Below are 55,636 nucleotides of genomic sequence, written 5' to 3' on the forward strand. Positions count from 1 at the left end.
CAACAACGTCGACTCGGGCACCGATTACACCGATTTCTCGCAGTCGATCCGCGCCGCGCTCGACCTGGGCTTCGCCTCGCTCGTCTCGATCACCGCCTGGGATCACTTCAAGCAGTTCGACATTCTCGACCAGGATGAATCGGCGATCGCGGCGCTCGACAATCGCCAGTTCGGCACGTTCAACACGCATGCCTTCTCGCAGGAGCTGCGGCTGGTTTCGTCGGGCAAGACGCGGCTGCGCTACACGCTCGGCCTGTTCTATTCGAACCTCAATTTGACGCGCGATTTCACGCGCGGGCCGTTCTTCTCGATCGCGCGCTGGTATGCGACCAACGGCAACAAGCAATATGCCGCCTTCGGTCAGGCCGAATATGAGATCATCGACGGCACCTCGCTGATCGGCGGGATCCGCGCAGGGCACGGCAAGATCGACTACACCTTCCTCGATTACGCGGCGAACAACGCGAAGTTCGCGGGCAACAATTCGGAGGATTACCAGACCTACAAGGCGGGCATTCAGCAGCACGTCGCCAAGGACGTGATGGCATTCGCAACCTTCGCGACCGGGCACAAGGGCCAGGCCTATGACATCGGCACCGGCTTCAACCTGTTGCGGCAACAGACCGGGCCGGTCCGCCCGGAAACGTCGAAGGACTGGCAGCTCGGCGTCAAATCGCAATTCCTCGATCGCAAGGTGACGCTGAACGTCACGCTGTTCACCACCACCTTCGACAATTTCCAGGCGCAGGGGATCGAAACGCTGCCCGACGGCACGATCAACTTCCGCCTCGCCAATGTCGGCAAGCTGCGGACGCGCGGTGTCGAGCTCGAGGGCGGCGTGCGTTTCAACCGCAGCTTCAACCTGGGCGGCGGCGTGACCTATGACGATGCGCGGATCCTCTCCTTCCCGCTCGCGCAATGCTATCCGCTGCAGACCGCTGCGCAGGGCTGCACGGGCACGCCGGCACGCCAGAACCTCGCTGGCTTCCGCCCGGCGCAGGCGCCCGAATGGAAGCTGTCGGTGACCGCCGATTATACCCCGCGGCTGACCGACACGCTCGATGGCGTAGCGCAGGCGGCGTACAACTATCAGAGCAGCTTCAATTTCGGGATCAACGGCGACCCTGAGACGCTGCAAAAAGCCTACGGGATTCTCAATCTGTCGCTCGGCGTGCGGAGCGCGGACCGTAAATGGGAGCTGATCGGCTTCGTCAACAACGTGTTCGACAAGCAATATTTCTTCAACGCCAACAATTCGGCAGGGAACCAGGGCAATGCGTTTGCGACGCAGAGCAATCTGCCGCGCGACTTCCGGCGCTATGCCGGGGTGCGGGCGAGCCACACCTTCTGAGGCTCGGCGAAGAACGAAAGGCCGGGCGCTCCACCAAGCGCCTGGCCTTTTGCTGTGAGGGGCGCCCCACTCGTCACCCCGGCCCTGTGCCGGGGTCCACCGGGACGCGCGTCCTGCCGCTGAAGCGTTCGTGGAACGGTGGGCCCCGGCACAAGGCCGGGGTGACGGTGGGGGGATGAGACCTCGGTCAGCCCAACGCCAGACCGCTCACCTCAGCTGGCAGATATCCAGCACGTTCATGTCGTTATAATCGAGATTCTCGCCCGCCATCGCCCAGATGAACCCATAGGCGCGCGTCCCCGCCCCCATGTGCACCGACCAGGGTGGCGAGATCACCGCTTCCTCGTTCGCCAGCACGATGTGCCGCAGCGCATCCTCCTGCCCCATATAGTGGAACACGCGGTCGTCGGGGCCGAGGTCGAAATACAGATAGATTTCCGAGCGCCGTTCATGGATGTGCGGCGGCATCGTGTTCCACACGCTGCCCGGCTTGAGCAGCGTCATGCCGAGGCACAGCGATGCGCTCCCGCAAGTATGCGGCAGCAGCAGCTGATAGATCGTCCGGTCGTTCGATTCCGCGAGGCTGCCGCGCTCGAGCGGGGTGACGTCGGCCATCGCCAACTTGCGCAACGGGAAGGCGCGGTGCGCGGGGACGCTCAGCAGATAATAGCGCGCTTCCGCACCCGCGAAGGTCACATCGGCCGACCCCATCGGGACGTACAGCGCCTCGCACCGCTCGAGCGCGAACGCCTGTCCGTCGACGGTCACAACGCCCGGCCCGCCGATATTGATGATCCCAAGCTCACGCCGCTCGAGCAGCGGATGGCCCGCCGCGCTTACAGGCTCGGTCTGGTGAGGCAGAACGAGCGTACCGCCCGCGGGCACCGCGCCGCCGATGATGAAGCGTTCGCCGTGCGAATAGGTCAGCACGATCTCGCCGCTGCGGAACAGCCCGCCGACACGATAGCGGTCGCGCAAATCCTCGTTCGATGCGCACGCCATCATGTCGGGGTGCGTCGCGTAATAGGTCTTTTCGAACACAGGAATACTCCGGGGAAGGTCAGCGCTTGGACGGCGCGCGGTCGAGCTCGGCGACGGCGGTCGCCGCGAGCAGGAAAGCGCCGACGCCGTAGAATTGCGTGTCGCTGGCGGCGACGCGTTCGGGCTGGTCGCTGACCTGCTGGACCCAGCCGAGGCGACCATCGGGCTGCAGGCTGCGCACCAGCGCGTCCCAGCCCTTGCGCACCACCGGCGTATAGGCCGTGCGGTCGAGCAAGCCCGCCTTGACACCCCATGCCATGCCATAGGTATAGAAGCCGGTGCCGCTCGATTCCGGCGGCGAGTCCTCGGGGGCGAGCAGCGACGGCGCCCAATAGCCGTCGGGCTTTTGCAGGCCTTTGAGCGTCCCCGCCATTTCGACGAACAGCTTTTCCATCCGCCCGCGATCGGGATCGCCCTTGGGCAGCAGCGGGATGATCCGCGCCATCGCCGCGAACACCCAGCCATTGCCGCGGCTCCAGAACTGCTTGCGTTGCGCCGCATCGCGGCGTTCGAAGAAGCGGCTGTCGCGGTAGAAGAGGTGCGCGGCGGGATCGAACAGGAAGTCGGTCGTCGCCCAGAATTCGCGCAAGGCATAGTCGCGGTAGCGGCGGTCGCCGGTCTGGCGCGACAGCTCGATCATCGCGGGCGGCGCCATGAACAGCGCATCGCACCAGCAATAGCGCGTCAGGCATTCGGTGCCGTCATAGCCCGACGGCGGCTGATAGAAGGCAAGCCCGACGCGCGGCGGGTTGGCGACGATATAGTCGAAGCGCGCGCGCGTCGGCGCGATCGCTGCGGCTCCTGCGCCATGTTTCGCCGCCCACAGATAGGATTGGGTGATGACCAGATCGTCGGCATGATACGGCCGCTTCGCCGGGGTCCAGTCGTTGGCACGCCCCATCGCGACGACCGCCTGGCCGATCCCGGGCGGCGCCCCGGCATCGGCGAGCGCGGTCATCCCGACCCAGAACACCGCTTGCTCCCACGCGCGCGGATTGCGCGTCTCGGTGGTGATCCGCGAGACATGGCCGGTGTCGGTCATATGCGCGAGCTGCCACCGGGCAAGCTTGGTGGCGAGCGCGATGGCGTCGCGCGCCTGGGGTGCGGCAGCCTCCTGCGGCGCAGGCGCGGCGAGCAGCGGTGCCGACAGCAGCGCGGTGCTGGCGAGCAGGACGAGCGAGCGAGCGATCATGACGAACCTTCCGGAAGCGGCGTGCCGGCCGGATCGATAGTGACCCTTGCCAGCTTGGGACTGAACAGCTGGAGCGCGATCAGCGCGACGAAATAGGCGCCGCCCGCGACTGCGAAGATCGGCGCATAGCTGCCCGACAGATCGAGCACATAGCCGACGAACTTGGCGATTAGCATCCCGCCGATCGCGCCCGCCGTCCCGCCGATCCCGACGACCGAGCCGACCGCCGAGCGCGGGAACAGATCGGAGGGCAAGGTCAGCAGATTGGCGGAGAAGGCCTGATGCCCCGCCGTCGCCAGCCCGATCAGCAGCACCGCGGTCCACAGCGAATCGATATATTGCACCGTCACGATCGGCAGGATGGCGAAGGCGCAGACCAGCATCGTCAGCTTCCGCGCGGCGTTGACGCTGACCCCGGCGCGGATCATTCGCGACGAGGCCCAGCCGCCCGCGATGCTCCCCAGATCGGACATCACGTAGATCACGATCAGCGGCGGCCCGAAGCTCTTGAGATCGAGCCCGTAGCGCTTGCCGAGAAAGTCGGGCAGCCAGAACAGGAACATCCACCAGATCGGATCGGTCAGGAATTTGGGCACTGCATAGGCCCAGGTCGCGCGGATCCCGAACAGCCGCCGCCACGGCAGCGGCGCGCTCGGCTGCACCGGATCGCTCTGGATCAGCGCGAGTTCGGCCGGGGAGACGCGCGGATGCTCGGTCGGACGGCGATAGATGGCGAGCCATGCGACGAGCCAGATCACGCTGAACGCGCCGGTCGCGATGAACGCCGCGCGCCAGCCATACGCGAGCGCGATCGCAGGGACGAGCAGCGGCGTCACGATCGCGCCGACATTCGCACCGGCATTGAAGATGCCGACCGCGAAGGCGCGCTCACGCTGCGGAAACCATTCGGCGACCGCCTTGAGCCCCGCCGGGAAATTGCCAGACTCCCCGAGCCCGAGCGCGAACCGTGCAATGGCGAATTGCGTGACGCCGCCGACGAAGCCGTGCGCGACATGCGCGATCGTCCAGAAGGTGAAGGCGATCGCATAGCCGACGCGTGCGCCGGCCACGTCGATCATCCGCCCAACCGCCAAGAAACCGATCGCATAGGCCGCCTGGAACCAGAAGACGATGTCGGCATATTGGCTCTCGCGCCAGCCGAGATCGGCCTGCAGCAAGGGCTTGAGCACGCCGATCATCTGGCGGTCGACATAATTGATCGCGGTGGCGGCAAACAGCAGCCCGCAGATCACCCAGCGATACGATCCGGCGCGGCGCGCGGCATCGGTGATCGTCGCGTCGGCGGTGGTCACGGCTGAAAGCGCTTCATGGCGCAAGATGGTCGATGGCCCGATCGGTATAGTCTACGCATTCCGGCCACTCACCTTCCCGACTGCCCCGTGATCTGACGCCGGGATCGCGTCACTTGTAGTACAACTAAAAAGCAGTCGTCAATCGTCCGTGCCGCTATCCTCCACCTTCGGTCGCAGGCTGGTCGTCTCGCTCAATTGCGAGTGGCGGCTGAGGCTTTCCTGCATGTGATGCCGCGCTGCTTCGCGTGCGCGCGTCGAGTCCATCCGCACGATCGCATCGAGGATCGCCTCATGCTCGCCCTGCACCTTGGCGGCATAGGCACGGTGTGCTTCCTCCGACTGATCGCGCAGATAGAGGTTGCGCGGCGGCACGAGGCGCAGGCCGAGAAATTCGATCAGACGCTCGTAATAATGGTTCTGCGTCGCGCGCGCGATCGCGAGGTGGAAACCGCTGTCGGCGCGGGCGGCGGCCTCGGGATCGTCGATCACCGCCTCCATCTGCGCAAGCGCATCACGGATCGCGCCGATGTCGGCGGTGGTGCGCCGCGCCGCGGCGAGTGCCGCCATCTCGGTCTCGAGCGCGAGCCGCATCTCGAGCAATTTGATGACGTCGGTGAGCTCGCTCATCTCGTCGCGCGTCACCTGGAAGGCGCGGTATTGCGCGGTTTCGGCGACGAACACGCCCGACCCCTGGCGCGAGGTCGTCAGGCCCTGCGCCGACAGCCGCGCGACGGCTTCGCGCACCACGGTGCGGCTGACATTCTCCGCCGCCGAGATCTCGAGCTGCGTCGGGAAACGTGACCCCGGTGGCATCGCGCCGCTGCGGATGCGTTCCTCGAGCTTGGCGAACAGCCCATCGGTCAGCGAGGCTGAATTTCGTGCCACCGGCGTCTCCTTCGCAACGGCACCGATAAAGCGCGGCGCTCGCTGCTTGTCATACGAATTTTGCAGTTGTAGCATAACTGCTAACATCGAAGAGCGCTGAGCGCTACGGTCAACGGAGAGGCGTCATCGTGCGTTCGGCATTCCCTTTATTGCTCGCGGGCGCAGCGTGTCTCGCACCGATCACCGCGGTGGCGCAGAGTGCGCCCGTGCCGCCGATCCAGCCGCAGGTCTCGCCCGATCGCCCCGATTGGGAAAATCCCGCCGTCTTCGCCATCGGTAAGGAACCGCCGCGCGCGACGGGCTTCCCGTTCGAGAGCCGCGCCAAGGCGATCGCCGGACACCGTACCAAATCCGATCGCTTCCTGCTGCTGAGCGGACAATGGGCGTTCGCGCTTTCCCCAAATGCCGATCAGCTGCCGACGGGGTTCGAAAAGCCCGGTTACGACGTCTCGCAGTGGAAGACGATCAAGGTCCCCGCCGACTGGCAGGCCGAAGGCTATGACCAGGCGCGCTACAACAACATCACCTACCCCTTCCCCGCCAACCGCCCGCTGATCCCGCACGCCACAAACCCGGTCGGATCGTACCGCCGCGATGTCGAGGTGCCCGCGGGCTGGTCGGGCAGCGACGTGATCCTGCACATCGGCGCGGCGGGATCGGCCTATTACGTCTGGGTCAACGGCGCCAAGGTCGGCTATTCCGAGGACAGCAAGCTGCCGTCGGAATTCGACGTGAGCCGCTATCTCAAGCCCGGCCACAACACGATCGCGATCCAGGTCTATCGCTGGTCCGACGGCAGCTATCTCGAGGACCAGGATTTCTGGCGCGTCTCGGGGATCGAGCGCGAAGTGTTCCTGATGGCGGCGCCGAAGACGCGGATCCGCGATTTCTTTGTCCATGCCGGGCTCGACGAGCGCTACCGCGACGGCAAGCTCGCGGTCGATCTCGCGGTCACGCCCGCCAAGGCGGCGACCAGCGCGCGGATCGTGCTGCTCGATGGCGACCGGATCGTCACCGAGAAGTCGACATCGATCGCCGCAGGCACCGCCGAACGCTCCGTCTCGATCGCAACGACGATCCCAGACGTCAAACCTTGGACCGCCGAGACGCCCAATCTCTACATGCTGCTGGTCGAGCTGTACGATGCGAAGGGCGCGATCGTGCAGTCGACCTATAGCCGGATCGGCTTCCGCACCGTCGCGATCCAGAACGGCCTCGTCACTGTCAACGGCCGGCCGATCACGATCCGCGGCGTCAACCGCCACGAGCATGATCCCGAGACCTTCCACGTCATCTCGCTCGAATCGATGGAGCGCGACATCCAGCTGATGAAGCGCGCCAATATCAACGCGATCCGCACCTCGCATTACCCCAACGACCCACGGCTCTACGAGCTCGCCGACCGCTATGGCCTGTATGTCATGGACGAGGCCGATATCGAGAGCCACGCCTATATGGACTGGTCGAACAACCATCCCACGCAGCGCGCGGAATATCAGCTCGGCTTCGATCCCGCCTGGAAGGCCGCGCACGTCACGCGCGTCACCAACATGGTCGAGCGCGACAAGAACCACCCCTCGATCATGTTCTGGTCGCTCGGCAACGAGGCCGGGATCGGCCCGAACTTCGCCGCCGCCGCGGCCGCCGCCAAGCAGCGCGATCCGTCGCGTCTGATCAGCTATCTCGGCTGGGGCACGTGGGACGGGCGCTTCGAGCACCATCCCAACGATTTCGCCGACATCTACGCGCCGATGTACGACACCGCCGCCAAGCTGGTCGATTACGCGACCAACTGGTCGTTCCGGCAGCCACTCATCATGTGCGAATATGCGCATATGATGGGCAATTCGGGCGGCGACCTGAAGGAATATTGGGATGCGATCTATGCGCATCCCGACAAGTTGCAGGGCGGCTTCATCTGGGACTGGGTCGACCAGTCGATGTACCGCAAGACCAAGGACGGGCGCCGCTATTGGGGCATGGGCGGCGAATATGGCCCCAACCCCGGCGGCGAATTGGAATTCGGCGATGGCCTGATCCAGTCCGACCGCACGCCCAACCCCCAGCTGTTCGAGCTGACCAAGGTCTATGCGCCGATCCAGTTCGAGGGATTCGACCCGGCCAGCGGCGCACTGCGCGTCGCCAACCATTATGATTTCGCGAGCCTCGCCGGGCTCGACCTCGGCTGGCAGGTGCTCGAGGATGGTGTCGTGGTCGCGCGCGGGACGATGCCCGCGCTCGCCACCGCGGCGCATGGTCACGAGACGGCGACGCTCGCTTTGCCCGCGATCGCACGCAAGCCGGGTGCCGAATATCTACTCAACGTCGTCGCCCGCGCCAAGGATGCGAGCACGCCGGCAATCGCCGCCGGCCAGGTGATCGGCTGGGAGCAGTTCCCGCTCGGCGCCGTTGTGGCGGTCGCGAAACCTGCTCCCTCCGGCGCGGTCGATGTCTCGCAGGCAGGCGGCATGGTCACGCTCCGCGCCGCCGGCGCCGAACTGGTGCTCGATCGCAAGACCGGGCTGCTCCTCCGCTACGCTGCGAACGGTCGCACGCTGCTGCGCGGCGGCGCGCCCGATTTCTACCGCGCTCTGACCGACAACGACGTCGGCGTCGGCGTCGAGCGCACCCACGACGTCTGGAAGACCGCATCGAACGAGCGCACCGTCGAAGCGGTTGAGCAGCACACAACCCCCGGCGGCGCCGACGTCACGATCCGCTACCGCATCGGCAAGGACGTCGCACGCTTCGTCACGCGCTACGCGATGGCGGGCGACGGCAGCGTGGCGGTCGAGGGCAGCTTCACGCCGCTGCGCACCGATCTGCCCGATCCGCTGCGGATCGGGCTGGCCTATGCCATGCCCGCCAGCTTCGACACGCTCGAATGGTATGGCCGCGGCCCGCACGAAAGCTATGCGGATCGCAAGACCAGCGCACCGATCGGCCTGTGGCGCGGAGCGATCGCCGAGCAGAATCACGATTACATGCGGCCGCAGGAAACCGGCAACAAGGTCGACGTGCGCTGGATGGAGCTGTCGGATCACGCAACCGGCGGCCTGCGCGTGCAGGGCGATGCACCGCTGTCGATGAACGCGCTCGCCTTTCCCTATGACGATCTGTCGCGCCGCGCTCCGGGCACGCGCCGCAGCTCGGATATCGTTCCCCATGATGAGGTTTCGTTGATGATCGATGCAGTCCAGTCCGGAATCGGGGGCGACACGCAATGGGATCGGACCGGGCGCCCGCTCCCCCGCTACCGGATCGCGCTCGCGCCGCGCAGCTTCGGCTTCCGGCTCAGCCCGTTCAATGGCGCGGGCACCACCCCGACACTCGCCCGCCCCGCTTCGGCGACGGGCGTCGCGGAGGTTATCCAGTGAGCGCGCGCCTGCCCTTGCGCCTGCTCGCCGGCACGCTGCTGCTGCTCGCGGGCGCTGCCGTCGCCCAAAGCACCGCCACCCCCACAATGCCCCCGATCAGCACCCCGCTCCCACCCGCGCCCGACCGCGAGCCGCATGCCGCGGTCAAGCTCGCCGACTATCGCTACGACGATCTGCTGTGGGAAAACGACCGCACCGCGCACCGCATCTACGGCCATGCGCTCGAGGCGGCCGAGCCGCCCTCGGGATCGGGGATCGATTCGTGGGGCAAGAACGTCATCTGGCCGTTCACCGACCGCCAGCTGCGCAGCGGCGACCAGCACAGCTATCACGGCGAAGGCCTCGATTTCTACAATGTCGGCACCGGGCGCGGCGCGGGCGGGCTAGGCATATGGCACGACAACAAGCTGTGGACCTCGCGCAACTACACCCGCTACCGCATCCTCAAGAACGGCCCCGACGCAGCCGATTTCGAGGTCGATTACGCGCCGTGGCCAGTCGAGGTCGATCGCCGCGTATGGGAAACGCGCCGCTTCACGCTGCCGCTCGGCACGCAGTTCACACGGATGGTCTCGACGCTGTCCTCCGACAAGCCCGGCCCGCTGATCGTCGGCATCGGCATCGGCCGCCATACGATCGGATCGAGCGAAGGCGCGCTGACGGTCGATCGCGCACACGGCGTCCTCTCGTTCTGGAGCGCCGAGGACGGCGTGCACGGCCGGATGGCGATCGCGCTCAAGGTCGATCCGGCGATGATCGTCGATGTCAAAAACGACTTCGACAATTACCTCGTCCTGCTCAAGGTCGAGCCGGGCAAGCCGTTCGTCTATTATTCGGGCTCGGCCTGGGACAAAGGCGTCGGCGGTTTCCGCAGCCGCGCCGAGTGGGACCGCTACGTCCTCGCCGCCCCCGCCGATTTCCACGTGCCCACCGACCGCCGCCAGGGGAAGACACAATGAAGCGCCGCGATTTCATGGCGGCCGCGCTCGCGACCGGGTTCGTCGCCGACACCGGTGTCGGCGGCAGCGCGGGGGCAGCGCCGCGCGCACCCGGCGGATCGTCGGACCGCGCCTATATGGTCGACCTGCTCGCGAAAATGGCCAGGCCCGTGCTCGGCCCGATGGCGAGCGGCCAGCTCCACGCACGCTTCAAGCCCGAGCTCAGCCCGACCTGGGACGGGCGCGATCCGGGCGTCGCCTATCTCGAATGTTTCGGCCGGCTGATGGCGGGGATCGCGCCGTGGCTGTCGCTCCCCGCCGACACGACGCCGGAAGGCCGTTTGCGCGAAACGCTGCGCCAGCAGGCGGTGGCGAGCTATGCGCACTCGGTCGATCCGCGCAGCCCCGATTGCCTGTTGTGGCACGGCCAGGCGCAGGCGCTGGTCGACTCGGCCTATTTCACCAACGCGCTGATGCGTGCGCCCAAGCAGTTGTGGGAGCCGCTCGACACGACGACCAAGCAGCGGATCGTCGCGGTCATCAAGGGCCTGCGCGACGTCTCGCCACCCTACACCAACTGGCTGCTGTTCGCCGCGATGAACGAGGCGTTCCTGCTGTCGATCGGCGAGCAATGGGATCCGGTCCGGATCGACCTCGCGATCCGCAAGGTCAACGAATGGTATGTCGGCGATGGCTGGTACGGCGACGGCCCGCACTTCCATTTCGACTTTTACGGATCCTACGTCATCCACCCGATGTTGGTCGAAATCCTCGAAGTGCTCGTCGCGACGGGCGCCAAGTTCAACAGCTTGGCGAGCAAGGAGCTGCTCGAACAGGCCTATCGCCGCATGCAGCGCTTCGGCGAGAATCTCGAGCGAATGATCGGCCCCGACGGCAGCTATCCGCCGATCGGCCGCTCGCTCACCTATCGCACCGCGGTGTTCCAGCCCCTGGGCCTGCTCGCGTGGCGCAACCGTCTGCCCAAGTCGCTGCCTGCCGGCCAGGTCCGCGGCGCAACGATCGCCGCGCAACGGGCGGTGTTCCGCCTTCCCGGCAATTTCGATGCCAACGGATATCTTACGATCGGCTTTACCGGGCATCAGCCCGCGCTCGGTGACTGGTATTCCAACGCCGGAAGCATGTACCTTGTCACCGAAAGTCTCGTCGCGCTCGGTCTTCCCACCGATGCCCCCTATTGGTCGGACCCCGCCCAGCCTTGGACCGCACGGCGCGCCTTCGCCGGAGCAGCTTTTGCCAAGGACTATTATTCGGATGCATGATGCTATTGCGCCGAGGACCCGACCCCGGTCATGCCAATCGCCGTTAGCCTCGCCGCCCACCATATCTGCCGAAGCGGGCTGCGGCAGTTCATGCTCGCCACCGGGCTGACCTCGATCCCGCTGAACCGTACCTATCTCAATCTGCCGCAAGCGGTCGACATCCATCAGCGCGACACCTTCTCACTCGGCACCGAAATCGGCGGGACGCTGGTCAATCGGGTAAAGTGGTCGGGGTTTCTCCAATATGGGCAAGTGGTCGATACCGTGACCACCACAAACATGATCCGGCATGTCGAGTGGCTCAATGGCCGCAACGTCGTCGCCGATCCCGTCACCGGTCGGCCGCAATGCGGCGGCGCGGGCGGCGGGTGTGTGCCGTTCGATTTCTTCACCACCGAGGCGCCGAGCCAAGCCTTCCTCGATTATGCCGAGACCAGCCGATACGAGCGCCGCAGGAACACCCTCCATAGCGGCGGCGGCGCCACTGACGGGAGCATCGTCGCCCTCCCCTATGGCGACGTTTCGATGGCTGCCGGTGCCGAGTGGCGCCGCGAAACGCTCTCGAACATACAAAGGGTGGATGATCCCCCCACGCCACGGCGTTTGCCCCGAACTATGGGCTTGACGGTGTTGATCATCAGCATTCCCACCGGCTCGCGAGCGGCCGTACCGCAAGCGGCCGATTGCTTATCGCAACGAGCGGAAGATCACCGGCCAGTCGCCCGGTTCGGCGCCACCGCACATCTGTTGCAACGCCATGTCCGAGAGAACGAACCGCTCGCCATTCCAGATCCAGCTCGCCGACATCCCGCAATCGGCCATGCCGCGGCCCTTGGCTGCCATGCTCAGCGTGCCGGTCTTCGGGTCGAAGTCGGCGTCGGTCAGATAGGATTCGTCGCCGCGCTCGGCATCGTTGCCAAGATAAGGGGTCGGCAGCACCAGCCGCTTCGGCTTCCCGCCGCGGCGGGGCGCGATATAGCCGAGCGCGGAGCCCTGATAGGCACCCATGAGGCAGGGAATGATGACCAGCGCCTGCGTCTTGTCGAGCGCGTGCGCTTCTGGATCGACGGGCACATCGGACGCGCAGTCCTCCTTCGCGAACACCGCCTTCTGATCTGCGCGCACCGCCGCGATGAGACGCTTTTCCTCACCGGGCGCGAGAGTGACGGTGATCGGGTGGTCGGGAATTTTCGGGAGCGCGGGCGGTCGGGGCACGCGCGAGGCGGGCAACGGGCCGGTCCTGACGAGAGCAGTCACGCCGCCGATTCGGCTCTGCCGCTCGTCCAGACGCAGCACCGCGGCGGCAAACCCGTCGAGCGACACTTCGGCGTCTCCGCCCAGCGTGACCCTGGCCGCGTTGCGCAGGCGCGCGACCAGCTGTCGGACCCCCGCCAAATCGCTGCTCGAAAGCGTCGTCTCGTCGGTATTCGCATCGAGCCGCCACGCCGGGCCGCCGAGCCCAGCAGGCTTGCCGTCGATCCTGACATCGCCGAGCGCGAAGGCGCGCTCGGCGCGGATCGACAGCGCCAGCTTGCCGCTGGGACCCGCGTCGCGGTCGATGACGATTTCGGCCCCCGGATGCGCATCGGAAAAACCCTTGGCGACGCAGCGGAGCGCGTTGTCACACGCCACGAGCCAGGATTTGTAGCCGTCATAGGACTGGACGGTGCCGGGCGGAGCCGGAATCGGCTTTGCCGCCGCGACCGTGGCCGCAATCGCACCGAGCAGCAGCATCGTGCGGGCTATCCGTCGAAATCGCATCATCGGCACCCCACCCCCCGTTTCACGCGTTTGAACCCTCCGTATAGCAGCGGTATCGCGTTGATCACGCGGAAGGTTTCGTCCGGGCGGGAGTAAGGTCGATGCGATCGAATTGGCCATTGCCGGCATTGCTGCTCCAGGGGGCGTTCCTTTGCGCGACGGCGGGAACGAGCGCCGCGACGCCCTTGGACCATGCGCCGTCGATCGATGTCTGCAAGATGGTCACCGCCGACGAGATCCGCCCGATCCTGACGCTGGAGAAATCGGACGTTCGAAGCTCGCCGGAGCGGCCCAAGCCGGGCAGCGGGACGTGCACCTGGGACGCCATCGATCCCGGACTGACCGCCGATGCGCCGCCGACCGCGAGCGTCAGCATCGCGGTCTATCGCGTCGGAGATGCGGCCTGGATGGCGAAAAACTTCTCCATCGAGTTTCGCAAGGTGATCGTCCCGAGCCAGGTCCGCACCGATGATCCCGGCGACCTGATCGCACGGCCGAAGCAGGAAACGGTTGCCGCGCGGCATGGCGGAACGGTCGTCGTCGTGGAGGCGAGCAATCAGGCGAATGATCTCCAGCGCGCGCCTGAGCGCTTTTACAAGCTCGAGGCGTTCGCGCTCCGCCTTGCGGGCGCTACGGTGCGCGGGCCGGTCGATCCGCGGACCACGCAGGACGCCTGCACGCCCCTCGACCAGCAGCAGGTTCTCGGCATTCTGACGACCGAGCCGTCCTCGCTGGAGATCAACCGCGACGGCCTGCGCTGCACGATCGAGGTGAAGGACGGCAGCGGCCGGGTGGGCCATTGGGTCGACAATCGCGGCGAGGTCCAGATCACCCGGATCGACGCTCGGACCAATGCCGAGGCGTTGCGCTTCCAGCACGCGCAGACCCCGTTCATGCCCGTCAGCACGCTGGTCAGGACCAACGACCCGCGCGACCGCCTGGTCACGTCCGCGGACCAGCCGGGTGAAGCCTGGGCGGTGCACGGTGCCAATTACGTCACGCTCGGGGTGCAAAACGAGACTGCAGCGGCGCGATCCTCCCCCGGCTGGCGCTACCGCGTCCAGCGCCTGGCGTTCGAAGCGGCCGGCGCGACGATCGTGCCGACGCCGAATATGCCGCCCGACCCGATCGTGCCGAAACCGGTCGATACCGAGGCCAGCGGGAACCCCCGCGACACCACGCAATGGACACCACCCGCGCACCCCGCTCCGGCGCTCTCTTGGCTGATCGATCCGATCGTCGCGGTGATCGCCTTTCTGTCGGTGTGGCGCATGTTCCTGATGCCGGTGTTCGTCGTGGGCGCAATCGCGCTGATGGTGATCGGCAACGATCGCGCGGCGAAGCGGGGCAAGACGAGCCGGTCGAGACTATGGTTGGCGATCCTGATCCCGATCGGCTTCCTGAACATCATGCTGGGCCCCTGGCTCTCCAGCACCCTGATCTACCACGCCGGCGTGTCCGGCAGCGCCATGGTGACCGCGATCCGCCCCACTTCGACGCAGTATAACAATCATACCGTGGAAGCCTACGTCGTCCTCATCCGGACTCCTGAAGGCAAGGTGATCGAGTCCGGCTTCGCGGATGACGATTTCATCGTCTATCCCGCGCACAACGAGACGTCCTACCCGGGCGAGCGGCTGCCCTTCACGGTCCGCTATCTCGCGCACGCGCCGCGCACCTTCGTGATCGTCGCGTCCGACGACAGTCCCTGGGCGCGGACCCTTCGCTGCGAACACATCAAACAAGCCGAGCGTGATGCCGAGCAAAAGTCCGTTTTTGCGCCGGACAACGCCGCCTACAAGGCGGCCTATCAGCACGCATCGGCGGAGGCGCGCGCGGCGAAATGCTCGGAGGCGGACTGAGCCGCCGGCATTAGCGCCGTCTCCAGCGCTTCCCGACTTCCGCCATTCGGTCATGTCGATCAGACTACCGGTTGGGAAGCCGGCGCTGTGTCCGCGGTTGCGCGCCGACGCAGGAGCCCCGCGTCAGACGCAGCGGCTGGTATACGGTTTCCCATCGCGCTTCGCGCGGAGCGTCGTAGCAGCGAGATCAGGGTCGCGAACGCTATGTCGTTGAGCGCAGAACAACTGAGCGACAAAGCCTGTCGACAACCGCGAAGTTCGGCACAAAGGCCCAGGAATTCAATATGCTGATGAGCGCCGTCACGAACGCGATCACGTCGATCGGCGCCGCTGAGGCAATTGAGCACGCACGGGCTTAGTCCCATCGCGCGAGGATCGCCCGTGGTGCCGAGGCGTTGGAGGCGAGGATGAGGCTGGGCATGGCGGCGGCGCCGCCCCGGGCAAACTCCGTTAGGAACTAAAACGACCAGGAGACGACTCATGGCGATTCTTCGATCCGTCACTACGGCTTTGCTGCTGGCGCTGGCGGGCGCCGTGCCCGGCGCCGCAGCGACGGCACAGGATTATACGGGCGTCTTCGACATGGGTACGCTGACGGGCGGTTTGAGCATCGATGCCGTTACCCTGGCTGAGGAGAAGCGGTCGGGCACGGGTCGCTATGCCCACTCCGCGCCGCACGCTGCGCCGGTCGCGCGCGCGAACCTCACCTATCGACCGAACGCCGCGCTCCGCCAGAAGCATTTCGCGCAGTTCGTCGCCAAGGCACGGCGGCAGGATCCGGCCGGCGCGGCCAAGCTGCAGCAGGTCCTCGCCACCGAGAATGTGATCGGCAAGATCCAAGCCGGGATCGCGCCCTATAGCATGTCGACCAACAACGTCGCCGATGCCTCCGCAGTCTATCTCGCTTATGCCTGGATGGCGACGCGCGCCGACGATCGCGACCCGACACGCGCGCAAATGCTCGGTCTGCGCAACCAGCTCGCCGCCGCGATGACGAACAGCCCGGGCTTCGCGCGCGCGAGCGATGCGACCAAGCAGGAGGTCGCCGACGCCAATCTGGTGCAGGGCCTGATCGCGGGCCAGCTGGCAGCGCTCGCCAAACGCGATCCCGCGGCGCGGGTCCGCATCCGCAGCGCGGTCGCTCAGGGTGCGCGGACGACCTACGGCCTCGATTTGCTCTCGCTCGATCTCACCCCGCAGGGTCTGCGGCCGTGACGCCGCCTGCGCCGCTCCGAAAAGCCGGTCGTCCGCCGAAATTGGCTTCGGACAGAACCGCGCTGTCCGCCGACCGACCTTAGTCGAACCCGTTCTGCACGCGTTTGCACGTTAGTGCGGACTGCTCAACTCCGCCGAATCGGGTACGACCTTCGGCCCTTTCGCAGCGTCCGCGTCGCCGACGACATCGAACAGCAGCGTTGCGGGTCGGCCGCGTTGCCACCCCGTCAGCGCGGTTGCGGGACCGTCGCCGAACGCCTGCTCGGTGCGCGCGCCCTTGGCGCGAACGAAGCGGGGTCTGCGATCCACCGCGATCACGCCGTCCCCCATTCGCGCGACGGCCGCGCGACCGGAGGCATCACTCGAATCCGACCGATACTGGTTGATCGTGACCAGCAGACGTCCACCGTCAGGCGACAGGCAGTCGGCCTTGCCGGTGTTGGGAAGGCTCAACGCCTGGCCTTCGCGTCCGACATCCCACGTCCAGAGCAAGCGACCGTCCTTCGCGAACCGCCGCAACCGCGTGAAGGGACGCACGTTGGCGGCCCACCCACACGAGCCCGACCGCGCCTGCCAGCGCGAGAGTATCGATTGCTCCGCGCGTTTTCGGTCCGCGTCGTCGACCATCCGGTCAGCGACGATCCGCCCCCCGGATTTGACGATGCCGGTGAGCGAGGTGATGGCGCCGGGCGCCCCCTCGATCCGCCACACCGAGGTCGACGGCGCGATCGCTCCGGCGGCCAGCAGGAGCAGCGCGAGCACCATCAGCGCGTACCGACGAACGAACTCGGCGCCGCGCTGAGCGTCGAGCCCTGACCGACGATCCGGTGGTGGCGAGCGATCGGGGCCGTCATCTCGAACGCCCCGCGCTGTGCTCGATGCGCGCTCATGATCTTCGCCCCGTACGCCCCGCGTTGGCCCGCCGTAAGATCTGCTCGCCCCGGTCTATTCGCCGGCACGTTTGCCTTCCAGTCGTTGTTCAAACACTTGCGGATCTTAAGCGATCATCTTCTCAGCAGCTCGGTAAGGGCAACATGATGCTCCCGTCGCTTCTTCGACAAACGCATATCCGTCGATAAACTGTTCGCCGAGCGCAAACTGTCGCCGCGGCGAAGGACATGCTGGAGCAAGGCGGCCAAGGATTGCGATCTCCTGGACAGGCCGTTGGCACAGTCACGTGCACACGCCGGGTCGTCCAAACCGGTTTTAGCCGGTCCGATTAACCACTTACCTGTTGATTGGCTGGGGCGGCAGGGTTCGAACCTGCGAATGGCGGCATCAAAAGCCGCTGCCTTACCACTTGGCGACGCCCCAATCCGGGAGAGCGCGTCTTTAGGGTGCGTTTCCGGGCTTGGAAAGCCCGGAAACGCTTGATCCTTACAGCACGCGGTCGAGCCAGCCGTGCGGATCGGGCGCGAGGCCGCGCTGGATATCGATCAACGCCTGGCGCAAGCGCAGCGTCGTCTGGCCCGGGCCGCCGCTGCCGATCGAGAAATCCCCGTCGCGCAGCTTCATCGTGCCGATCGGCGTGACCACCGCCGCGGTGCCGCAGGCAAACGCCTCGACCAGCCGCCCGCTCTGCGCATCGGCGCGGCACTGGTCGATCGCATAGCGCTCTTCGCGGACCTCGAGCCCGTGATCGCGCGCGAGCGTGATGAGCGAATCGCGCGTGATGCCGGGCAGGATCGTGCCGGTCAGCGGGGGCGTGACGATGCTGCCGTCGTCGAACACGAAGAAGATGTTCATCCCCCCCAGTTCCTCGATCCAGCGCCGCTCGATCGCGTCGAGGAACAGCACCTGGTCGCAGCCCTGGCGAGTCGCCTCGGCCTGCGCGATCAGGCTGGAAGCATAATTGCCACCGCACTTGGCAGCACCGGTGCCGCCGGGCGCGGCACGCGTATAGTCCTGCGTCACCCACAGCGTGACCGCGGGGGCATTGCCCTTGAAATAGGCTCCGACCGACGAGGCGATCACCGCGTAGAGATATTCGGTCGACGGCTTGACCCCGAGGAACACCTCGCTCGCGATCATGAACGGGCGCAGGTACAGCGCCCCGCCGTCGATCTCGGGGATCCAGTCGGCCTCCTGCCGCACCAGCGCACGGACCGATTCGACGAACAGCGCCTCGGGCAGCGGCACCATCGCCATCCGCTCGGCCGAGCGGCGGAAGCGCGCGGCATTCTCGCTCGGACGGAACAGCGCCGCGCCGCCGTCGGGCAGGCGATAGGCCTTCATGCCCTCGAAGATTTCCTGCGCGTAATGCAGCACCGCCGACGCGCTATCCATCTCGAACGGCGCGCGCGCGACGACCTTGGCGTCATGCCAGCCGTCGTGCTCGTTATAGCGGATCGTCGCCATGTGATCGGTGAAGACGCGGCCGAAGCCCGGATCGACCAGCATGGCGGTGCGCTCGGAAAGCGGGATCGGCGTCGCGTGCGGCTCGATCGCGAAGCGCGGCGCAGAGGTTTCGACCGATGGAAGGCTTTGCGCGTCAGGGCGATTGTGCGGCATGGAATGCGACATTCTGTTACAATTTGGGGATTGAAGGCGTGTACGGGGTGCGCCAAAGGCGGTCAACAATGGCCACAGCAATCGCCTCCGCCTCACCGCTCTTCCTGCGCGAACCCGAGATTCGTCGCGGGATCGAGCTGATGTATTTCGCGCAGAGCACGCTTGCGCGCACCACCGAGACCCGGCTTGCCGCGATCGGTCTGGGGCGCGCGCATCACCGCGCGATCTATTTCATCGCGCGGCATCCCGATCTCACGGTGAGCGCGCTGCTCGGGCTGCTCGGCATTACCAAGCAATCGCTCGGCCGCGTGCTCAACGAGCTGGTCGACCGCGCGATGGTCGAAACCCGCGTCGGCGAGCGCGACCGGCGCCAGCGGTTGCTGCGCCTCACCCCTGAAGGCGCGGCGCTCGAGACCGAGCTGTTCGAGACGGTGCGTCAGCATTGGGCCGCCGCGTATGCGCGCGCGGGACAGCAGGCGGTGACGGGGTTCTGGTCGGTGCTCGAGGGCATGATCGGCGAGGAAGACCTGGCGCGGCTTTCGGGTCTAAGCCGCTAGGCGATCCCGCTCCGCGCTCAGGCGCGCGCCGCCGCGGCCAGTTCGGCATTGCGCTGCGTCGCCGCCGCAATCGTCGCCTGCAGCAAACGCACAAGCGCATCGCCCGCATCGAGCACATCGAGCCCGCGGCGCGTCGAGCCGCCCGGGCTAGCGACCTGCTCCGCCAGCGCGCCTGGCCCGACATCGGACGCCGCCGCGAGCAATCCCGCCCCCTCGACCGTCGCCAAAGCAAGGCGTTGCGCCTGCGAATCGGATAGCCCCTGCGCGACCCCGGCAGCGGCGAGCGCGTCGATGAAGCGATAGGCAAACGCCGGACCGCTCCCCGCGAGCGCGGTGACCGCATCGAACTGCGCCGGCGCGACCCATTCGACCAGCCCGAGCGGCGCCATCACCGCAACCACCGCCGCGCGAACGCGTTCGTCGGAGGTCGGCGAGTCGAGCGCGACTACGCCCTTGCCGATCGCGACAGGCAGATTGGGCATCGCGCGCACGATCGCGCGCGCGTCGAACCGCGCCGCGAGCGCCGCGGCATCGACGCCGGCAAGGATCGACAGGAGGATCGGGACGCCGGCGAGCCGCGTCGCATAGCGCGCCGCCACTTCGTCAAGCTGCTGCGGCTTCATCGCGAGAATGACCGCGTCGGGCAACGCCCCCGCGGGCAAGTCGCGCCCCTGCGCAACGTCGTCTGGAAGCGCCCGGTCGGCGCGATTGATCACATCGACCTGATCGCCGCGAAGCACGCCGCTGGCGACCCAGCGACGCAGCATCGCGCCGCCCATGGTCCCGCATCCGATCATCCAGACGCGTCGGATCGTCACGCTTCGCCTTGCGTCTCGGTCATCGCGGCGGCGAGCGCTTCCTTGGGGGTTCTCCCGCCCCACAGCACGAACTGGAACACCGGATAGAAACGCTCGCATTCGTCGATCGCGCTTTCGACGAGCAGTTCGGCGGCGCCGAGCGACATGGTGCCGCCCCCGGAATCGCTGGGCCCCTCGATCATCGCGGCATGGCGATAGAGCAGGATCCCGCTCGACGACCACAGTTCGAAATGCCCGACCCAAAGCTGTTCGTTGATCAGCCCGATCGCTTCGTAGATCGCGCTGCGGCGATCGTCGGCGACGCGGATGTCGGGAAAAGCGAGAAACTGGATGACGCTGTCTTCCTCGCGCCACAACGCACGCAGCTCATATTGCGTCCAGCTGCCCTTGACCTTGGCGATGACCTCGTCGTCCTGCCGCTCATGCTCCCAGCCGTGCGCCGCGAAATAGCTTTCGAGCATATCGATCGGCGCGGCATCGTCGCGGTCGAAATCGGCTTCGTCGAGCATCACAGCAGGTCTCCCGCATCCGCATTACAGGATGTGGGGGCCATGTTACAGGCGACGCACCAGATCGCGCGACGAAGACCCGAAAAAACTGTGGAAAAGATCAGATCAGCCTTCCGTCTTGGGGGTTGCGAGCTTTGCCTCGAGCGCGTCAAGCCGCGCGCGCAAAGCGTCGGCATCGTCGCGCGCCGCTGCCGCCATCGCCTTGACCGCATCGAATTCGTCGCGCGACACGAAATCGAGCCCGCCGATCCATTCGCGCGCGCGGGCCCGCGCACCGGCTTCGGCCTCACGCCCGACGCCCGCCAGCGTACCCGCAGCGCCATTGAGCAGTTTGGCGAAGTCGTCGAAAATCTTGTTGTCGGATTGCATGAGCCGGGATCCAGTCGCGTTCAGAGCTTGATGATTTGGGTGGTTGAACCCGACGGCGCAAGGGTTTCCGCGCCGGGGTTCAACGCCATGATGCCATAGTTCAGGTAGAAGGCGAGCAGCAGCCACGCAAGATACGGCACGAGCAGGACCGCCGCGAGCATGCGGATTCGCGCGAAGACGACGGTCATCGCGAGCGTCAGCGCGAACATCAGAGCGACGATGCCGAGCGCGAGCGTGACCTGATGCATGCCGAAGAAGACGGGCGACCAAATCAGATTCACCGCCAACTGTACCGCGAACAGCAATATTGCGACCCCCCGCAGCCGCGCGCCGCGCGCATGCAGGATCATCGCCAGCGCGAGCCCGAGCAGGATGTAGATCGTCGTCCAGGCGACCGGAAACGCCCAGTCGGGGGGCGTCAGTGGCGGTTTCACCAGAGCGGCATACCAGGCGTTCTGCGATCCCGCCGGCGCGAGACGCGCCGCGGTGAAGCCGAGCAACAGGACGAACGGGACCGTCACCACCGCCCAGCGCAGAAAGGCCAGCCGCAATTGCTGCTGCGATGCGATCTCGTTCAAGCCGTAAGCCCTTCCCGCCTCGATTGCGCCACCTCGATGTCCGAGGTGACGGCCAGTTCGGCCATATAGGAGATTGCGCCGCGTGTAGCCGGTAATTTCAGGGCATTGGAAGCGAAGTGTCTCGCATTGCAGCAATCAGGAATTCGACATTGCCCTCGGGGCCGGTGATCGGGCTTTCGACGATCGTCTCGACCGACCAATGCTGCGCCGCGACCCATGCCGCCACTTCGGCGCAGACGCGCGCATGGATCATCGGATCGCGCACCACCCCGCCCTTGCCGACCTCGCCGCGCCCCGCCTCGAACTGCGGCTTGATCAAAGCGAGCATCCGCGCCGCAGGCTTGGCGAAGCGCAACGGCACCTCGAGCACCTTGGCGAGCCCGATAAAGCTCGCGTCGCACACGATCAGATCGACCGGCTCGGGGATATGCGCGTCGGTGAGGATGCGCGCACTGGTCTGTTCGTGCACCACGACGCGCGCGTCCTGCCGTAATTTCCAGGCAAGCTGGTTGGTGCCGCTGTCGACCGCATAGACGCGCGCCGCGCCGCGCTGCAGCAGCACATCGGTAAAGCCGCCGGTCGAGGAGCCGACGTCGATCGCGACCGTGCCCGCGACGTCCCAGCCTACCGTGTCGAGGCCATGCGCCAGCTTGATCCCGCCACGCGACACCCACGGATGATCGCGCCCGCGCACGTCGAGCAGCACGTCGTCGGCGATCGCCTGACCGGGCTTGTCGATCTTGCGCTCTCCGGCAAACACCAGGCCGGCCATGATTAGCGCCTGCGCGCGGGTCTTGCTCTCGGCGAGGCCGCGATCGACGAGAAGTTGGTCTGCGCGAAGCTTCATCCATGCCTCCAACGCGAAGTCGCCGCGGATCGCAAGAGGCATCGCTGTCGCCGGCTGGCGCCACGCCCGATCGGCCGGTCGATCGGGCGCGAAACAGGACCGATCCGGCCCGTCGCGCCGCGCCGTCGCTTGGACGCAAGGCTATTGCCTACCGAACCGATGGAGATAGCATCATGACCAGGGAGGCGTGGTCGCGCGGCGTCCCCCTAGAGCACGGGCGGCCACGTCTCCCATCGCCTGAAAGGCCCCCCGGCCCCGGGCGATGTGGGCCAGCTTCAATCGAAAAAGAGATAGGCCGGATCGAACTTCGAGAAGCGGCGCAGCCCGTCCCAATCGAGAATCTCGACTTCGCCCTGGCGAAAGGCCACCAGCCCGCGCTCGCGCAATTGCCGGAGCATCCGGTTGGCATGGACCGCGGTCAGCCCGGTCGCATCGGCGAGATCGACTTGCGTCAGCGGCAATGCGAAGGTCGGCGTCGGGGCATGACCGATCCGCGCGAGCCGGACATACATCTCACAGAACAGATGCGCGAGGCGGATCGCCGCGCTGCGCGCACCGATCGACACGATCCATTCGCGGTTGATCGCCGCATCGACCAGGGTCGAACGCCACAGCAATTCGGTGAGCGTCGCCGAGGTCTGCGTCAGCGCGCGAATGTCGGCATGCGGGAACAAGGCGACGCGGACGTCGGTCAATGCCGCGACCGAATGTTCGAGCCGCTTGAGCGGATAGGAATGGAGATCGACGAAATCGCCCGGAATATGGATCGCGAGAATCTGCCGCCGTCCCTCGGGCGTATCCTTGTAGCGCTCGACAAAGCCTTCGAGCAGCAACGTGCACTGCGTGAGTGGGGTCTGCTGGCGCACGATGATCTGCTTGGCATTATAGGTCGTCGTCCGGACCACGGCCTGATCGAGCGCGGCGCGTTCGTCCTCGGTGATCGCCGGAACGCGATGGGTCTTCAGAAACAAATCGGTGTACATGGCCCCTCCCACGGGCGGGAACATGCGCCGAACATCCGCGTTTTGTCTAGTCTTGGAGACACGCTTTGGCCCGATTACCGTGTGATATCCCGATCGAAGCGACTGCCGAGCATGGCGAGGTCCTGCTCGACGGACCCGACGGGCTCGCCGCCTCGCTGACGCCCGCGGCGGCGCGGCAATCCGCGAAGCGCATGGCCAAAGCCGCCGATACGGCGGAACGCGACCCGTCCGCCGAACCCGCCTAGTCATCCTCACGCGCTCTAGCGGTCCGTTAACCCCACGCCGCGTACATCTGCCGGGTGCCGTTTCGCAAACTCTTCCTGAGCCGCTGGTCGGCGCTGCTGTGGGCCGGCGGAATCCTGTGGACCGCGGTCGACACCGTCGGCTTCGGTCCGGCCGCCAAGACGCCCGCCACTGTCGAGGCGACGCCCGCGAATACGGCGGATCAGACCGACGCGACGGGAACCGTGATTAACTCTGACGACCTCGCGGTGCTGGCCAATGCGCTCGGACCGCAATGAGCGATCGACCCGACGCAAGGATCGCATCGGCTAGCGCCGCGGTGCCGGCTTCAGCGCGATGCTCCGGATCCGCCAGCGTCGCTGCGCGGGCGTTGCGCCATCGATGTCGCCGGAACGGTGAAGCGTGACCGCACCGATCTCATAGACCGGCGTCGCGCCGCGCTTGAGCCGGGCATAGACCTGGACGGGCACCGTAACGTAGCGCTGCCCTGCCCCCGCATCGATCGCGCCGGGGGCGCCGACATGGGCGTGATATTCGCTATAAGCCGCAAATCCCGCAGCGAACGCCGCGGCGTTCCCGGCGCCGGGCTCGCGCAGTGCAAAGGCCTGCGTATATTTCTGCTCGCCGATCAGGGCATAATAGGTCTGGACGACATCCGCCGCACCCTGCGCGCTGTCTGGGGTGAAGCGTGCCTCGCTGACGGGTGTACGGTCGTCGGGCAGCCCACCCGGCGTACCCGGCGCCGGCGGATCGAGCGGCGCGGGGTCGGCGGTATTGGTTGCCGCGTTGTCTCCGCGATCCGCAGCCGCGCCGGGCTCGGGCGCCGCGTCGGTTTCGCTGATCTCGATCGGGGCGTTGGCGCCATAGGCATCGACCGAATCCTGCGCGCGGAGGGCGGCCGCGTTGATGTCGATGCTGTTGGGCTGGCTCGGCGCATTGGCGGAGCAGCCTGCGACGAACAGGAGCGGTAGGGATAGGAAGAGAGGTTTCATCGCTAGGCTCGCAAGCTGGGATACGAGGATCGTCCTAGCCGAACGTAACCGCCCATTGCCCGTTCCTCTGCGCGCCGTTCCAACGCGGCGAAGCGTTGGGAAACGCCGTTCGCCGCGTGGTCGAGCCGATCACGGACGGAGCACCACCGCGCCCCGCCCGTGGCCCGGCGTCACGGCCGCAGCGCGGTCTCGTCGCGGTCGCTCAGTTCATCGTCTTCGACCGTGTCGTCGTCGAGTTCGTCCTGAACATCGTCTTCGTCTTCATCGTCGTCGCTCTCGTCGGCATCGTCCTCTTCTTCGCCGACCTCGTCGTCGTCCATGTCGAGATCGTCGTCATCGTCATCGTCGCTCGACGCGATATCGGGGTTGATATCGGTCAGCAGGGTGCCGTCGCTCGGCCCGTCGCGCGTTACTTCGAGGATTTCCGCGCGCTGGCTCTCGTCATAGCCCTCTTCGTCGAACCCGTCGTCGCCCGTGCCCACGCCGGGCACCTGATGTCCACCGATGCTCATCTTCGCTCTCCCGACGGCCCCGCGGGATGCGGGATCGTTCCATCAGCGAACCGTGCGGACGCGAAACGGTTCCGGCCCGTGCGGGTAAACTGCGTCAACTGGGGCGAAATAGCCGTCCGCGCTCGACGATCGCTGCGATAACGATACCCGAAATCCCGGCGACCAGAAAGCCCAGATGAAGCGGCACGGTCGTACCGTCGAAGCTCCGCCCGATCGCCCAGCCGATGATCGCGCCCATCGTAATCCCGAAGAATCCCTGCACGCTCGACGCGACGCCGGCGATCGACCCCATATTCTCCATCGCCATCGCCGACATGTTCGAGGTGGCGAGGCCGAAGCACGCCATGGTGATCGCCTGCAGCACGACGAAGACGATCAGCGGTTCATCGCCGAACCATCCGACCGCAGCCCCGGTACCGGCCGAAACGATCATCACCACCAGCGCGGCCTGAGAGATGCGCCGCATGCCGAGCGTCATCACGATCCGCGAATTGAGCAGATTGGCCACCGCCATCGTTCCCGCCGACGCCGCGAACACGCCGCCGAGCCATTCGGGGCGGTGGAAGACGCGCTCCATGATCGGCTGGATCGAGCCGAGATAGCCGAAGATCGCACCCTGCGCGATCAGCGCCGCGATCGTGTAGCCGACCGAATAGCGGTCCGACAGCGTCTGCCGCCAGCCCGCCAGCGTCGCCTTGATCGACAGCGGCGACTTGTTTTCGGGGCGCAGCGTCTCGGGCATCCGCCACGCGAACCAGATCAGGCAGAGCAACGCGCCGCCGGCGATCACCTCGAAGATCAGCCGCCATGATCCGATCAGCAGGATGCCCTGGCCGATGCTCGGCGCGACGATCGGCACCGCCATGAACACCATGAAGGCGAGACTCGTCACCTGCGCCATCGCGCGGCCGGAGAAGCAGTCGCGAATCAGCGCAATCGTCACGACGCGGCTGGCGGCGATGGCGAGCCCGCTGAGGAAACGCACCGTCAGCAGCAGGGTGAAGCTGTTGGCCAGGCCGGCGCAGAGGTTGCCGACAATATAGAGGACGAGCCCGACGATCAGCACCGGGCGGCGGCCATAGCGGTCGGTCAACGGGCCGTGGATCAGCTGCCCGATGCCGAGCCCGACGACGAACACCGTGATGATCAACGGCGCGTCGATAATCGCATCGACGCCGAGCCGCCGCGCGATGTCGGGCTGTGCGGGCAGCATCGTGTCGATGCCGAGCGAGCCCAGCGCGATCAGCGCGGCGATCAACGGCACGAACTCGAGCAGCCGTAGCGGCGGCGAGTCCATCATCGGACGATGGGGGGGAAGCGACATTGCGCGCGCCATGCCCGACTTGGCCGCGCGGGTCACCCCGCAAAGCATGCATCCGGTCGAACGCGCGGCGCAGCCGTCGCGGAACGGACATGCCCGCGGGGCATTGTCGAGGTTCACCACACGGGAGCAAGACGATGAGCGTTTTCGGTATGATCAAGGATGCGATTTGGGGCCACAAGGAAGCCCCGGCCGCAGGGTCCCCCGCCGCGCCGACGGCGCCGCAAGCAGCTCCGGCACCGGCCAGCCCCGCCCCTGCGGCGGCAGCACCGGCCCCCGCCGCATCAGCCCCCGCTGCGCCGGCCAAGCCGTTCGACCTCAATGCGGTCCTGACGCAAAAGGCCGCCGACAAGGGCCAGCCGCTCAACTGGCAGACCTCGATCGTCGATCTGATGAAGCTGCTCGACCTCGATCCGAGCCACGACAACCGCGTCTCGCTGGCCAAGGAACTGGGCTACACGGGCGACATCGACGACAGCGCGACGATGAACGTCTGGCTGCACAAGAAGGTGATGGAGCGGCTCGCCGAGTAACGCGCTTTTCGAGAAGCGCGAACCGAAGTGGACCCGCGACGCCTCAAACGGGCGTTGCGGGTCCACTTTTTTGCACCGCTACCGCGGTTCAATAATCCTTCGACACGCGGACGTTGGCGGTTTGGCGGCCGAGCGTCGAGACGGTCGAGAGCAACGACAACCAGCGCGTCACCTGGAACTCGACCTGCGTTGCCGAATAGCCCGCGCCGTCGGTGACGATCTCGGCATAGAAGCGCCGCGTGATGTATTTGCCCGCCGCGACCGACGTCTTCTGCCCCGTCGTCGGATCGGCCGAGACGATCCGCAGCCGGTCGAGCCCGGCGACGCGACGCACGGCGTTGATCGGATCGAGCCCGCCCTTCCCATTCTGCAACGCCGCCACCGCCGAGGCCAGTTGCAGTGCCTCGGGTGCCGACAGATTGGTGATCGACGTGCCGAACAGCAGGCGTGAGAGCAATTCGTCCTGCGGCAGCGCGGGCACGCTCGAGAAAGTGATCTCGGGCTTGAGCGCGGGTCCGGTCACGTTGATCGAGGCGGTCAGCCCGGTGGTGTTGGCATTGGCGACGATATCGAGCGCGGGGTTGGCCGGCACCTCGCCTGCGAACAGGATCTTGCCGCGGTCGAGCGCGAAGGTGCGCCCCGCGAAATCGTAATTGCCGCGCACCAGATCGGCGCGGCCGGTGATCGCCGGATTGTCGGGCGCGCCGCCGATCTGCAAATCGGCCGACCATTCGCTGCGCAGCCCGAGCCCGGTTACAAGTACCTGATTTGGTGCGCGCGCGTGGATCGCCAGCGTCCAAGGCACCGGCGGAAGCTCGTCGTCCTGGCCGCCATCGGGCAGATTGATCTCGCGGATGTTGAGCTGCGGCAACGCCGTCGCCGCGCTCGCCTGGCCGAGGCGATAGCGGCTCTTGTCGAGCCGGAGATTGCCCGAGATCGTGCCCCCCGCCCCGTCCGACTGGAAGCGCAGCGGCCCGGTGACGGTCGCGCCGATATCGTCGCGCGCGATCATCACGGCGTGATCGGCCTGGACCTGAAGGTCGAGCCCGAGCCCGTTCTTCGCCGCGAAATCGAACACGCCGGTGCCGGTGACATGCCCGCCCTTCCCCGCGTCGGCAGCGAAGCGGTCGAGCACGAGCCGCGATCCGCCGAAACGGCCGGTCGTCTGGACATTGGTCAGCACGGTGCCGGTGGTCGTGCTTTCGATCTTCGCGCCCTTGGCCTGGACGACGCCCTTGATCTGCGGGTTGGCGACCGTCCCGCCGGCATCGGCGCCGATCGCGACCGGGCCGGTCAGATCGAACAGTTCGACCCTGGTCAGCCGCCACACGGTGTCGGCCGGCCCGTCATAGCGCAGCTGCGCGAACAGACCGGCCTTCTGCACGCGCTCGGCAAGGTCGCCGCCGTCCGGCAAGCTCAGCAGGATCTGCGCGCGGCCGACCGTTTTGCCGCCCGTCTCGGCGATCGCGCGCGCCGCGAGCCGGTCGCGCGCGAGCAGGCCCGAAATGCCGACATCGACCGGGCGCGACGAGACGATCAGCCCCGAGCGGGTCAGCCCGCGCACCGTCATGTCGATCTTGCCGGTCGGCGGCGCCCCGCCGCCCTGCGCGTAGGACAGGCTGCCCGAGGCGTTGCCGCCGAGCGCCAGCCCCGGATAGCCGATATCAAGGATCGACAAGGGCATCCGTGCGACCGTCGCGGCCAGCTCGGTCGATGCGCCGGTGAAGCGGCCCGACACCTTCGCCGCACCGCCCGAGAAGGTCAGGTCGGTCGGCGCGAGCCGCCAGCCATCGCCGTCGCGCGTCACCACCGCGGGGGTGACGAGCGTCAGCGGACGCCGGTCGAGCGTGCCATGCGCCGAGACGACATAGCGGTCGGGCGCAACCTGCGTCACCGACTGGATGTCGAACGCGCGCCCTTGCGAGCCCGCGATCGAGGCGGTGATCGTCCCCGTCCCGCCGCGCAGCTTCGCGCGCGCGGCGAATCGCCCGATCACCAGCGAGCGCCGCCGCAGCCCCGCGCCCACCAGGTTCGCGTCGATCGACGTTCCCGTCGGGTCGAGCAACGCGACCAGATCGAGATGTCCGCGCCGCAGCACGAAGGCGTTGGCGAGCTTCGCCGCGGTCGCGTCGAAATGCGCTTCGATCTGCTGCTTGTCCTGCACCGGCCGGAACAGCAAGGCGCCTGTGAGCCCCCCGCCCGCCACGTCGAGCCTGCCGTCGAAGCCCCCGGGGACGATCCGCAGCGGCCCCTTGGCATGCGTCCCGCTGACCGCGAGATCGGCGATCGCGATCGTCCCGTCGCCGCCCTTGGGCAGCAGGATCGCGCCGTTGCCGCTGAACGGCCCGAGCCGCGAGTCGCCGCGCGCGGTGAAGGCAAAGCCCGCATCGGTCGGATCGAGATGCGCGACCACGTTCGACAGGCCCATCGTCGCATTGGGCCGCGCGAACACCAGGTCCAGCGTCGGATGGTCGATCTTGCCGTCGAGCTTGAGCGTCAGCGGGCCATAGGTCGTCTGCTGCCCTGCCCCCTCGAAATGGAAGGTGCCGTCACGGTGACGTACGCCCGTTCCGGTGATGCGGATCTGCGGCGCGGTCAGCACGAGGCCGTTGAGGTGGAGCAGCCCGTCGGGGGTGCGCTCGAGCCCGGTGACGATCCGCGGCAGGCCGCCGCCGAGCGAGCGGAAGAAGGCGTTCTCGAGCGTGATCATCTGCGCGACGCCCTGCCCGACGACGCGCGTCCCGCGTCCGCCGGGCCCCGGGATCACCTTGAGCGTCGTCTGCACGTCGACCACGCCGAGCCCCGGGATGCGATAGCGCCCGAGCCCGCCATTGACGCCGATGTCGTAGCGCCCATCGCGCAGGTCCAGCAGCAAATTGATCCGCCCGCTGAGCTTGTCCGAGGTCAGCTTGAGATCGTCGCCGAGCACGAGCTGCGGCGTCACGCGCAGCACGCCGTAGATCGTCAGATTGCGCAGGATCCCGCCAGCGACATCGCCGACCCCGGTAACGCGCGCCGCGGTCGCGCGGATCGGGACGAGCACGGGCTGTTTCGAGAAATGCCCGCGCCCCGCCGCGCGGAAATCCTCGAAGCCGGTATCGTCGAACGCGAAGCGTTGCGCGGTGAGGCGATAGTCGAACGCCGCGGTGGCGAAACGGCCGTCGAGGATTGCGCGCAGTTCGATCGCGCGGCCGGTCATATTGGGGAAGAGCGCGTTCGGTCGCGTGAGAATCGCGTGAATCCGGAGGTTACGGTACGCGCTCTGCGCCAGATCAAGCGTGCCGTCGCCCGTCACATCGAGCGAATCCGAGCGCAGCGACAGGTTGCCCTTGAGCTGGCGATCGACCAGCGTCGCGCTGCCATGGACGAGCACGCGCGGCACGGTCAGCCGCTGCAGTTTGCCATGCGCGAGCGGCGCCGGGACGAGCGTGCCCGACACGGCATAGGCGCCCGCGCGGTTCGACAGCGCGAGATCGGCGAGGCGCGTCGTGCCGACATCGGCGACAACCTTGCCGCGCCACGCCGCCCAGCTGCCCTTGCCCGACAGATCGAGCGCGATCGACTTGCCGAAGCCCGACAGCTTCGCCAGCACGCCGCGCGCGGTCCCGCGCACATGCGCGGCCGCCTCGAGCCGGTCGCGATCGGGCTCGGCGTCGAGGTGAAGGCGGATATCGTCGCTTCCCGCGACGACCGCGGCGAGATCGATCAGCGCGCGGCCGCGATGCGTATCGGCGCGCGCGCGCAGCCGGGCGATACGTTCGACCCCGGCGACTGCCGGCGCGACGACGAGCCGGTCGACCGCCAAGCGCCCGATATGGATGTCGAAGCTCGGCAGGATCGGCCCCTTGGTCGGCGTCGGCTTCGTCTGCGGCAGCCGCGCAAGCGTCGCAGAAGCGATCCGCAAGCTGCTGATATCGAGCCGATTGTCGAGCCAGTGGAACGGCGACCAAGCGAGCTCGGCGCGCGGCGCGGCGAAGAACATGCCACGCCCGTCGCGCACCCGGACGTCGATCAGCGTCGCGCGCCCATAGATCGAGCCTTCGATCCGTCCGATGCTATAGCGCAGCCCATTGGCGGGCTTCAGCGCCGCGATCCGGTCGACGAGGAAGCGATGCCCGATGCCGGTATCGATCAGCCCCAACGCCGCGAGCCCGAGCAGGAACAGCGACGCGACGATGACGAAGACGATCCGCCCCAACGGTCCGTGCGGCTTGACGGTGGCGACCGGCGTCGCTTCGGCAACCGGCTCGGGGGACGCCTGGATTTCGCTCAAAACGCCTGCCCCAGCGAGACATAGACCGCGACGCGCGGATCGCCCGGCGCGGGGTTGACCGGCGTGCCGACATCGATGCGGATCGGCCCGAAATTCGAATAATAGCGCAAGCCCAGCCCGGTACCGTAGCGGAGCGCGCCGAGGCTCGGCAGCAGCCCGGTCGAGATATTGCCGCCGTCGAAGAACGGCACCACCCCGAAATGGCCGAAGGTCTTGACGCGCGCCTCGAGCGAGAACTCAGCGAGGCTGCGCCCGCCGACCGGGTCATTATTGGGGTCGCGCGGCCCGATGTCCTGATAGCCATAGCCGCGCACCGATGCACCGCCGCCTGCGTAAAAGCGGCGCGACGGCGCGATCGCATCGCGCGGCGCGCCCGCGATCGTGCCGAGCCGGATCCGCCCGGCAAGGACCGCGCCTTTGGTCACGCTCTTGTACGCGCTCGCGTCGAATTGCAGCCGCGCATAGCCGAACGCTTGCCCCTCAAGCGAAATTTCGGGCGAGAGCCGCCCGCTGAGCCGGAACCCGCGTGTCGGATCAAGCAGGTCGTTCGATCCGTCATAGCTCAGCACGGTCGGCAGCGCCCCGATGAAATAGGTCCGCCGCCGCGGCGCTCCGGTGTCAATGAGCACGTCGCGCTCGTCCGAGGCGACAAGCTCGGCGCCGAGCGACCAGGTCCATTTCTTCTGGAAGAAGATGTTGGTCTGCCGCTCGAGGCTCCCCGACAGCGACACGGTGCGCGCCTGATAGGCGGTGCGCTTGACGTTCGAGGCGACCGTCTGGAAGGTCAGGATCCGGTCGCGCCCCTCGAAATTGTTGCGGCGGAAGGTGACGCTCGCCGATTGCTCCTGCGTGCCGAGCACCCCGGCCAGCGTCAGCGCGCCTTCGGGCGGGAAAAGGTTGCGGTTGGTCCAGCTCAGCGCCGCGCGCGCGCCTTCGCCGGTGCCATAGCCGAGCTCGCCGGCGATGGTGTGCTTGGGCGCGGGTTCGAGCCCGACCGCGATGTCGACCGTGCCCGGCTCCTTGCCCTCTACGGGCGTGATCTTGACGCTCGACACCAGACTCGTCTGAACGAGTGCGCGGCGCAGGTCGGCGAGCGCCGAGGCGTCGAACGGCTGGCCGGGCGTGAAGCGCGCGATGTCCTGGACATGGTCGGCATCGAACACCTTGCTGCCCGAGGTCATCGTGATCACGCCGAAGCGCCGCGCCCCGCCTGGGACGACCGCCAGATCGAGCGTCGCGGTATGCGCCGCGCGATCGACCACGATCTGCGGATCGCCGACGATCGCGAAGGGGAAGCCGCGGTCGCTGATCGTCGTGCGCAGGCTCGTCTCGGCGGCGAGCACGGCGTCGACATTGACCGCATCGCCCGGATCGAGCCCGAACGCCTTGCGCAAGGCCGGCGCCTTTTCCCCCGCCGCGTCGATGCCGGCGACGTTTACGCCACCGAAGGTATAGAGCGGCCCCGGTTCGGCATCGAGCACGACGAGCGGCCGCGCCGCCGCCTCGACGCGGGTCGCGACGCGTGCATCATAATAGCCTTCGCCGCGCAGCAGCGTCGTCAGCAGCGTCGCATCCTCGCGCGCGCGCCGGTCGAGCTGCGCACCGTTCGCGGGCTGGCCTTCGTTGGCCTTGAGCGTCGAGAGTTGCGCGAAGCGATCGCGCAGCAGCGTGCCTGCCACCGCATCGATCCCGTCGATACGATAACTGTAGCGCGTCTCGCCGGTCACCGCGGTCGGGGTATCGGGCGTGGCGGGCTCGGCCGGTGCCTTCGACAGATCGGGCCAGGCGACGCCGAGCCCAGGCAAGGGCGCGAGCGGCGATTGCGGGTCGAGCTGCTGCGGCGGCGGTGGCGGGTCGAGCGGCGACGCGACGGGGCTCGCCGCCGGACGCGTTTGCGCCGTCGCGCCGGAACCGACACACCAAAGAATCCCGGCGGCCGCCCGATACGCCCGCCGCCGCCCGACCGATAACGACATACGCCGTCCTAGCCCGGCTCTCGGGCGAGCAACAGGGGTTTAGCGCGGGCTCAGCGCGGCAATCAGTGAATCGTGCCGAACGCGCGATCGAACGAGAGCAAGACAATCAGCCGCTCGATCTGCCGCCAGCGGCAGAAGTGCAGGTAGTTGCCGAGATCGCGGCTGCGATCGGCGCGTGCTGCCGCTTCCTGGCCGGCGGCGCCGCCGAAGACGGTGATGAGATCGGTGGCATGCGTCAGTTCGGTGCGGTCCGCGAGATAGGGAAGATGCATATAAGCTCCGCTCAAGACGCACCCGCACGCGCTGCGGGCACGGTCGCACTTCACTGAGCGTGCCACTCCGCGCGATCGCCGCGATCGCATGCCAGACGAAGGTTAACGGCATCGCGCACGGCGCCCCACGCCTCCCGGGATGGGACGCTGGCGTCCTGCCGCGGGACATGGCACAGCGCTGGACATGATCCGCTCCTCCCCTCCCCGTACGCCATTGGCCGGTGGCGCGCTGATCGCGCTCGGCGCGATCGCCGGCACCGGCGTCGGCCTGTTCTCGCCGCTCGGGCCCACGCGCGGGTTCCTGATCGGGCTCGGGCTGGGCGTGACGATCTCGATCGCGATGTGGCTGCGCGACCTGCGCCGCTGAAGCCGAAGCGAACCGGGGCAGCAGGCATTAGCGCAGCGCGCGCGACAACCAGACGACCCGGCCGATAATCTCGGCTGCGGCCGTTGTCATGGGCGGATAGGCCGGGTTGTCGCTCGCGATCCGCATGCCATCGGCCGCCTTTGACACACGTTTGACCAGCAACACGCCATCCAGCCGCAGCACGAAGATCGCCGGCGTCGCGCCGACCCGCATATCGCGTTCGTCGATCACGATCTGGTCGCCGTCGGCGATCGTCGGCAGCATCGAATCGCCACGGGCGCGCAGCATCGCGGCGTGCTCCGCGTCGAGTCGGAGCGAATCGAGCAAGCGCGGATCGAGCAGCATCGCCCCCTCCTCCGGCACATCGGCGCCGAGCGTGCCCGGCCCCGCCGACACCTCGACATCGAGCCGGCGGATCGGCGCCAGTCGCGGCGCCGCTAGCCCGCCGAGTTCGACCGGATCGACGCGGAAATAGGCGGCGAGCAGCGCCCGGTCGCGCTCGGCCAAGTCGCGCGGCGTCCCGCGCCGGACATATTGCTGGAGATAGGCGTCATTGCGCCGGAGCATCCGCGACAGCGCGGCATAGCCGACGCCGTGCGCGTCGATCAGCGCGGCGAGGCGCGCGCGGGGATCGGGAGGCTCCATTCGCGCCACCTTAGACATAGGAATTTTCCTAGACAAGCTGGAAAATAGAACAGATCGTGAACGCAGACGCTGAATGACGCCACCGAATCGCAAGGAGATCGCCATGTCCGTACTGCAGAAAATCGATCGCTATCTGAGGGCGAGCGCAATGCCGCCGACCACCTTCGGGCGGCTCGCAGTGCGCGATCCGCGACTCGTGCGCGACTTGCGCGGCGGACGCGAGCCTGGCCCGCGCATGGTGCGCCGGATCGAAGCGTTTCTCGCCGATCAGCGGGTGTCGCGATGAGCCGCGGGCCCGACGCCGCGACGCTGCTCAAGCGCGCGCTCGAGCGCCACGGCGATGCCGCCGGCCTCGAGATCGCGGTGCGCATGGCCGAGACGACGCGCTGGGCAAGCGCGACCTTCGCCGGGGCGCGGCATCAGATCACGTTGACGCTGCGTGACGACGCGTTCGGGCAAGCATGGCTCGGCGCGCTCCCCGACGCCGATCTGCCGCTGCGCGGGCATCTCGTGGCAGATCTTGCGGTGATTGCGATCACGCGCCGCGACGCGCGCTCGATAGCGACGGTCGAGGCGTTGACGGTGGAGACCTGAGTTCAGCGGTGGTCGGTCGCCATGCGCCGCAAGCTCCCCAACGTATCCTCGATCGTGTCGTTCGGCGCCTGGGCCGTATCGCGCCGGCTGACGACGCGTTCGAGCCGGTCGAGCAAGGCGTGGATCGTCTCGGACGGATCGCCTGCGTCCTCGGTCGAACGGTCCGGACGCGCGATCGGGCTGGGCGTCCGGCGTTCGATCGCGGGCGCGTCGACCGGGCCGAGCGGGAAGGTTTCGAAACGCTCGCTCGGGTCGAAGGTCTGGCGGCGCGGCAGCGGCAGCGGTTTGCTCGCGACGGGTTCGGGCGTCGCGGTGTCGCGCAAGAAATTGGGGTCATAGGCCGAAAGCGGCTCGTCGAGATCGACCGGCAGGGGCCGCTCGACCAAGGGCGCGATCTCGGCCGCATCGAGATGTACCGGCCGCGCGCGGACCTCGAGAAAAGGCGTGCCAAGATCGGTATTGGCGAAGAGCGGCCGCCGCGCAGGAGCGTCGGGATGCGCGTCGGCGCGGCGCAGGACGGGCGCGCTGCCGCTGCTCGTCGTGGGGCGACGAAGCGTGACCGTCCGGCCGCCGAAGGTCAGGAACAGGCCGAACCAGGCCAGCACCGCGACCCCGCCACCGCACAGCAGCACCAGCGCCGCGCGCGCGGTGAAGCCGAGGGGCGGCTCGGCCGCCGACAGCACCGACGCGACGCCGCTATCGACCACCATCGATTCGAGCAATTCGGTCGGGATCAGCGCAAACATCGCCGCGGTCAGCACCCCGATGATCCCCGCGACGAGCGGGGCCAGCGGGAGGGTCAGGCGTTGCGGATCGGAGGAGACGGCCATGCACTCTGCTCTGCCATGCTATCGGTAAGTTTTTGGTAAACGGGCGCGTAACGCGCAACGTTAACAGCCCAGTTACGCTCCGCCTCGACAAAAATACGCCCGCGCGTGCGGCGGTCTTCCCAACTGGCGCGATCGGCGAGCAGATCGGCGAGCGCGCGCGCCATCGCTTCGGGGTTGCCGGGCGCAAACAGCGTCCCCGTCTCGCCGTCGCGAATCAGCTCGCGATGCCCGCCGACGTCCGACGCCGCAACGAGACGGCGCTGCGCCATCGCCTCGAGCGGCTTGAGCGGCGTCACCAGATCGGTCAGCCGCATCTTCTTGCGCGGGTAAGCGAGCACGTCGATCACGCTGTAATAGCGCTCGACCGCATCGTGCGGCACGCGCCCGACAAAATGGATCTGCGCCGCGACCGGCGATGCCGCCGCCTGCGCGCGCAGCGCCGCTTCCATCGGGCCGCCGCCGACGAGCACGAGGTGCGCTTCGGGTCGCGCGGCGACCAAGGCGGGCATCGCCGCGATCAGATCGTCGAGCCCCTCATAATCGTAGAAGCTGCCGATGAAGCCGATCACCTCCTTGCCCGTCACGCCGAGATCGGCGGCGAGCGCGGCGTCGTGTGGCAAAGGCGTGCCGAACATCGCGAGATCGACGCCGTTGGGCGAGACGATCAGCTTGGCCGGGTCGGTCCCGCGCGCGATCAGGTCGCTCTTCAACCCCTCGCAGATCACCGCGACCGCATCGGCGCGCCTGACCGCCCAGGTCTCGAGCGCGCGGGTCGCGCGGTAGCGCAGCGAGCCTTCGCGCCCCGTCCCGTTGCCGACCGACGCGTCCTCCCAGAAGGCGCGGATCTCGTAGACCAGCGGCAGCTGGTACTTGCGCGCGACGCGCAGCCCCGCCAGCGCATCGAGCACGGGCGAATGCGCGTGGAGGATGTCGGGCTTGAACTGCTCTACCACCTCGCTGATCCGTCTGGCGAACGCCGCGATCTCGCGCAGTTCGCCGAACGGGGCGGGTAATGGCCCGACTGCTTGGGTCCGATAGAAGTCGATGCCGTCGACGCTCTCCTGCCCTTCCCGCGACGAGTTCTGGCGCGGGCCGGTGACGGCGGCGACGGTCCAGCCGCGCTGCATCTGGCTCTTGAGGATCGCGCGGGTCCGGAAGGTGTAACCGCTTTGCAACGGCAGGCCGTGATCCAGAAGATGGAGAATGCGCATGCTGGCCCCCTAACGCACGAGTGCTTAACGGAGCCTCAACTTGACGTCCGTAGAGCGGCGTGTGGCCCTTCGCAGCCGCGAGCGATAGGGCGAGTTCAGGCATGGAAAGGAGCGCGAGCGCATGATCGACAATTTCGCGCTGGCGATCAGCCACGGGCTGATCGCGCTGACGGTCTGGCGGCTGCTGCGCCGGCCCGATCTCGATCGCGAAGTCGCGCCTGGAGAGACCGCGCCGCGCAAGCGCAAGGGCCGCCCGCTTGCGTGATCTCGTCTTCGTCGCGTTCCTCTGCGCCTTCTTCGCCGCCGGGTTCCGGCGGCCGTTCATCTTCGTGCTCGCCTATGTCTATATCGACGTCGTCTCGCCGCAGCGGCTGACCTATGTGCTGCTCAACAGCGTGCCGATCTCGCTGATCGCGGTGGTGCTCGCGGTCGGCGGCTGGCTGATGGCCGACGACAAGACCGGCACGCGCGTCACGCCGCGGCAGGGGCTGATCGTGCTGTTGCTGATCTACTGCTACTGCACCACGCTCACCGCGGATTTCCCGGTCGAAGCGCTCGATAAGTGGGGCTGGGTGTGGAAGTGCCTGGCGTTCGCCGCCTTCCTCCCCTTCACGCTGCGCACCAAGCTCCGGATCGAGTCGCTGTTGCTGGTGATGGTCGCTTCGGCGGCGTCGATCATCATCGTCGGCGGGATCAAGACGATCGCCAGCGGCGGCGGTGGCTATGGCTCGCTCAACCTGATGGTGTCGAACAATTCTGGGCTGTACGAAGGCTCGACCATCTCGACCGTCGCGGTCGCGATTATCCCGCTGATCCTGTGGTTCACGCGCCACGGCACGATCTTCCCGCCCGACTGGAAGGTGAAGGGCTTCTGCTATGCATTAGTCTTTTCGTGCCTGCTGATCCCGGTCGGCACCTCGACGCGGACCGGGCTGCTGTGCATCGGGCTGGTTGCGCTGCTGATGCTGCGCGATGCCAAGCGCAAGGTGCTGTATCTGTGCCTGCTCGGCGTCGCGGGAATGATCGTGGTGCCGTTCCTGCCCTCCGCCTTCACCGACCGGATGAGCACGATCAAGACCTACAAGGCCGATGAATCGGCCTCGACGCGGATCGCGGTGTGGGGCTGGACGTGGGAATATGCCAAGGAGCATCCGATGGGCGGGGGCTTCGAAATGTACCGCCAGAACAAGATTCGCTACGATACCGAGCGCGTCGAAGGCACCGCTGCCAATTCGACCGTCGACCGGCATCTGACCGTCGATCAGGCGCGCGCCTTCCATAGCGCCTATTTCGAGATGCTCGGCGAGCAGGGCTTTCCCGGGCTGATCCTGTGGCTGTCGATCAGCCTGATCGGGATCTTCCGGATGGAAGTGCTGCGCCACCGCTATCGCAAGGCGGCGGAGGACATGACGTGGGTAACGCCGCTCGCGGGGGCGCTGCAATCGGCGCACATCGTCTATCTGCTCGGCGCGACCTTTATCGGGATCGCGTTCCAGCCGTTCGTCTATATGCTGATCGGCGCGCAGATCGGGCTCGACACCTATCTCGCGCGCAAGCGTGCGGGGGCGCCGTGGCAGCCGCGCAAGGCGCGCAGTGCCGAGCCGCTTCCGGCATGACGACTGCCGCGCCCCACCGTCACGAACTTCGCGCGCTCACCGGAATGCGCGGGATCGCCGCGTGGTTCGTCGTCTTGTTCCATATCCGGCTGTCGATCGACTGGCTGCCCGCCGGGTTGGTCGCGCTGTTCGCCAAGGGCTATCTCGCGGTCGACTTCTTCTTCCTGCTGTCGGGCTTCGTGATCTGGCTGAGCTGGAGTGCGCGGCTGCGCAGCGGCGGGATTGCCGCGGTGCCCGGCTTCCTGTGGCGGCGGCTTGCGCGGATCTGGCCGCTGCACCTCGTGATGCTCGGCGCGACGCTCGCGCTCGTGCTCGCGCTCGCCGCGACCGGGCGGCACGATGCCGGGCATTACCCCTATGCCGAGTTGCCGCTGCACATGCTGCTGCTGCAGACCTGGGGCTTCACCGATCGCCTGACCTGGAATGATCCCAGCTGGTCGATCAGCACCGAATGGGCTGCGTATCTGCTCTTCCCGCTGGTCGCTTTCGCGCTCGACTGGCGGCGCGTGCCGAGTTGGGTGGTTGTATCGGCGATCGGCGCGTTGCTCGCGCTGCTGCACGTGGTGATGGCGGGATCGCCGTCACTCGGCACCGATATTTGGACCTTCGGGCTGCGACGTTGCCTGATCGAGTTCGCGGTCGGGGGCGCCTTGTGCTCGCTGTGGCAGCGGTGGCGCGACGCGCCGGTCATCCCTGCGCTTGTGGCGCTCGGATGTGGTATCGGCGCGTTCGTGGGCTTTCTGGAGGGCGAACCCGAGACGCTGTGTATCCCGGCGACATTCGCCGCGGCCTTGCTCGCGCTGGCACTGACCTCGGGATCACGCGGCAACCCGCTCGACGTACCGGCGCTGCATTATCTCGGCGAGATCAGCTATGCGACCTATCTCAGCCATTTCCTGCTGTTCGTGATCGTGAAGCTCGTGCTGGTCGATGACGTCCGCGACATCCCGCCCGTCCTTATCGCGCTCTATCTGCTGCTCGTCCTGGGCACGTCGGTGGCGCTCCACCATCTGGTCGAACGCCCCGCGCAGATCTGGATGAACCGCCTCCCCGCCCGCCTGCGGCGGACGGGGAGCGGGGCTCAGGCCTCTTCCAGCTCTTCCTGAAGCGCTGCGAGGATCGCCTTGTTGAAGGCGGGAATATCGTCGGGCTTGCGGCTGGTGATGAACGGGCCGTCGATCACGACTTCCTCATCGACAACGTCGGCGCCGGCATTGGCGAGATCGGTGCGGACCGACGGCCAGCTCGTCATGCGACGGCCATCGACGACGTCGGCCTCGATCAGCAGCCACGGCGCATGGCAGATCGCCGCGATCAATTTCTCGTCATCGGCGAATTCCTCGATGATCTCGATCGCGCGGTCGTTCATCCGCAGCGTGTCGGGGTTGGCGACGCCACCCGGCAGCAGCAGCGCGGTATAATCTTCGGTGTCGACATCCTCGAGCAGCAGGTCGGGCGTGATCGTGTCGCCCTTCTCGTCGTGGTTCATGCCCTGGATCGGATCGGTCTTGTCCGAGGCGAGCGTCACCTTGACGCCGGCGTCGAGCAGCGCCTGGCGCGGCTCGAAGAGTTCGACCTGCTCGAAACCGTCGGTTGCGAGGATAAGCACGTGAGCGTTCGAAAGATCGGCCATGATGGGTCTCCGGCTGGGGTGTTCCGGCGGCTTAACCATCGGCACGGCCTGCCCGTTCCGGAACGTTGCGATGGCCCGTGCATTGATAGAGGCCATGACGGACATCTCTTACCACGACGACAGTGACCCTGGTATTACACGCAAGGCGATGAAGCACGGCTGGGGCTATTTCGACCCCGACGGCGCGCGGATCACCGATCGCGACGAGATCGACCGGCTCAATGCGATCGGCCTGCCCCCCGCCTATCGCGATGCCTGGTTCTGCCCCAGCCCTTACGGCCATATCCAGGCGGTCGGCTGGGACGAGAAGGGCCGCAAGCAATATCGCTATCACGCCGGTTTCCGCGAGACGCAGGAAGCCGCGAAATACGAGCTGTGCGCGCCGTTCGGCCATGCGCTGCCCAAGTTGCGCGCGCGTGTTGCGGCCGATCTTGCCAAGCGCGGCATCGGTAAGGAGACGGCGGTCGCGGCGGTGGTGCGGCTGCTCGATCTCGGCAAGGTCCGCATTGGCAACGAAGGCTATGTCAAGGCGAACAAGAGCTTCGGCGCGACCACGCTGCGCAAACGCCACGCCGCGCTGAAGGGTCAGGCGTTGAAGCTTCAGTTCAAGGCCAAATCGGGCAAGCTGCGCGTGCTGACGATCACCGACAATTCGCTCAGCCGCTTCGTCAAGCGCTGCCAGGATTTGCCGGGACAGCATCTGTTTCGCTGGGTCGATGCCATGGGAGACTGCCACCCGGTCACCTCGTCCGACGTCAACGCCTATATTCGCGAGGCGATGGGTGCCGATTTCACCGCGAAGCACTTCCGCACCTGGAGCGCGAGCGTGCTCGCGTTCGAGGCGCTCGCCGGCGCGCCGCACGACATCAGCCTCAAGACGATGTTGCTTCCGGTCAGCGAGGCGCTCGGCAACACGCCGGCGATCGCGCGCAAGTCGTACGTCCATCCGGCGTTGCTCGCGCTCGTCAAGGATGGGCAGTCCGAGTTTCGAGCAACGCTCCGCCTGCCGCGCAGCACGCAGCATCTGACGCGCGCCGAACGCGGCTTGCTCGCCTTCCTCGAACAGGGCACGGCACCGTCTCCTGCGAAAGCCGCCTGAGTATTTTCATGACGACCAAGAATAGCACCGCGATCCTGCCGCCGATCCGCGTTCAGGATTTCGACGAACAACTCCGCAGTCTGATCAGCACGACCTATCGCTGGGCCGCGACGCACTGGCTTCAATTGATCGTTGCTATCGCGGTAGCGAGTGCGCTGGTCGTTGCGATGCACTTCGTCCGGCGGCTCGCTCGAAAATATTGCGCGCACCCGTCGCTATCGCGTCGCTGGGGTGCGATCGTCGCGCGTGCCATGGTCGCGACCGGCAACACCTTCATGGTGATCGCCGCGGTGAAGCTCGTCAGCGCGGCCAATTTCACCGACACGCCGCAGGATGTGCGCGCGACGATCAACTTCATCTGGATCCTCACCGCCGGCTATCAGGGCGCGATCTGGGCGCGCGAGATCATCATCGGCGCGATCGAATATCGCACCGCCGACGAACATTATTCGGGCGAGGCGATCGGCAGCGCGATGGGGATCATTCGCATCCTCGTCGGCTTCGCGGTTTTCGCGATCGCCGCGATCGTCGTGCTCGACAATCTCGGGGTCAATGTCACCGGTCTGATCGCGGGTCTCGGCGTCGGCGGTATCGCGATCGGTCTCGCCGCGCAGGGCATCTTCGCCGATTTGTTCGCCGCGCTCGCGATCATTTTCGACCGTCCGTTCCGGCGCGGCGACGCGATCAGCTATGATAAATCGTCGGGTACGGTCGAGGCGATCGGACTCAAGTCGACGCGGATCCGCGGCGTCACCGGCGAGGAGCGGATCGTCGCCAACAAGCAATTGCTCGAGAAGGAAATCATCAACAACACGCAGCGCGACTATCGCCGCATCGTGTTCACGCTCGGGCTGGTGCAATGGACCCCGATCGAGACGCTTGAGGCGCTGCCGACGATGATCAAGGAGGTGGTCGAGGCGCGCGGAATGACGTTCGTGCGGGCGGGCTTCACTACCTTCGGCGCGAGCAGCTACGATTTCGACGTGGAATTCGATTCGCCGAGCGCGGCGTTCCAGGAATTCTACGACGCGCGCCATACGGTTGGGCTGGCGATCATCCGTTGCCTTAACGAGGCAGGGATCAGTCTGGCCTACCCGACGCAAACCAGCTTCACCGCCGCGCCCGATGGTGAGATGGTGCTGCCATATGCGGCGGCTGACGCGCATCCGGCGACGGAAAAACCCGAGCCCGCGCCCGTTCACGTTCCGGCAAACCGCCAGGGAACCGGCGCGACGCCGAGCGATTCGGCGGTCGATGGCGACTCGGGGCACAGCTGACCCTCCCCCCGTCACCCCGGCCTCGTGCCGGGGCCCACCGTCCCGCGCGCGCCACGGCGGCAAGTCGCGCATCCCGGTGGGCCCCGGCACAAGGCCGGGGTGACGGCAGGTTACCGGCTCAGATCCCGCCTTCGTCCAGGCTGAGCAGCGTCGCATTCCCGCCAGCGCTGGTCGTATCGATCGACACCGCGCGCTCGACCACGAAGCGGTGGAGGTAGTGCGGCCCGCCCGCCTTCGGCCCCGTACCTGACAGCCCCTCGCCGCCGAACGGCTGCGACCCGACCACCGCGCCGATCATCGAGCGGTTGACGTAGAGATTGCCGACCTGTGCCAGCGCCTCGGTCTCCTCGGCGGCGCGCGCGATGCGGCTGTGGAGGCCCATCGTCAGGCCATAGCCCTTGGCGTTGACCGCCGCGATCGTCTCGGCGAGCTTGCCCGCGGGCCAGGTCGCGACGTGCAGGATCGGGCCGAACCATTCCTGCGTCAGGTCCTCGATCCGGTCGAGATGGACCAAGGTCGGCGGGACGAATAGCCCTTCGGCGGGCGCATCGAGCGTCTTCACGACATCTGTGCGGCCGCGATAGGCCATCAATTTGTCGTAGGCGGTCTGGTCGATCACCGGGCCGACATCGGTCGCGGGGTCGGCGGGGTCGCCGAGCCGCAGCGTGTCCATCGCACCTTTCAGCATCTCGATCGTCGTGCCGGCGATCTCCTCCTGCAGCAGCAAGACGCGGAGCGCCGAACAGCGCTGCCCGGCCGAGCGGAACGCCGAGGTGACGACGTCGGCCACGACCTGTTCGGGCAGTGCGGTCGAATCGACGATCATCGCGTTGATCCCGCCGGTCTCGGCGATCAGCGGGACGATCGGGCGGCTGTCGTCCTCGAGCAGCGTCCGCGCGATTTTCCGTGCGGTGGCGGTCGAGCCGGTGAAGGCGACACCCATCACGCGGCGGTCGGCGGTCAGCGCGGCGCCGACCTCGGGGCCGCCGGGGAGCAGGATCAACGCGTCCTTCGGCACGCCCGCCTCATGCGCCAGTTCGACCGCGCGCGCGGCGATGCGCGGGGTCTGCGGCGCGGGCTTGGCGACGACGCTGTTGCCCGCGACGAGCGCGGCGACGGTCTGGCCGAGGAAGATCGCGAGCGGGAAGTTCCACGGCGCGATCGTCGCCCACACGCCGCGCCCGTCGAAGCGCAGCACATTGCGCTCGCCGGTCGGCCCGGGGAGTTCGATCGGCTGGAGGCCGTCGCGGGCCTGCTGGGCGTAGTAGCGGCAGAAATCGACCGCCTCGCGCACTTCGCCGAGCGCGTCGGGGATCGTCTTGAAGGCTTCCTGGACGCAAATCGCCATCAGCTCGTCGCGATATTGCTCGAGCAGGTCGGCGAGGCGATCGAGGCACGCGGCGCGCTGGGCGACGGGGGTGGCGGACCAGGCGGGGAACGCGGCGTGGGCACGCGCAACCGCATCTCCCCTCCCGCTTGCGGGAGGGGTTGGGGGAGGGAAGTGCGAAACGGTCGGAGTCGCGCTGGAGGCACGCCCCNNNCTAGCCCCTCCCGCAAGCGGGAGGGGGACGAGACGGCATCGACCGTCTCGCGCAACACCGTGCGGTCCGCCAGATCGAGTCCGGCACTATTGCGCCGCCCTGCCCCGAACAGATCGACCGGCAACGGAATGCTCGGATGCCGCGCCCCGCCCACAGCGGCGATCTTCGCCACAGGGTCCGCCAGGATTTCCGCCTCGGTCAGCCGCTCGTCGGCCAACTGATGCACGAAGCTCGAATTCGCCCCATTCTCCAGCAACCGGCGCACCAGATACGCCAGCAAGTCACGATGCCCGCCAACCGGCGCATACACCCGGCAATGATAGCCATTCTCGCGCACCAGCCGCTCGTACAGCCCGTCGCCCATGCCGTGCAGCCGCTGAAACTCGAAGTCGCGGCTGTTGCCCGCCCATTCCATGATCGTCGCGACGGTCAGCGCATTGTGGCTGGCGAACGCCGGGCGAATACTCGGCGCATCGAGCATGTCGCGCGCAACCGCCAGATACGACACGTCGGTCGCCGCCTTGCGCGTGAACAGCGGATAATCGGCCAGCCCCTCGACCTGCGTCCGCTTGATCTCGCTGTCCCAATAGGCGCCCTTCACGAGCCGCACGTTCATGATGCGATCGAGCGCGCCCGCCCATGCCACCACCGGTCGCGCGCGCTTGCCATACGCCTGCACCGCCATGCCGAACCCGTCCCAGCCCTTGAGGCTCGGCAGCGCGGCGACGGTGCCGATGATGTCGAGGCTCATCTCGAGCCGCTCGCTCTCCTCGGCATCGACCGTCAGCGCGATGCCCTTGCTCGCCGCCTGGAGGGCGAGTGCCTCGAGCATCTCGGTCAGCGCGGGAACGCATTCGTCCCAGCGCGACACTTCGTAGCGGGGGTGCAGCGCCGACAGCTTGACCGAGATCGAATGCCCCGCCGCCGGATCGCGCCCGACCGCGTCGACCGCATCGGTATAGGCGCGGAAATAGCGCTGCGCGTCGTCGTGCGTCCGCGCCGCCTCGCCGAGCATGTCGAAGCTCGCCGTGAAGCCCTTGTTCTCGGGCTTGCGCATCCGCTTCATCGCTTCGTCGATCGTGCGGCCCATCACGAAGATCTCGCCCATCATCCGCATCGCCGCGCCGACCGCCTGCCGCACGAACGGCTCGCCCGCGCGGCTGATGAGACGACGCAGCGAACTCTGCGTCTGCCCGTCACCGACCAGGGCGCGGCCCACCACCAGCCCCCAGGTCGCCGAATTGACCAGCGTCGAGTTCGACTTGCCCGTGTGCGCGCGCCAATCGGCATCGCCCAGCTTGTCGGCGATCAGCAGATCGGCGGTCTCGGGATCGGGCACCCGCAGGAACGCCTCGGCGAGGGACAGCAGCGCCACACCCTCGGACGAATTGAGCCGATATTCCTGCAGGAACTGGTTGACCCACCCCTTCCCTTGCGCCGCGCGCAGGTCGGCGAGCAGCCCGAGCGCATGGCCCATCACCCGCTCGCGCGACTCGGGCGTGAGCGACGCACGGTCCAGCAGTGGCTTTAGAACATCGGGTTCGCTCGCCCGGTGCAAAGCGCCCATGGATTTGCGGGCATTGGACGCTACGTCAAAGGTCATGTTCCGGTTTCCGGTCAAGGTGAGGCATGCGCAAGGCTTGCGCCGCGCTTGCGTGAGTGCCATTTGCCAGCGCGACGTCGCCTATGCGACCAATTTTCTTGCAGGGGAATGCCGTGACGACCGTGACAGCGCAGGAAATGGCCGGCCGGATCGGCACCGAACAGGTGTCCGACTGGGTCGAGGTCAGCCAGGAGATGATCGACAAGTTCGCCGACGCGACGGGCGATCACCAGTTCATCCACGTCAACCCGCAGATGGCCGCGATGACGCCGTTCGGCGGGACGATCGCGCACGGCTTCCTCACGCTGTCGCTGATGCCTTTGCTGTCGTCGAAGATCATCGATCCGGTGACGATCGAGGGCGTGAAGATGGGGATCAATTACGGCGGCAACAAAGTCCGCTTCCTCCAGCCCGTCCGCTCGGGCAAGCGCGTGCGCGGCCGTTTCAAGCTGCTGAGCTTCGACGAGAAGCGTCCGGGCCAGTGGCAGCAGACCAACGAATTCACGGTCGAGATCGAAGGCGAGGAAAAGCCCGCGATGATCGCCGAATGGATGTCGCAGATTTTCGTTTGAGCTCCAAAAGCCCTCCCCTTTAGGGGAGGGGTTGGGGTGGGGCCGTGCCGCAAGCGAGCGCAGCGCACTCCATAGACGTCCCCACCCCAACCCCTCCTCTGAAGGGGAGGGGCTTGAAGAAGGAAGAAACCCATGCGTTCCGCCGTCATCGTCTCCACCGCCCGCACCCCGATCGGCCGCGCCTATCGCGGCGCGTTCAACAACACCCCCGCCCCGACGCTCGCGTCGCATTCGATCAAGGCCGCGGTCGAGCGCGCCGGCATCGACGGCGGCCTGGTCGACGACGTCGTGTTCGGCTGCGCGCTCCAGCAGGGCCACCAGGCCGGCAACATCGCGCGCACCTCGTTGCTGCGCGCCGGCCTGCCCGTCACCGTCCCCGGCATGTCGGTCGACCGCCAGTGCGCCTCGGGCCTGATGGCGATCGCTACCGCCGCCAAGCAGATCATCACCGACAATATGGACATCACCATCGGTGGCGGCGTCGAGAGCATCAGCCTCGTCCAGACCCCGCAGATGCGCGTCGCACCCGATCCCGAGCTGATCGCGATGCACAAGGACGTCTACATGGCGATGCTCGGCACCGCCGAGGTCGTCGCCAAGCGCTACAACATCAGCCGCGAAGTGTGCGACGAATATGCGCTCGAGTCGCAGCGCCGCACCGCCGCCGCGCAGGCCGCCGGCTATTACGACGCCGAGATCGTGCCGGTCACCGCGAACATGGCGGTCACCAACAAGGAAACCAAGGAAGTCACCTACAATGAGGTGACGCTGTCGAAGGACGAGGGCAACCGTCCCGAGACGACGCTCGAGGGCCTGCAGGCGCTCCAGCCGGTGATGGGCCCGGGCATGAACGTGACCGCGGGCAACGCCTCGCAGTTGTCGGACGGATCGTCGGCCTCGGTACTGATGGAAGAGAAGATCGCGTCGCAGCGTGGCCTCCAGCCGCTCGGCCGCTATGTCGGCATGGCGGTTGCCGGCACCGAGCCCGACGAGATGGGCATCGGCCCGGTCTTCGCGATTCCCAAGCTGCTCGAGCGCTTCAACCTCAAGATGGACGATATCGGCCTGTGGGAATTGAACGAAGCGTTCGCCGTGCAGGTCCTGTATTGCCGCGACAAGCTCGGCATCCCGAACGAGCTGCTCAACGTCTCGGGCGGCGCGATCTCGATCGGCCACCCCTACGGCATGACCGGCGCGCGCGCGACCGGCCACGCGCTGATCGAAGGCAAGCGTCGCGGCGCGAAGTATGTCGTCGTGACGATGTGCATCGGCGGCGGTCAGGGTGCGGCCGGGCTGTTCGAGGTCCTGTAATTGAAAATTGCTGCGAGATCGTCTATGTCGATATTGGCGATGTCATAGGCGCCTCTCGTGACGAGCCCCGGTTGTGCTAGTAACCGGGGCTCAATACGTTTGGGGCTCGGCTGCTAGACCGAGCCCCGCCCGTGCGCCTCAGTCCTTACGGGCCACTTCGATGATCTTTACGACCAGAGTCGCAAAGGCGAAGAGCACGCCTAGGATGAGGCACAAGTCGGTGATTGTCATAGAGCAATCTCCCGTTTAGCGGCCGAATTGCCGCCAAGGAATTGATAATTTAGAGTTCGCTACCTAGCATGCTTTGCTTTTACCGAAGCGCGGCGGCCTCTTAAACATATGAAAAATCATTCCTTTGCCTAGCTAGACGCGTACGACTGAGGTGATTCATTTAGGTCGCGGTCGCGTTGAGCGGCGATAATGGGCATTTGACCGGCCGCCTATCAGACTCGCGGCAACCAACCGCCCCTCCCGTCGTTTCCCTCCCGAACCATCCTCAAGGAGAGACTCGCATGGCCGATACGCACGAAATCAAAGAGACGCTGTGGAAGAAGATGGCCGACAGCCCGTTCGTCATGGTCGGTCTGGCGGACGGATCGTCGCACAGCGAGCCGCTCACCGCGCAGCTCGACAAGGACCTGGTCGACACGCTGTTCTTCTTCACCGGCAAGGACAATCGGCTCGCCGGCGGCGGCAAGGTGATGGCACAGTTCGTCTCGAAGGGTCACGACTATTTCGCGTGCCTGTCGGGCGACATCCGCCAGGACAATGACCGCGCGATGATCGACAAGCTGTGGAACAAGCAGGTCGAGGCCTGGTTTCCGAACGGCAAGGAAGACCCCAACCTCGCGCTGCTGCGGCTCGACATCGACAGCGCCGAGCTGTGGGAGACCGACATCTCGCTCACGGGTCGCGTGAAGATGCTGTTCGGCGGGACGATCACCGCGAGTGAGAGCAGCAGCCACGCCGTCGTCGGCACCACCGCGGCGTAACCGACGCGCTACGGTCGAACGCTTCGAGACCCGCGCTCACCCGATACCGGGCGAGCGCGGGTCTTGTCGTATCAGCCGTGCGCCTTCATCCATTCCTCGACCACCGGCGCGACCTTGTTGCGCCACTTCGAGCCGTTGAAGATGCCGTAATGCCCGGCGCCCTCGGCCATGTAATAGCGCTTCTTGTCGGCGGGCAGGCTGGTCGCGATCGTCAGCGCCGCCTTGGTCTGGCCAAGCCCCGAAATGTCGTCCTTCTCGCCCTCGATCGCCAGGATCGCGATGTCGGTGACCGCGGCCGGATCGACCGTGCGCCCGCGGTGCGTCATCGTGCCCTTGGGCAGCGCATGGTCCTGAAACACGACGTCGATCGTCTGGAGGTAGAATTCGGCGGTCATGTCGCAGACCGAGCGATATTCCTCGTAGAACGCCTTGGTCGATTCAGCCTGGAGATCCTCGCCCTCGACGAGGTGTTTGAACAGCTCGTAATGCGACATCATGTGGTTGCCGAGGTTCATCGACATGAAGCCGGCAAGCTGCAGGAAGCCCGGATAGACGCGGCGCCCGGCGCCCGGATAATTGCCCGGGATCGTCGCGATGACGTTCTGGCTGAACCAGCTGTGCGGCCGCTCGGTGGCGAGCGTGTTGACCGCGGTCGGCGCCTCGCGCGTGTCGACCGGGCCGCCCATCATCGTCAGCGTCTTGGGGCGGCAGGGGTTGTTGTCGGCGCTCATCACGCAGGCCGCGGCATAGCACGGCACCGACGGCTGGCACACGGCGAGCATGTGTGTGCCGCCCTGCCCCTCGTTCGGGCCGATCGCCTCGAGGAATTCGATCAGATAGTCGACATAGTCGTCGAGATCGAACTTGCCGTCGCTCAGCGGCACGAGCTTCGCGTCGCGCCAATCGGTGATGTAGACGTCGGCGACGGGCAACATCCGCTCGACCGTGCCGCGCAGCAGTGTCGCATAGTGTCCCGACATCGGCGCGACGATCAGCAATTTGGGCCCGCCCTCAATTCCGACGCGGCGGAAGCGCTTGAGCTGGCCGAACGCCTTGCGCAGTACCACGTCTTCGACGACGGCTACCTCGGCGCCATCGATCGTGGTGCTGTCGAGCCCGAATCCCGGCTTGCCGCGCGGCGCAGCGGCATGCGCGAACACCTCGAGCGCCGAACCCATGATCGCCCCGCCGCCGAAATACGCGAACGGGTTAGCCGGATTGCTGAGCAACCCCGCGCTGAAATCGGCCATTGCGCTCGCGCCGGCGAGCATCGACTTCTGCATTTCGTAAGCGTTGTAGAGCATACCCGACTTTCTAGCAGACAAAGATAAAGCAGAAGACAAGCTTATGCTGCGTTGCGACAAACGGCAATGCCGCGTTTGCTACTCCCGTGTAACGCATTGAGGCGCGATCCGGTGCCTGCTACGCAGCGCGAATGGCCGAACCCACCGCGATTGCCGTCCCGATCACCCCGCCCTCCGAGCCGCCGCGCGCGAGCGGGCGCAAGCTGGCCAGCCTGGCGATGGTGTGGCGCTATACCTCGCGCTATCCGCTGCAACTCGCGATCGCTTTGATCGCCCTGTTCGTCACGTCGACGACGACGCTCGCGACGTCGTGGAGCATCAAATCGGTGATCGACCGCGGCTTCACCCACGGATCCGGCGATATCGCGCATATCAACCAGGTCTTCTACGATCTGTTGGGGCTGGTCGTGATCCTCGCGATCGCCACCGCGATCCGCTTCTATTTCGTCTCCTGGCTCGGCGAACGCACCGTTGCCGATATCCGTATCGCAGTGCAGTCCAACCTCCTCCGGCTCGCCCCGCGCTGGTTCGAGGAGAACCGCCCGTCCGAAGTCGCTTCGCGGCTGACCTCGGACACTTCCCTGATCGAAGGCGCCGTCGGGACGACGGTGTCGGTGGCCTTGCGCAACGGGCTGACCGGGATCGGCGGCGTAATTCTGCTCTTCGTCTTCGCGCCGAAGATGGCGCTGTCGATCGTGATCGGCGTGCCGCTCGTCATGCTGCCGATCGTGCTGCTCGGCCGCCGCGTGCGCAGCCAGTCGCGCACCAGCCAGGACCGGATCGCCGATATCGGCGCGATGGCGGTCGAGACGTTCAGCGCGATGAAGATCGTCCAGGCGTTCGGCCAGGAAGACCGTGAGGCAAAGCGCTTCGGCGACGCGGTCGATCGCAGCCTCGCCGCCGCCAAGGTCCGGATCGCGACGCGTGCGATCATGACCGCGCTGGTAATGGGCCTGCTGTTCGGCGCGGTGACGCTGCTGATGTGGTCGACCGTCGGCGATGTCGCCGCCGGGCGGCTGTCGGCTGGGTCGCTCGCAGGGTTCCTCGTGACTGCAACGCTGGTGACGGGGTCGTTCGGGTCGCTGACCGAAGTTTATGGCGATCTGCTGCGCGCGTCAGGCGCGGCCGAGCGGCTGTCCGAGCTGCTCGCCGAAGTCCCCGAGATCCGCGCGCCCGCGAGGCCCGCGACGATGCCGGTCCCGGCGCGCGGGTTAATTGAGTTCGACCATGTCGAGTTCCGCTATCCCTCGCGGCGCGACGTCGCCGCGCTGCACGATTTCTCGCTGTCGGTCGCGCCCGGCGAAACCGTCGCGATCGTCGGACCGTCGGGCGCTGGCAAGACCACGCTGTTCCAGCTGATCCAGCGCTTCTACGATCCCGCGGCAGGCAGCGTGCGGATCGACGGGATCGATCTGCGCGACGCCGACCCCGCCGAAGTCCGCGCGCGGATCGCGATGGTGCCGCAGGAGACGGTGATCTTCGGCGCTTCGGCACGCGACAATCTGCGCTACGGCCGCTGGGACGCGCGCGACGACGAACTCTGGCACGCCGCCGAGGCGGCCAACGCCGCCGAATTCCTCCGCAAGCTGCCCGACGGGCTCGACACCTTCCTCGGCGAAGGCGGTGCGCGGCTTTCCGGCGGGCAGCGCCAGCGCGTCGCGATCGCGCGCGCGCTGCTGCGCGATGCGCCGATCCTGCTGCTCGACGAGGCGACCAGCGCGCTCGACGCCGAGAGCGAGCGGCTGGTGCAGGAAGCGCTCGAGCGACTGATGGCGGAGCGCACCACGCTCGTCATCGCGCACCGCTTGGCCACGGTCCGCGCGGCGCGCCGGATCATCGTGATGCGTGACGGGCGGATCGTCGAACAGGGCAGCCACGCCTCGCTGATCGGCGAAAGCGGCCTCTACGCGCGGCTCGCCAGCCTGCAGTTCAACGAGGCGGCCTGAGCCTTCTTACCCCCCCTCCCGCTTGCGGGAGGGGTTGGGGGAGGGCATGATCAAACCACACCGCGCGGACGGACGGGCCCTCCCCCGACCCCTCCCGCACGCGGGAGGGGAGAAACATGCGCGACTTCGACATCATCGTATACGGCGCCACCGGCTTCACCGGCCGCCTCGTCGCCGAATATCTGACGCAGATCGGCGCGCAGCGCTGGGCGATGGCGGGCCGTTCGCTGTCCAAGCTGCAGGAAGTGCGCGACCTGATCGGCGCGCCCGCCGACACCGCGCTGCTCACCGCCAATTCGGACGATCCCGCCAGCCTGCGCGCGCTGTGCGAGCGTACACAAGTGGTGCTCACCACCGTCGGCCCGTATCAGCTCTATGGCAGCGACCTCGTCGCCGCCTGCGCCGCAACCGGCACCGCCTATGTCGATCTGTGCGGCGAGCCCGCCTGGATGCGCGAAATGATCGATGCGCATCACGAAACCGCGAAGGCCAGCGGCGCACGAATCGTCTTTTCCTGCGGGTTCGATTCGATCCCGTTCGATCTCGGCGTGCTCACCCTGCAGGACGCCGCCAAAGCGAAGTTCGGCCATCCGCTGCCGCGCGTGAAGGGCCGCGTGCGGAAGATGCAGGGCGGCTTTTCGGGCGGCACCGCAGCGAGCCTCAAGGCGACGCTCGCCGCCGCGGCGAAGCATCCCTCGGTCGTCGGCCTGCTCGTCAACCCCTTCGCGCTGACCCCCGATTTCGAGGGGCCGAGCCAGCCCAAGGGCCTGCTGCCCGAATATGACCGCACGATCGAAGCATGGGTCGCGCCGTTCATCATGGCGCCGATCAACACCAAGAACGTCCACCGCACCAATTTCCTGCTCGGCCAGGCCTATGGTCGCGACTTCGTCTATGACGAGATGATGGTCGCGCCGGGCATCGGCGAGATGGGCAAGGCCGCCGCCGAGGCGATCGCGCGGATCAATCCGCTGGCGAGCGACAAGGGTCCCAAGCCCGGCGAAGGCCCCTCGCGCGAGGAGCGCGACGCGGGCTTCTACGACCTGCTGTTCATCGGCGAAGGCGCGAATGGCGAGCGGATCGATTGCGTCGTCACCGGCGACAAGGACCCGGGCTATGGCTCGACCAGCAAGATGATCGCCGAAACCGCGCTGTGTCTGGTCGAGGATGTCACCGGAGACGGCGGCATCTGGACGCCGGGCGCGCTGATGGGGCGGGTGCTGGCGGACCGTCTGCAGGCGAAGGCCGGGCTGACGTTTCGCGCCGGGTAAGCCCCGTCACGCGACCGGCGGGTCGATCTCCGGCAGCGGGTCGTCGCCCGGCCCGCTTGCCGCCGCGACCAGCGGTTTGGGCGACGACGTCGCGGTCAGCCGCCGCGCGGTGTTCGAGAACTTCGCAGCGAGCCATTGGTAATTGGCATAAAGGCCGGGGTGATAGACATAATCGTCGCCGCGCGCGTTCAGCCGCCAGCGTTCGTGCTGGACATACTCGGCCGCCGCATTCCAGTCGCGCACGACCGCACTCGCCATCCACGTGCGATAGATCTTCGCGTCGAGAATGTTGTTGCGGATCCCGATCGCGACGAGCTCATAATGGTTGATGTAATCCTGCACCTGCCCGCGCGTCTTCTTGGCGGCGGCGGTGGCGGGATCATGTAGGCCGGCGAAGCCGGCAGACTTGCGTACCGTCGAGAAGGCCTCGTTGAGCGCGCGATAATGTTCGGTCGATTCGAACTTCTCGATGATATCGAGCGTCGCCCGCTGTCGCGCCACCGCGCGGACGTTACGGATTCCGATGATAGCGACGAGCGCAGAGAGCAGAACGAGCACCGGGCTCAGCAAGGCTTTCCACAATGGATCGGGATTCGACACGCAGCGAAGCGTCTCCCCGGCCATCGTCACGCCGTGATGGACTATCGAACAGTCCAAGCGATTTAGTCGCGACCACCTTCACGCATTGTCGGGCTCCTCTTTGCGATTGCGGTATACATGGGGAAACGCTAATAAACAATCAAGCGCCGCGAACTTGCTACCGCTTCTTTCCCTGATGCCGGATGTTGGCCGGGCGCCCGCGATGCTTGATCACGCGCTTGGGGCGTCGCTCGTCGCTTTCGACGCGCGCGCCCCTGCCCTCGACCATCTCGAAGCGTAACGCTCCGGACACCGGGTTCGCCTCAGCCAGCCGCAGCGGCAACTTCTGCCCGCTGGCATAGACCGTGCCTGACCGGTCGCCGATCAGCGTGCGGCTCGCTTCGTCGAAGCGGAAATATTCGCCGCCGATATCGCGCACGGGCATCAGCCCGTCGCCGCCGATCCCCTCGACCGTCGCGAAGAAGCCGAAATTGGTGACGCCGGTGATCCGCGTCTCGAGCACCTCGCCGACCTTCTCCGACAGATAGGCCGCGACATAGCGGTCGATCGTGTCGCGCTCGGCCTCCATCGCGCGGCGTTCGAGCATCGAGATGCTCTCGCCGATCTTCTCCATCGCCGCGGCTTCGCCTTCGGTCAGTCCACCCGGGCCGAGATCGTACGACGCGACCAAGGCGCGGTGGACGAGCAGATCGGCATAGCGCCGGATCGGCGAGGTGAAATGCCCGTAGCTGCCGAGCGCGAGCCCGAAATGGCCCATATTGGCGGGGCTGTAATAGGCTTGGGTCTGCGTGCGCAGTACCTGCTCCATGATCTGCGGGCGTTCGTCGCGGTCGATCACCTTGTCGAGGATGTTGTTGAAGGTGCGCGGCTGGACGACCTGGCCGAGCGCGAATTCGATCCCGAAGGTCTTGAGATAATCCTTCAGCGCGACGAGCTTCTCGCGGCCGGGCTGTTCGTGGACGCGGTACATGACGGGCGCCTTCTTCGCCTCGAGCGCCTTGGCGGCGGCGACGTTGGCGGCAATCATGTAATCCTCGATCAATTTGTGCGCATCGAGCCGCTCGCGCGGCGCGACCGAGAGGATGCGGCCCTTCTCGTCGAGCATGACGCGACGCTCGGGGAGGTCGAGATCGAGCGGCGCGCGCGCGGTGCGGGCCTTGTTGAGCGCGTGCCAGCAGGACCAGAGGGGGAGGAGGGCGGCGAGGATTTCTCCTCCCCTCCCGCAGGCGGGAGGGGAGCAGAAGAAGCGTGATGCGCATCCACCATCGCCTGCGCATCCTCATACGCCAAATTCGCCGCGATCCGCACCACCGCGCGGGTGAAGCGCCAGCTCTTCAGCGCCCCGTCCTTCCCGATCCGCAAATGGCACGCCAATGCCGCGCGATCGACGCCCTCCTTCAGCGAACACATTTCGGCCGACAGACTCTCGGGCAGCATCGGCACGACGCGATCGGGAAAATACACGCTGTTCCCGCGCCGCCGCGCCTCGCGGTCGAGGCTCGACCCCGGCCGGACATAGAACGACACGTCAGCGATCGCGACGATCGCCTTCCACCCGCCCTCGTTCGCGGGATCGTCATCGGGCGCCGCCCAGACCGCATCGTCATGATCGCGCGCATCGGCGGGATCGATCGCGACGATCGGCAGATGGCGCAGATCCTCTCTCAATCCTCCCCGGTACGGGGAGGGGGACCGTTTTGCCTCTTCCGGCAAAA

50 protein-coding genes, 1 tRNA gene and 2 pseudogenes (1 of these 53 cut by a window edge) are annotated in these 55,636 nt (G+C 66.9%); 23 read left to right on the forward strand and 30 right to left on the reverse strand.

Annotated elements, in window-relative coordinates; genetic code table 11:
- A protein-coding gene (locus tag RH90_RS17385; RefSeq protein WP_010187492.1) for a TonB-dependent receptor crosses the window boundary here: on the forward strand, nt 1–1,351 show its 3' portion. The gene continues 941 nt to the left of window position 1, outside the view; only the last 1,351 of its 2,292 coding nucleotides appear in the window; its start codon lies beyond the left edge, outside the window; its stop codon occupies nt 1,349–1,351.
- Nucleotides 1,352–1,558: 207 nt separating this feature from the next.
- Here RH90_RS17385 and kduI read toward each other — a convergent pair whose 3' ends face one another.
- The 4 genes from kduI to RH90_RS17405 all read right to left on the reverse strand — a co-directional run bounded on the left by kduI (nt 1,559) and on the right by RH90_RS17405 (nt 5,782).
- Nucleotides 1,559–2,392, reverse strand: a complete 834-nt coding sequence (gene kduI, locus RH90_RS17390; RefSeq protein WP_010187494.1) for a 5-dehydro-4-deoxy-D-glucuronate isomerase — start codon at nt 2,390–2,392, stop codon at nt 1,559–1,561.
- Nucleotides 2,393–2,411: 19 nt separating this feature from the next.
- Nucleotides 2,412–3,584, reverse strand: a complete 1,173-nt coding sequence (locus tag RH90_RS17395) for a glycoside hydrolase family 88/105 protein (protein ID WP_010187496.1) — start codon at nt 3,582–3,584, stop codon at nt 2,412–2,414.
- Nucleotides 3,581–4,897, reverse strand: a complete 1,317-nt coding sequence (locus RH90_RS17400) for an MFS transporter (protein ID WP_010187499.1) — start codon at nt 4,895–4,897, stop codon at nt 3,581–3,583. Before RH90_RS17400 ends, RH90_RS17395 begins: the two co-directional genes overlap by 4 nt.
- 138 nt (nt 4,898–5,035) lie before the next feature.
- Nucleotides 5,036–5,782, reverse strand: coding sequence for a FadR/GntR family transcriptional regulator (locus RH90_RS17405; RefSeq protein ID WP_232280378.1), 747 nt, complete (start codon nt 5,780–5,782; stop codon nt 5,036–5,038).
- A 128-nt stretch (nt 5,783–5,910) separates the two neighbouring features.
- Here RH90_RS17405 and RH90_RS17410 point away from each other — a divergent pair, with 128 nt between their 5' ends.
- The 3 genes from RH90_RS17410 to RH90_RS17420 are packed head-to-tail and all read left to right on the forward strand — an operon-like array spanning nt 5,911 to nt 11,377.
- A complete protein-coding gene (locus RH90_RS17410) occupies nt 5,911–9,159 on the forward strand; it encodes a glycoside hydrolase family 2 TIM barrel-domain containing protein (protein WP_198283417.1) in 3,249 nt (1,082 codons plus the stop codon).
- A complete protein-coding gene (locus RH90_RS17415) occupies nt 9,156–10,118 on the forward strand; it encodes a DUF4861 family protein (RefSeq protein ID WP_010187504.1) in 963 nt (320 codons plus the stop codon). Before RH90_RS17410 ends, RH90_RS17415 begins: the two co-directional genes overlap by 4 nt.
- Complete coding sequence (locus tag RH90_RS17420; RefSeq protein WP_010187506.1) at nt 10,115–11,377, forward strand: DUF2264 domain-containing protein; 1,263 nt, start codon at nt 10,115–10,117, stop codon at nt 11,375–11,377. The genes RH90_RS17415 and RH90_RS17420 overlap by 4 nt, the downstream gene beginning before the upstream one ends.
- A 180-nt stretch (nt 11,378–11,557) precedes the next feature.
- Here the strand turns inward: RH90_RS17420 and RH90_RS24350 are convergent, their stop codons facing one another.
- Nucleotides 11,558–11,788 (reverse strand): hypothetical protein, encoded by a 231-nt coding sequence (locus tag RH90_RS24350; RefSeq protein WP_232280379.1) that lies wholly within the window; start codon nt 11,786–11,788, stop codon nt 11,558–11,560.
- A 276-nt stretch (nt 11,789–12,064) separates the two neighbouring features.
- The gene (locus RH90_RS17425) at nt 12,065–13,141 is read right to left on the reverse strand and encodes a DUF1176 domain-containing protein (protein ID WP_157134619.1); all 1,077 of its coding nucleotides are present in this window, start codon (nt 13,139–13,141) and stop codon (nt 12,065–12,067) included.
- A 98-nt stretch (nt 13,142–13,239) separates the two neighbouring features.
- Between RH90_RS17425 and RH90_RS17430 the strand changes: the two genes are divergently transcribed.
- Nucleotides 13,240–15,000 (forward strand): hypothetical protein, encoded by a 1,761-nt coding sequence (locus tag RH90_RS17430; RefSeq protein ID WP_010187511.1) that lies wholly within the window; start codon nt 13,240–13,242, stop codon nt 14,998–15,000.
- Nucleotides 15,001–15,480: 480 nt separating this feature from the next.
- Nucleotides 15,481–16,215, forward strand: a complete 735-nt coding sequence (locus RH90_RS17435; protein ID WP_010187513.1) for a DUF6683 family protein — start codon at nt 15,481–15,483, stop codon at nt 16,213–16,215.
- 111 nt (nt 16,216–16,326) lie between these two features.
- On the opposite strand, the gene RH90_RS17440 is transcribed toward RH90_RS17435, so the two are convergent.
- The 4 genes from RH90_RS17440 to RH90_RS17450 form a co-directional block, all read right to left on the reverse strand.
- Complete coding sequence (locus RH90_RS17440) at nt 16,327–16,980, reverse strand: hypothetical protein (RefSeq protein ID WP_010187515.1); 654 nt, start codon at nt 16,978–16,980, stop codon at nt 16,327–16,329.
- Nucleotides 16,980–17,105, reverse strand: coding sequence for a hypothetical protein (locus RH90_RS24625; protein ID WP_269724301.1), 126 nt, complete (start codon nt 17,103–17,105; stop codon nt 16,980–16,982). The genes RH90_RS17440 and RH90_RS24625 overlap by 1 nt, the downstream gene beginning before the upstream one ends.
- A 349-nt stretch (nt 17,106–17,454) precedes the next feature.
- A tRNA-Gln gene (locus tag RH90_RS17445) sits at nt 17,455–17,529 on the reverse strand.
- A gap of 63 nt (nt 17,530–17,592) precedes the next feature.
- Nucleotides 17,593–18,726 (reverse strand): branched-chain amino acid aminotransferase, encoded by a 1,134-nt coding sequence (locus RH90_RS17450; RefSeq protein ID WP_010187518.1) that lies wholly within the window; start codon nt 18,724–18,726, stop codon nt 17,593–17,595.
- Between the two features lie 68 nt (nt 18,727–18,794).
- On the opposite strand from RH90_RS17450, the gene RH90_RS17455 reads away from it, so the two are divergent.
- A complete protein-coding gene (locus tag RH90_RS17455; RefSeq protein ID WP_010187520.1) occupies nt 18,795–19,283 on the forward strand; it encodes a MarR family winged helix-turn-helix transcriptional regulator in 489 nt (162 codons plus the stop codon).
- Nucleotides 19,284–19,300: 17 nt separating this feature from the next.
- On the opposite strand, the gene proC is transcribed toward RH90_RS17455, so the two are convergent.
- The 6 genes from proC to RH90_RS17485 all read right to left on the reverse strand — a co-directional run bounded on the left by proC (nt 19,301) and on the right by RH90_RS17485 (nt 23,387).
- Nucleotides 19,301–20,101: a pyrroline-5-carboxylate reductase gene (gene proC, locus RH90_RS17460; RefSeq protein WP_010187521.1), complete on the reverse strand. Its 801-nt coding sequence runs from the start codon at nt 20,099–20,101 to the stop codon at nt 19,301–19,303.
- A complete protein-coding gene (locus tag RH90_RS17465; protein ID WP_010187523.1) occupies nt 20,098–20,610 on the reverse strand; it encodes a YbjN domain-containing protein in 513 nt (170 codons plus the stop codon). The genes proC and RH90_RS17465 overlap by 4 nt, the downstream gene beginning before the upstream one ends.
- A gap of 105 nt (nt 20,611–20,715) precedes the next feature.
- Nucleotides 20,716–20,979, reverse strand: coding sequence for an accessory factor UbiK family protein (locus RH90_RS17470; protein ID WP_010187525.1), 264 nt, complete (start codon nt 20,977–20,979; stop codon nt 20,716–20,718).
- Between the two features lie 20 nt (nt 20,980–20,999).
- Nucleotides 21,000–21,557, reverse strand: coding sequence for a TspO/MBR family protein (locus tag RH90_RS17475; protein ID WP_010187526.1), 558 nt, complete (start codon nt 21,555–21,557; stop codon nt 21,000–21,002).
- A 97-nt stretch (nt 21,558–21,654) separates the two neighbouring features.
- Entirely contained in the window at nt 21,655–22,404 is a 750-nt protein-coding gene (locus RH90_RS17480) for a TlyA family RNA methyltransferase (protein ID WP_037493584.1), read from the reverse strand.
- A 275-nt stretch (nt 22,405–22,679) separates the two neighbouring features.
- A complete protein-coding gene (locus tag RH90_RS17485; protein WP_010187528.1) occupies nt 22,680–23,387 on the reverse strand; it encodes a Crp/Fnr family transcriptional regulator in 708 nt (235 codons plus the stop codon).
- A gap of 65 nt (nt 23,388–23,452) precedes the next feature.
- Between RH90_RS17485 and RH90_RS17490 the strand changes: the two genes are divergently transcribed.
- Both RH90_RS17490 and RH90_RS17495 read left to right on the forward strand, forming a co-directional pair.
- Complete coding sequence (locus RH90_RS17490; RefSeq protein ID WP_029625418.1) at nt 23,453–23,632, forward strand: hypothetical protein; 180 nt, start codon at nt 23,453–23,455, stop codon at nt 23,630–23,632.
- A gap of 54 nt (nt 23,633–23,686) precedes the next feature.
- Complete coding sequence (locus RH90_RS17495) at nt 23,687–23,908, forward strand: hypothetical protein (RefSeq protein ID WP_010187529.1); 222 nt, start codon at nt 23,687–23,689, stop codon at nt 23,906–23,908.
- Between the two features lie 30 nt (nt 23,909–23,938).
- Here RH90_RS17495 and RH90_RS17500 read toward each other — a convergent pair whose 3' ends face one another.
- From RH90_RS17500 to RH90_RS17510, 3 genes are all read right to left on the reverse strand, one after another.
- On the reverse strand, nt 23,939–24,622 hold the full coding sequence (locus RH90_RS17500) for a hypothetical protein (RefSeq protein ID WP_010187530.1): 684 nt from the start codon (nt 24,620–24,622) through the stop codon (nt 23,939–23,941).
- A 170-nt stretch (nt 24,623–24,792) separates the two neighbouring features.
- The gene (locus RH90_RS23990; RefSeq protein ID WP_010187531.1) at nt 24,793–25,134 is read right to left on the reverse strand and encodes a hypothetical protein; all 342 of its coding nucleotides are present in this window, start codon (nt 25,132–25,134) and stop codon (nt 24,793–24,795) included.
- A 94-nt stretch (nt 25,135–25,228) separates the two neighbouring features.
- On the reverse strand, nt 25,229–26,458 hold the full coding sequence (locus RH90_RS17510; RefSeq protein ID WP_029625420.1) for a multidrug effflux MFS transporter: 1,230 nt from the start codon (nt 26,456–26,458) through the stop codon (nt 25,229–25,231).
- Between the two features lie 134 nt (nt 26,459–26,592).
- Here RH90_RS17510 and RH90_RS17515 point away from each other — a divergent pair, with 134 nt between their 5' ends.
- A complete protein-coding gene (locus RH90_RS17515) occupies nt 26,593–26,988 on the forward strand; it encodes a DUF3597 domain-containing protein (RefSeq protein ID WP_010187548.1) in 396 nt (131 codons plus the stop codon).
- Between the two features lie 88 nt (nt 26,989–27,076).
- Here the strand turns inward: RH90_RS17515 and RH90_RS17520 are convergent, their stop codons facing one another.
- The 3 genes from RH90_RS17520 to RH90_RS17530 all read right to left on the reverse strand — a co-directional run bounded on the left by RH90_RS17520 (nt 27,077) and on the right by RH90_RS17530 (nt 33,509).
- The gene (locus RH90_RS17520) at nt 27,077–31,261 is read right to left on the reverse strand and encodes a translocation/assembly module TamB domain-containing protein (RefSeq protein ID WP_010187550.1); all 4,185 of its coding nucleotides are present in this window, start codon (nt 31,259–31,261) and stop codon (nt 27,077–27,079) included.
- Complete coding sequence (locus tag RH90_RS17525; RefSeq protein WP_010187552.1) at nt 31,258–33,237, reverse strand: autotransporter assembly complex protein TamA; 1,980 nt, start codon at nt 33,235–33,237, stop codon at nt 31,258–31,260. Before RH90_RS17525 ends, RH90_RS17520 begins: the two co-directional genes overlap by 4 nt.
- Before the next feature lie 62 nt (nt 33,238–33,299).
- A complete protein-coding gene (locus RH90_RS17530) occupies nt 33,300–33,509 on the reverse strand; it encodes a hypothetical protein (protein ID WP_010187554.1) in 210 nt (69 codons plus the stop codon).
- A gap of 184 nt (nt 33,510–33,693) precedes the next feature.
- On the opposite strand from RH90_RS17530, the gene RH90_RS17535 reads away from it, so the two are divergent.
- Nucleotides 33,694–33,876 carry a hypothetical protein gene (locus tag RH90_RS17535; RefSeq protein ID WP_029625421.1) on the forward strand — a complete coding sequence of 61 codons (183 nt, stop codon included), beginning with the start codon at nt 33,694–33,696 and terminating at the stop codon, nt 33,874–33,876.
- 27 nt (nt 33,877–33,903) lie between these two features.
- Here RH90_RS17535 and RH90_RS17540 read toward each other — a convergent pair whose 3' ends face one another.
- A complete protein-coding gene (locus RH90_RS17540; protein WP_232280380.1) occupies nt 33,904–34,539 on the reverse strand; it encodes a S24 family peptidase in 636 nt (211 codons plus the stop codon).
- A gap of 85 nt (nt 34,540–34,624) precedes the next feature.
- Here RH90_RS17540 and RH90_RS17545 point away from each other — a divergent pair, with 85 nt between their 5' ends.
- Together RH90_RS17545 and RH90_RS17550 are read left to right on the forward strand one after the other, a co-directional pair.
- Entirely contained in the window at nt 34,625–34,807 is a 183-nt protein-coding gene (locus RH90_RS17545; RefSeq protein WP_029625422.1) for a hypothetical protein, read from the forward strand.
- Entirely contained in the window at nt 34,804–35,115 is a 312-nt protein-coding gene (locus RH90_RS17550) for a hypothetical protein (protein WP_010187560.1), read from the forward strand. The genes RH90_RS17545 and RH90_RS17550 overlap by 4 nt, the downstream gene beginning before the upstream one ends.
- A gap of 2 nt (nt 35,116–35,117) precedes the next feature.
- Here the strand turns inward: RH90_RS17550 and RH90_RS17555 are convergent, their stop codons facing one another.
- Entirely contained in the window at nt 35,118–35,945 is an 828-nt protein-coding gene (locus RH90_RS17555; RefSeq protein WP_010187562.1) for a hypothetical protein, read from the reverse strand.
- On the reverse strand, nt 35,915–37,156 hold the full coding sequence (locus tag RH90_RS17560) for a TIGR04063 family PEP-CTERM/XrtA system glycosyltransferase (RefSeq protein WP_010187564.1): 1,242 nt from the start codon (nt 37,154–37,156) through the stop codon (nt 35,915–35,917). Before RH90_RS17560 ends, RH90_RS17555 begins: the two co-directional genes overlap by 31 nt.
- A 121-nt stretch (nt 37,157–37,277) precedes the next feature.
- On the opposite strand from RH90_RS17560, the gene RH90_RS23995 reads away from it, so the two are divergent.
- From RH90_RS23995 to RH90_RS17570, 3 genes are read left to right on the forward strand one after another with little or no spacing between them, the layout of a single operon-like run.
- Complete coding sequence (locus tag RH90_RS23995) at nt 37,278–37,421, forward strand: hypothetical protein (protein ID WP_198283418.1); 144 nt, start codon at nt 37,278–37,280, stop codon at nt 37,419–37,421.
- Nucleotides 37,414–38,772 carry a putative O-glycosylation ligase, exosortase A system-associated gene (locus RH90_RS17565; protein WP_010187566.1) on the forward strand — a complete coding sequence of 453 codons (1,359 nt, stop codon included), beginning with the start codon at nt 37,414–37,416 and terminating at the stop codon, nt 38,770–38,772. Before RH90_RS23995 ends, RH90_RS17565 begins: the two co-directional genes overlap by 8 nt.
- Nucleotides 38,769–39,878: an acyltransferase family protein gene (locus RH90_RS17570; protein WP_029625423.1), complete on the forward strand. Its 1,110-nt coding sequence runs from the start codon at nt 38,769–38,771 to the stop codon at nt 39,876–39,878. The genes RH90_RS17565 and RH90_RS17570 overlap by 4 nt, the downstream gene beginning before the upstream one ends.
- Here RH90_RS17570 and RH90_RS17575 read toward each other — a convergent pair.
- Nucleotides 39,854–40,405 (reverse strand): type 1 glutamine amidotransferase domain-containing protein, encoded by a 552-nt coding sequence (locus RH90_RS17575; protein ID WP_010187569.1) that lies wholly within the window; start codon nt 40,403–40,405, stop codon nt 39,854–39,856. The genes RH90_RS17570 and RH90_RS17575 overlap by 25 nt on opposite strands.
- 94 nt (nt 40,406–40,499) lie before the next feature.
- Here RH90_RS17575 and RH90_RS17580 point away from each other — a divergent pair, with 94 nt between their 5' ends.
- Nucleotides 40,500–41,504, forward strand: a complete 1,005-nt coding sequence (locus RH90_RS17580; protein WP_037492901.1) for a DNA topoisomerase IB — start codon at nt 40,500–40,502, stop codon at nt 41,502–41,504.
- An 8-nt stretch (nt 41,505–41,512) separates the two neighbouring features.
- Nucleotides 41,513–42,781, forward strand: a complete 1,269-nt coding sequence (locus RH90_RS17585; protein WP_010187573.1) for a mechanosensitive ion channel family protein — start codon at nt 41,513–41,515, stop codon at nt 42,779–42,781.
- A 118-nt stretch (nt 42,782–42,899) separates the two neighbouring features.
- Here the strand turns inward: RH90_RS17585 and putA are convergent.
- A pseudogene (putA, locus tag RH90_RS17590) lies at nt 42,900–45,889 on the reverse strand (bifunctional proline dehydrogenase/L-glutamate gamma-semialdehyde dehydrogenase PutA).
- 173 nt (nt 45,890–46,062) lie between these two features.
- Between putA and RH90_RS17595 the strand changes: the two are divergent.
- The 3 genes from RH90_RS17595 to RH90_RS17605 all read left to right on the forward strand — a co-directional run bounded on the left by RH90_RS17595 (nt 46,063) and on the right by RH90_RS17605 (nt 48,800).
- The gene (locus RH90_RS17595) at nt 46,063–46,497 is read left to right on the forward strand and encodes a MaoC family dehydratase (RefSeq protein WP_198283463.1); all 435 of its coding nucleotides are present in this window, start codon (nt 46,063–46,065) and stop codon (nt 46,495–46,497) included.
- Between the two features lie 132 nt (nt 46,498–46,629).
- Nucleotides 46,630–47,808, forward strand: a complete 1,179-nt coding sequence (locus RH90_RS17600) for an acetyl-CoA C-acyltransferase (RefSeq protein ID WP_010187581.1) — start codon at nt 46,630–46,632, stop codon at nt 47,806–47,808.
- Nucleotides 47,809–48,320: 512 nt separating this feature from the next.
- Nucleotides 48,321–48,800, forward strand: a complete 480-nt coding sequence (locus RH90_RS17605; RefSeq protein WP_010187583.1) for a pyridoxamine 5'-phosphate oxidase family protein — start codon at nt 48,321–48,323, stop codon at nt 48,798–48,800.
- Between the two features lie 71 nt (nt 48,801–48,871).
- Here RH90_RS17605 and RH90_RS17610 read toward each other — a convergent pair whose 3' ends face one another.
- Nucleotides 48,872–50,104, reverse strand: coding sequence for a polyhydroxyalkanoate depolymerase (locus RH90_RS17610; protein WP_010187584.1), 1,233 nt, complete (start codon nt 50,102–50,104; stop codon nt 48,872–48,874).
- A gap of 131 nt (nt 50,105–50,235) precedes the next feature.
- Between RH90_RS17610 and RH90_RS17615 the strand changes: the two genes are divergently transcribed.
- Together RH90_RS17615 and RH90_RS17620 are read left to right on the forward strand one after the other, a co-directional pair.
- Entirely contained in the window at nt 50,236–52,050 is a 1,815-nt protein-coding gene (locus tag RH90_RS17615; RefSeq protein WP_010187585.1) for an ABC transporter transmembrane domain-containing protein, read from the forward strand.
- A 116-nt stretch (nt 52,051–52,166) separates the two neighbouring features.
- Nucleotides 52,167–53,321 carry a saccharopine dehydrogenase family protein gene (locus tag RH90_RS17620; protein ID WP_010187586.1) on the forward strand — a complete coding sequence of 385 codons (1,155 nt, stop codon included), beginning with the start codon at nt 52,167–52,169 and terminating at the stop codon, nt 53,319–53,321.
- 6 nt (nt 53,322–53,327) lie between these two features.
- Here RH90_RS17620 and RH90_RS17625 read toward each other — a convergent pair whose 3' ends face one another.
- Both RH90_RS17625 and RH90_RS17630 read right to left on the reverse strand, forming a co-directional pair.
- Nucleotides 53,328–53,921, reverse strand: a complete 594-nt coding sequence (locus RH90_RS17625; RefSeq protein ID WP_157134620.1) for a DUF4760 domain-containing protein — start codon at nt 53,919–53,921, stop codon at nt 53,328–53,330.
- Nucleotides 53,922–54,078: 157 nt separating this feature from the next.
- Nucleotides 54,079–55,636 (reverse strand): annotated as a pseudogene (locus tag RH90_RS17630) (ribonuclease R family protein); the annotation flags it as partial.

The sequence above is a fragment of the Sphingomonas sp. PAMC 26605 genome, assembly GCF_000241485.1.
Classification (GTDB): Bacteria; Pseudomonadota; Alphaproteobacteria; order Sphingomonadales; family Sphingomonadaceae; genus Sphingomonas.

Coding starts and splice junctions, on each gene's coding strand:
- RH90_RS17395 (WP_010187496.1), bottom strand. CDS start 3,584: ATGATCGCTCGCTCGCTCGTCCTGCTCGCCAGCACCGCGCTGCTGTCG.
- RH90_RS17420 (WP_010187506.1), top strand. CDS start 10,115: ATGAAGCGCCGCGATTTCATGGCGGCCGCGCTCGCGACCGGGTTCGTC.
- RH90_RS17425 (WP_157134619.1), bottom strand. CDS start 13,141: ATGATGCGATTTCGACGGATAGCCCGCACGATGCTGCTGCTCGGTGCG.
- RH90_RS17430 (WP_010187511.1), top strand. CDS start 13,240: ATGCGATCGAATTGGCCATTGCCGGCATTGCTGCTCCAGGGGGCGTTC.
- RH90_RS17435 (WP_010187513.1), top strand. CDS start 15,481: ATGGCGATTCTTCGATCCGTCACTACGGCTTTGCTGCTGGCGCTGGCG.
- RH90_RS17440 (WP_010187515.1), bottom strand. CDS start 16,980: ATGGTGCTCGCGCTGCTCCTGCTGGCCGCCGGAGCGATCGCGCCGTCG.
- RH90_RS24625 (WP_269724301.1), bottom strand. CDS start 17,105: ATGAGCGCGCATCGAGCACAGCGCGGGGCGTTCGAGATGACGGCCCCG.
- RH90_RS17450 (WP_010187518.1), bottom strand. CDS start 18,726: ATGCCGCACAATCGCCCTGACGCGCAAAGCCTTCCATCGGTCGAAACC.
- RH90_RS17455 (WP_010187520.1), top strand. CDS start 18,795: ATGGCCACAGCAATCGCCTCCGCCTCACCGCTCTTCCTGCGCGAACCC.
- RH90_RS17465 (WP_010187523.1), bottom strand. CDS start 20,610: ATGCTCGACGAAGCCGATTTCGACCGCGACGATGCCGCGCCGATCGAT.
- RH90_RS17470 (WP_010187525.1), bottom strand. CDS start 20,979: ATGCAATCCGACAACAAGATTTTCGACGACTTCGCCAAACTGCTCAAT.
- RH90_RS17480 (WP_037493584.1), bottom strand. CDS start 22,404: ATGAAGCTTCGCGCAGACCAACTTCTCGTCGATCGCGGCCTCGCCGAG.
- RH90_RS17485 (WP_010187528.1), bottom strand. CDS start 23,387: ATGTACACCGATTTGTTTCTGAAGACCCATCGCGTTCCGGCGATCACC.
- RH90_RS17500 (WP_010187530.1), bottom strand. CDS start 24,622: ATGAAACCTCTCTTCCTATCCCTACCGCTCCTGTTCGTCGCAGGCTGC.
- RH90_RS23990 (WP_010187531.1), bottom strand. CDS start 25,134: ATGAGCATCGGTGGACATCAGGTGCCCGGCGTGGGCACGGGCGACGAC.
- RH90_RS17510 (WP_029625420.1), bottom strand. CDS start 26,458: ATGTCGCTTCCCCCCCATCGTCCGATGATGGACTCGCCGCCGCTACGG.
- RH90_RS17515 (WP_010187548.1), top strand. CDS start 26,593: ATGAGCGTTTTCGGTATGATCAAGGATGCGATTTGGGGCCACAAGGAA.
- RH90_RS17525 (WP_010187552.1), bottom strand. CDS start 33,237: ATGTCGTTATCGGTCGGGCGGCGGCGGGCGTATCGGGCGGCCGCCGGG.
- RH90_RS17530 (WP_010187554.1), bottom strand. CDS start 33,509: ATGCATCTTCCCTATCTCGCGGACCGCACCGAACTGACGCATGCCACC.
- RH90_RS17535 (WP_029625421.1), top strand. CDS start 33,694: ATGATCCGCTCCTCCCCTCCCCGTACGCCATTGGCCGGTGGCGCGCTG.
- RH90_RS17540 (WP_232280380.1), bottom strand. CDS start 34,539: ATGTCTAAGGTGGCGCGAATGGAGCCTCCCGATCCCCGCGCGCGCCTC.
- RH90_RS17545 (WP_029625422.1), top strand. CDS start 34,625: ATGTCCGTACTGCAGAAAATCGATCGCTATCTGAGGGCGAGCGCAATG.
- RH90_RS17550 (WP_010187560.1), top strand. CDS start 34,804: ATGAGCCGCGGGCCCGACGCCGCGACGCTGCTCAAGCGCGCGCTCGAG.
- RH90_RS17555 (WP_010187562.1), bottom strand. CDS start 35,945: ATGGCCGTCTCCTCCGATCCGCAACGCCTGACCCTCCCGCTGGCCCCG.
- RH90_RS17560 (WP_010187564.1), bottom strand. CDS start 37,156: ATGCGCATTCTCCATCTTCTGGATCACGGCCTGCCGTTGCAAAGCGGT.
- RH90_RS23995 (WP_198283418.1), top strand. CDS start 37,278: ATGATCGACAATTTCGCGCTGGCGATCAGCCACGGGCTGATCGCGCTG.
- RH90_RS17570 (WP_029625423.1), top strand. CDS start 38,769: ATGACGACTGCCGCGCCCCACCGTCACGAACTTCGCGCGCTCACCGGA.
- RH90_RS17575 (WP_010187569.1), bottom strand. CDS start 40,405: ATGGCCGATCTTTCGAACGCTCACGTGCTTATCCTCGCAACCGACGGT.
- RH90_RS17580 (WP_037492901.1), top strand. CDS start 40,500: ATGACGGACATCTCTTACCACGACGACAGTGACCCTGGTATTACACGC.
- RH90_RS17585 (WP_010187573.1), top strand. CDS start 41,513: ATGACGACCAAGAATAGCACCGCGATCCTGCCGCCGATCCGCGTTCAG.
- RH90_RS17595 (WP_198283463.1), top strand. CDS start 46,063: ATGGCCGGCCGGATCGGCACCGAACAGGTGTCCGACTGGGTCGAGGTC.
- RH90_RS17600 (WP_010187581.1), top strand. CDS start 46,630: ATGCGTTCCGCCGTCATCGTCTCCACCGCCCGCACCCCGATCGGCCGC.
- RH90_RS17605 (WP_010187583.1), top strand. CDS start 48,321: ATGGCCGATACGCACGAAATCAAAGAGACGCTGTGGAAGAAGATGGCC.
- RH90_RS17610 (WP_010187584.1), bottom strand. CDS start 50,104: ATGCTCTACAACGCTTACGAAATGCAGAAGTCGATGCTCGCCGGCGCG.
- RH90_RS17615 (WP_010187585.1), top strand. CDS start 50,236: ATGGCCGAACCCACCGCGATTGCCGTCCCGATCACCCCGCCCTCCGAG.
- RH90_RS17620 (WP_010187586.1), top strand. CDS start 52,167: ATGCGCGACTTCGACATCATCGTATACGGCGCCACCGGCTTCACCGGC.